Origin of the sequence: Nodosilinea nodulosa PCC 7104, from assembly GCF_000309385.1 — a bacterium.
GTDB lineage: Bacteria > Cyanobacteriota > Cyanobacteriia > Phormidesmidales > Phormidesmidaceae > Nodosilinea > Nodosilinea nodulosa.
Window position 1 is genome coordinate 5,379,018 of the sequence record NZ_JH976537.1, and the last position, 56,053, is coordinate 5,435,070.

Annotated in this window: 51 protein-coding genes and 2 pseudogenes (1 of these 53 running past the window's edge); 27 read left to right on the forward strand and 26 right to left on the reverse strand. The window is 59.2% G+C overall.

Translation table 11 applies throughout. The features are described 5' to 3' along the window. On the reverse strand, window positions 1-2,091 hold a 2,091-nt coding region (locus tag LEPTO7104_RS41290; RefSeq protein ID WP_196358149.1), incomplete at its 3' end, for a cobaltochelatase subunit CobN. Between the two features lie 176 nt (window positions 2,092-2,267). Here LEPTO7104_RS41290 and LEPTO7104_RS35235 point away from each other — a divergent pair. Further along, window positions 2,268-4,505: a hybrid sensor histidine kinase/response regulator gene (locus tag LEPTO7104_RS35235; protein WP_017301309.1), complete on the forward strand. Its 2,238-nt coding sequence runs from the start codon at window positions 2,268-2,270 to the stop codon at window positions 4,503-4,505. Between the two features lie 24 nt (window positions 4,506-4,529). Here LEPTO7104_RS35235 and LEPTO7104_RS0124910 read toward each other — a convergent pair whose 3' ends face one another. The 5 genes from LEPTO7104_RS0124910 to LEPTO7104_RS0124930 form a co-directional block, all read right to left on the reverse strand. Further along, window positions 4,530-5,372, reverse strand: coding sequence for a class I SAM-dependent methyltransferase (locus LEPTO7104_RS0124910; RefSeq protein ID WP_017301310.1), 843 nt, complete (start codon window positions 5,370-5,372; stop codon window positions 4,530-4,532). A 102-nt stretch (window positions 5,373-5,474) separates the two neighbouring features. Continuing rightward, complete coding sequence (locus tag LEPTO7104_RS0124915; protein WP_017301311.1) at window positions 5,475-6,053, reverse strand: GNAT family N-acetyltransferase; 579 nt, start codon at window positions 6,051-6,053, stop codon at window positions 5,475-5,477. Window positions 6,054-6,131: 78 nt separating this feature from the next. Further along, a complete protein-coding gene (locus LEPTO7104_RS0124920; protein WP_017301312.1) occupies window positions 6,132-6,863 on the reverse strand; it encodes a TPM domain-containing protein in 732 nt (243 codons plus the stop codon). 193 nt (window positions 6,864-7,056) lie between these two features. Further along, entirely contained in the window at window positions 7,057-8,601 is a 1,545-nt protein-coding gene (locus tag LEPTO7104_RS35240; protein WP_017301313.1) for a sensor histidine kinase, read from the reverse strand. Further along, window positions 8,598-9,281, reverse strand: a complete 684-nt coding sequence (locus tag LEPTO7104_RS0124930; protein WP_017301314.1) for a response regulator transcription factor — start codon at window positions 9,279-9,281, stop codon at window positions 8,598-8,600. Before LEPTO7104_RS0124930 ends, LEPTO7104_RS35240 begins: the two co-directional genes overlap by 4 nt. Before the next feature lie 130 nt (window positions 9,282-9,411). Here LEPTO7104_RS0124930 and LEPTO7104_RS35245 point away from each other — a divergent pair, with 130 nt between their 5' ends. Beyond that, window positions 9,412-9,966 carry a hypothetical protein gene (locus LEPTO7104_RS35245; protein ID WP_017301315.1) on the forward strand — a complete coding sequence of 185 codons (555 nt, stop codon included), beginning with the start codon at window positions 9,412-9,414 and terminating at the stop codon, window positions 9,964-9,966. Between the two features lie 93 nt (window positions 9,967-10,059). Here LEPTO7104_RS35245 and LEPTO7104_RS0124940 read toward each other — a convergent pair whose 3' ends face one another. Beyond that, entirely contained in the window at window positions 10,060-11,091 is a 1,032-nt protein-coding gene (locus LEPTO7104_RS0124940) for a sulfate/molybdate ABC transporter ATP-binding protein (protein WP_017301316.1), read from the reverse strand. Window positions 11,092-11,454: 363 nt separating this feature from the next. On the opposite strand from LEPTO7104_RS0124940, the gene LEPTO7104_RS0124945 reads away from it, so the two are divergent. The 7 genes from LEPTO7104_RS0124945 (at window position 11,455) to LEPTO7104_RS0124975 (ending at window position 16,873) form a co-directional block, all read left to right on the forward strand. After that, window positions 11,455-12,468 carry a sulfate ABC transporter substrate-binding protein gene (locus LEPTO7104_RS0124945; RefSeq protein ID WP_017301317.1) on the forward strand — a complete coding sequence of 338 codons (1,014 nt, stop codon included), beginning with the start codon at window positions 11,455-11,457 and terminating at the stop codon, window positions 12,466-12,468. A gap of 299 nt (window positions 12,469-12,767) precedes the next feature. Further along, entirely contained in the window at window positions 12,768-13,613 is an 846-nt protein-coding gene (cysT, locus tag LEPTO7104_RS0124950; protein ID WP_017301318.1) for a sulfate ABC transporter permease subunit CysT, read from the forward strand. Continuing rightward, window positions 13,606-14,466 (forward strand): sulfate ABC transporter permease subunit CysW, encoded by an 861-nt coding sequence (cysW, locus tag LEPTO7104_RS0124955; RefSeq protein ID WP_017301319.1) that lies wholly within the window; start codon window positions 13,606-13,608, stop codon window positions 14,464-14,466. Before cysT ends, cysW begins: the two co-directional genes overlap by 8 nt. Before the next feature lie 15 nt (window positions 14,467-14,481). Then, complete coding sequence (locus tag LEPTO7104_RS0124960; protein WP_017301320.1) at window positions 14,482-14,739, forward strand: hypothetical protein; 258 nt, start codon at window positions 14,482-14,484, stop codon at window positions 14,737-14,739. An 82-nt stretch (window positions 14,740-14,821) separates the two neighbouring features. Beyond that, entirely contained in the window at window positions 14,822-15,133 is a 312-nt protein-coding gene (locus LEPTO7104_RS0124965; RefSeq protein WP_017301321.1) for an NIL domain-containing protein, read from the forward strand. A gap of 475 nt (window positions 15,134-15,608) precedes the next feature. Further along, on the forward strand, window positions 15,609-16,397 hold the full coding sequence (locus tag LEPTO7104_RS0124970) for a Crp/Fnr family transcriptional regulator (RefSeq protein WP_225887040.1): 789 nt from the start codon (window positions 15,609-15,611) through the stop codon (window positions 16,395-16,397). 38 nt (window positions 16,398-16,435) lie between these two features. Further along, the gene (locus LEPTO7104_RS0124975; protein WP_017301323.1) at window positions 16,436-16,873 is read left to right on the forward strand and encodes a GNAT family N-acetyltransferase; all 438 of its coding nucleotides are present in this window, start codon (window positions 16,436-16,438) and stop codon (window positions 16,871-16,873) included. Window positions 16,874-16,879: 6 nt separating this feature from the next. On the opposite strand, the gene LEPTO7104_RS0124980 is transcribed toward LEPTO7104_RS0124975, so the two are convergent. The 6 genes from LEPTO7104_RS0124980 to LEPTO7104_RS0125005 all read right to left on the reverse strand — a co-directional run bounded on the left by LEPTO7104_RS0124980 (window position 16,880) and on the right by LEPTO7104_RS0125005 (window position 23,231). Then, window positions 16,880-17,932, reverse strand: a complete 1,053-nt coding sequence (locus tag LEPTO7104_RS0124980) for a YeiH family protein (protein ID WP_017301324.1) — start codon at window positions 17,930-17,932, stop codon at window positions 16,880-16,882. 28 nt (window positions 17,933-17,960) lie between these two features. Next, the gene (locus LEPTO7104_RS0124985; protein ID WP_017301325.1) at window positions 17,961-18,683 is read right to left on the reverse strand and encodes a sulfite exporter TauE/SafE family protein; all 723 of its coding nucleotides are present in this window, start codon (window positions 18,681-18,683) and stop codon (window positions 17,961-17,963) included. A 217-nt stretch (window positions 18,684-18,900) separates the two neighbouring features. Then, window positions 18,901-19,998 carry an Mrp/NBP35 family ATP-binding protein gene (locus LEPTO7104_RS0124990; protein WP_017301326.1) on the reverse strand — a complete coding sequence of 366 codons (1,098 nt, stop codon included), beginning with the start codon at window positions 19,996-19,998 and terminating at the stop codon, window positions 18,901-18,903. Next, window positions 19,991-20,968 (reverse strand): HEAT repeat domain-containing protein, encoded by a 978-nt coding sequence (locus LEPTO7104_RS0124995; RefSeq protein WP_017301327.1) that lies wholly within the window; start codon window positions 20,966-20,968, stop codon window positions 19,991-19,993. The genes LEPTO7104_RS0124990 and LEPTO7104_RS0124995 overlap by 8 nt, the downstream gene beginning before the upstream one ends. Before the next feature lie 184 nt (window positions 20,969-21,152). After that, window positions 21,153-21,380, reverse strand: a complete 228-nt coding sequence (locus tag LEPTO7104_RS0125000) for a 4Fe-4S dicluster domain-containing protein (protein ID WP_017301328.1) — start codon at window positions 21,378-21,380, stop codon at window positions 21,153-21,155. Window positions 21,381-21,527: 147 nt separating this feature from the next. Next, complete coding sequence (locus tag LEPTO7104_RS0125005; protein WP_017301329.1) at window positions 21,528-23,231, reverse strand: fumarate reductase/succinate dehydrogenase flavoprotein subunit; 1,704 nt, start codon at window positions 23,229-23,231, stop codon at window positions 21,528-21,530. Between the two features lie 359 nt (window positions 23,232-23,590). Here LEPTO7104_RS0125005 and LEPTO7104_RS0125010 point away from each other — a divergent pair, with 359 nt between their 5' ends. Then, entirely contained in the window at window positions 23,591-25,627 is a 2,037-nt protein-coding gene (locus LEPTO7104_RS0125010; RefSeq protein WP_017301330.1) for a LysR family transcriptional regulator, read from the forward strand. Window positions 25,628-25,958: 331 nt separating this feature from the next. Here LEPTO7104_RS0125010 and LEPTO7104_RS35250 read toward each other — a convergent pair whose 3' ends face one another. Further along, window positions 25,959-26,513 (reverse strand): hypothetical protein, encoded by a 555-nt coding sequence (locus LEPTO7104_RS35250; RefSeq protein ID WP_017301331.1) that lies wholly within the window; start codon window positions 26,511-26,513, stop codon window positions 25,959-25,961. Window positions 26,514-26,590: 77 nt separating this feature from the next. Beyond that, window positions 26,591-27,654, reverse strand: a protein-coding gene (locus tag LEPTO7104_RS0125020) for an ISKra4 family transposase (RefSeq protein ID WP_155523613.1) whose coding sequence is annotated in 2 segments (ribosomal slippage) — window positions 26,591-27,498 and window positions 27,498-27,654 — 1,065 coding nt in all. Because the reading frame shifts where the segments join, the coding sequence is not laid out codon by codon here. A gap of 550 nt (window positions 27,655-28,204) precedes the next feature. Here LEPTO7104_RS0125020 and LEPTO7104_RS0125030 point away from each other — a divergent pair. Further along, complete coding sequence (locus LEPTO7104_RS0125030; RefSeq protein ID WP_017301332.1) at window positions 28,205-28,510, forward strand: hypothetical protein; 306 nt, start codon at window positions 28,205-28,207, stop codon at window positions 28,508-28,510. A gap of 561 nt (window positions 28,511-29,071) precedes the next feature. Here LEPTO7104_RS0125030 and LEPTO7104_RS35255 read toward each other — a convergent pair. Continuing rightward, the gene (locus tag LEPTO7104_RS35255; protein ID WP_017301333.1) at window positions 29,072-29,791 is read right to left on the reverse strand and encodes a hypothetical protein; all 720 of its coding nucleotides are present in this window, start codon (window positions 29,789-29,791) and stop codon (window positions 29,072-29,074) included. Window positions 29,792-30,250: 459 nt separating this feature from the next. Between LEPTO7104_RS35255 and LEPTO7104_RS42510 the strand changes: the two genes are divergently transcribed. Further along, a complete protein-coding gene (locus LEPTO7104_RS42510; protein ID WP_264308743.1) occupies window positions 30,251-30,382 on the forward strand; it encodes a hypothetical protein in 132 nt (43 codons plus the stop codon). 122 nt (window positions 30,383-30,504) lie between these two features. Here LEPTO7104_RS42510 and LEPTO7104_RS0125050 read toward each other — a convergent pair whose 3' ends face one another. After that, the gene (locus LEPTO7104_RS0125050; RefSeq protein ID WP_017301336.1) at window positions 30,505-32,214 is read right to left on the reverse strand and encodes a SpoIID/LytB domain-containing protein; all 1,710 of its coding nucleotides are present in this window, start codon (window positions 32,212-32,214) and stop codon (window positions 30,505-30,507) included. 308 nt (window positions 32,215-32,522) lie between these two features. Here LEPTO7104_RS0125050 and LEPTO7104_RS43760 point away from each other — a divergent pair. Together LEPTO7104_RS43760 and LEPTO7104_RS42990 are read left to right on the forward strand one after the other, a co-directional pair. After that, window positions 32,523-32,930: pseudogene (locus LEPTO7104_RS43760) on the forward strand (hypothetical protein); the annotation flags it as partial. Between the two features lie 36 nt (window positions 32,931-32,966). Continuing rightward, a complete protein-coding gene (locus tag LEPTO7104_RS42990) occupies window positions 32,967-33,359 on the forward strand; it encodes an AIR synthase-related protein (RefSeq protein WP_225887105.1) in 393 nt (130 codons plus the stop codon). Here LEPTO7104_RS42990 and LEPTO7104_RS35260 read toward each other — a convergent pair. Beyond that, a pseudogene (locus LEPTO7104_RS35260) lies at window positions 33,261-34,369 on the reverse strand (HAD-IC family P-type ATPase); the annotation flags it as partial. The gene LEPTO7104_RS42990 and the pseudogene LEPTO7104_RS35260 sit on opposite strands and share 99 nt — an antisense overlap. A 1,089-nt stretch (window positions 34,370-35,458) precedes the next feature. Then, window positions 35,459-35,755, reverse strand: coding sequence for a hypothetical protein (locus LEPTO7104_RS40405; RefSeq protein WP_155523770.1), 297 nt, complete (start codon window positions 35,753-35,755; stop codon window positions 35,459-35,461). Window positions 35,756-35,918: 163 nt separating this feature from the next. Between LEPTO7104_RS40405 and LEPTO7104_RS0125070 the strand changes: the two genes are divergently transcribed. Further along, window positions 35,919-36,455, forward strand: a complete 537-nt coding sequence (locus LEPTO7104_RS0125070; protein WP_017301340.1) for a hypothetical protein — start codon at window positions 35,919-35,921, stop codon at window positions 36,453-36,455. Window positions 36,456-36,479: 24 nt separating this feature from the next. Here LEPTO7104_RS0125070 and LEPTO7104_RS0125075 read toward each other — a convergent pair whose 3' ends face one another. Beyond that, on the reverse strand, window positions 36,480-37,310 hold the full coding sequence (locus LEPTO7104_RS0125075; protein ID WP_017301341.1) for an alpha/beta fold hydrolase: 831 nt from the start codon (window positions 37,308-37,310) through the stop codon (window positions 36,480-36,482). 537 nt (window positions 37,311-37,847) lie between these two features. Here LEPTO7104_RS0125075 and LEPTO7104_RS0125080 point away from each other — a divergent pair. Both LEPTO7104_RS0125080 and atzD read left to right on the forward strand, forming a co-directional pair. Beyond that, entirely contained in the window at window positions 37,848-38,483 is a 636-nt protein-coding gene (locus LEPTO7104_RS0125080) for an RraA family protein (protein WP_017301342.1), read from the forward strand. Continuing rightward, complete coding sequence (gene atzD / locus LEPTO7104_RS0125085; RefSeq protein ID WP_017301343.1) at window positions 38,480-39,532, forward strand: cyanuric acid amidohydrolase; 1,053 nt, start codon at window positions 38,480-38,482, stop codon at window positions 39,530-39,532. Before LEPTO7104_RS0125080 ends, atzD begins: the two co-directional genes overlap by 4 nt. Window positions 39,533-39,577: 45 nt before the next feature. On the opposite strand, the gene LEPTO7104_RS0125090 is transcribed toward atzD, so the two are convergent. From LEPTO7104_RS0125090 to LEPTO7104_RS0125100, 3 genes are all read right to left on the reverse strand, one after another. After that, window positions 39,578-40,948 carry an IS4 family transposase gene (locus LEPTO7104_RS0125090; RefSeq protein ID WP_083886984.1) on the reverse strand — a complete coding sequence of 457 codons (1,371 nt, stop codon included), beginning with the start codon at window positions 40,946-40,948 and terminating at the stop codon, window positions 39,578-39,580. Between the two features lie 113 nt (window positions 40,949-41,061). Then, window positions 41,062-41,481 (reverse strand): hypothetical protein, encoded by a 420-nt coding sequence (locus LEPTO7104_RS35265; RefSeq protein ID WP_017301344.1) that lies wholly within the window; start codon window positions 41,479-41,481, stop codon window positions 41,062-41,064. Between the two features lie 80 nt (window positions 41,482-41,561). Then, window positions 41,562-42,650: a baeRF7 domain-containing protein gene (locus tag LEPTO7104_RS0125100; RefSeq protein WP_017301345.1), complete on the reverse strand. Its 1,089-nt coding sequence runs from the start codon at window positions 42,648-42,650 to the stop codon at window positions 41,562-41,564. Window positions 42,651-42,921: 271 nt separating this feature from the next. On the opposite strand from LEPTO7104_RS0125100, the gene LEPTO7104_RS0125105 reads away from it, so the two are divergent. The 8 genes from LEPTO7104_RS0125105 to LEPTO7104_RS0125140 all read left to right on the forward strand — a co-directional run bounded on the left by LEPTO7104_RS0125105 (window position 42,922) and on the right by LEPTO7104_RS0125140 (window position 50,219). Beyond that, window positions 42,922-43,431 (forward strand): DUF421 domain-containing protein, encoded by a 510-nt coding sequence (locus LEPTO7104_RS0125105; RefSeq protein WP_225887041.1) that lies wholly within the window; start codon window positions 42,922-42,924, stop codon window positions 43,429-43,431. A gap of 410 nt (window positions 43,432-43,841) precedes the next feature. Further along, window positions 43,842-45,620, forward strand: coding sequence for an alpha-glucosidase (locus LEPTO7104_RS0125110; protein ID WP_017301347.1), 1,779 nt, complete (start codon window positions 43,842-43,844; stop codon window positions 45,618-45,620). A gap of 291 nt (window positions 45,621-45,911) precedes the next feature. Next, window positions 45,912-46,193, forward strand: coding sequence for a Rossmann-fold NAD(P)-binding domain-containing protein (locus tag LEPTO7104_RS0125115; RefSeq protein ID WP_017301348.1), 282 nt, complete (start codon window positions 45,912-45,914; stop codon window positions 46,191-46,193). Between the two features lie 4 nt (window positions 46,194-46,197). Next, window positions 46,198-47,484, forward strand: coding sequence for a cytochrome P450 (locus tag LEPTO7104_RS35270; protein ID WP_017301349.1), 1,287 nt, complete (start codon window positions 46,198-46,200; stop codon window positions 47,482-47,484). Window positions 47,485-47,612: 128 nt separating this feature from the next. After that, window positions 47,613-47,795, forward strand: a complete 183-nt coding sequence (locus LEPTO7104_RS0125125) for a CsbD family protein (protein ID WP_026073069.1) — start codon at window positions 47,613-47,615, stop codon at window positions 47,793-47,795. Window positions 47,796-47,892: 97 nt separating this feature from the next. Next, window positions 47,893-48,372: a nucleoside deaminase gene (locus LEPTO7104_RS0125130; RefSeq protein ID WP_225887042.1), complete on the forward strand. Its 480-nt coding sequence runs from the start codon at window positions 47,893-47,895 to the stop codon at window positions 48,370-48,372. Window positions 48,373-48,495: 123 nt separating this feature from the next. Next, a complete protein-coding gene (locus tag LEPTO7104_RS0125135; protein WP_017301352.1) occupies window positions 48,496-49,299 on the forward strand; it encodes an SDR family NAD(P)-dependent oxidoreductase in 804 nt (267 codons plus the stop codon). Between the two features lie 119 nt (window positions 49,300-49,418). After that, window positions 49,419-50,219, forward strand: a complete 801-nt coding sequence (locus LEPTO7104_RS0125140; RefSeq protein WP_017301353.1) for an alpha/beta fold hydrolase — start codon at window positions 49,419-49,421, stop codon at window positions 50,217-50,219. A gap of 440 nt (window positions 50,220-50,659) precedes the next feature. Here LEPTO7104_RS0125140 and LEPTO7104_RS0125145 read toward each other — a convergent pair whose 3' ends face one another. From LEPTO7104_RS0125145 to LEPTO7104_RS40410, 3 genes are all read right to left on the reverse strand, one after another. Next, window positions 50,660-52,012 carry an IS4 family transposase gene (locus LEPTO7104_RS0125145; RefSeq protein WP_155523650.1) on the reverse strand — a complete coding sequence of 451 codons (1,353 nt, stop codon included), beginning with the start codon at window positions 52,010-52,012 and terminating at the stop codon, window positions 50,660-50,662. A 189-nt stretch (window positions 52,013-52,201) separates the two neighbouring features. Beyond that, the gene (locus tag LEPTO7104_RS0125150) at window positions 52,202-52,675 is read right to left on the reverse strand and encodes a DUF4383 domain-containing protein (protein WP_017301354.1); all 474 of its coding nucleotides are present in this window, start codon (window positions 52,673-52,675) and stop codon (window positions 52,202-52,204) included. Continuing rightward, window positions 52,672-52,842 carry a hypothetical protein gene (locus LEPTO7104_RS40410; RefSeq protein WP_155523771.1) on the reverse strand — a complete coding sequence of 57 codons (171 nt, stop codon included), beginning with the start codon at window positions 52,840-52,842 and terminating at the stop codon, window positions 52,672-52,674. The genes LEPTO7104_RS0125150 and LEPTO7104_RS40410 overlap by 4 nt, the downstream gene beginning before the upstream one ends. A 323-nt stretch (window positions 52,843-53,165) precedes the next feature. Between LEPTO7104_RS40410 and LEPTO7104_RS37360 the strand changes: the two genes are divergently transcribed. Then, window positions 53,166-55,478 carry a PAS domain-containing sensor histidine kinase gene (locus tag LEPTO7104_RS37360; protein ID WP_017301355.1) on the forward strand — a complete coding sequence of 771 codons (2,313 nt, stop codon included), beginning with the start codon at window positions 53,166-53,168 and terminating at the stop codon, window positions 55,476-55,478. 285 nt (window positions 55,479-55,763) lie between these two features. Further along, window positions 55,764-56,053 carry the start of a Crp/Fnr family transcriptional regulator gene (locus tag LEPTO7104_RS0125160; protein ID WP_017301356.1) on the forward strand. It continues 448 nt past the right edge of the window, so 290 of the gene's 738 nt are visible here — the first part of the coding sequence; the start codon lies at window positions 55,764-55,766; the stop codon falls past the right edge of the window.

Sequence of the window (56,053 nt, forward strand, 5' to 3'; positions counted from 1 at the left end):
AGATGGGGAGGTGAGGGGGTGGGGAGATGGGGAGGGTGGGGGAGATGGGGGGGCGTTGAGGGCAAGGTCGTTGAGGAGGTGGGTGTCGCTCAGGAGGGTGAGGATGCGATCGCCGATCGGCTGCAAACGGCTGGGGTCTAGGCTTTGGGCTTCGTAGTATTCATCTACCAGGCCTTCGAGCTTTTCGAGGGGGCCGTAGAGTTCGGCGCGGGTGAGGGGGGGCGTCAGGTGGTCGAGGATTACCGCCTGGGCGCGGCGCTTGGCCTGGGAGCCTTCGCCGGGGTCGTTGACGATGAAGGGGTACAGGTGCGGCATGGGGCCAAGCATGGCTTCGGGGTAGCAGTCCTGGGATAGGCCCACGCCTTTGCCGGGCAGCCATTCCAGGTTGCCGTGCTTGCCCAGGTGCACGATCGCCTGCGCGCCAAAGCCGTGGCGCAGCCAGGTATAGAAGGCGAAGTAGTGGTGGGTGGGTTCTAAATCTGGAGAATGGTAGTTGAGCGAAGGGTCGAGATCGTAGCCCCGGCTGGGCTGAATGCCGATGAAGACGTTGCCGAGTTGGATACCGGGAATGGGGAAGCTGGCGGGCGAGGGATTTTGGATTTTGGATTTTGGATTTTGGACTGTCTCCTCATCTCCCCATCTCCTCACCTCCTCATCTCCCCAGCGATTGATGATGCCCTCACGGACGGCCTTGGGCAAGGTTTCAAAATGTCGGAGGTAGTCGGTTATGGGCAGCGATTGCTGGACCTGGCGAAAATCTTGGCCCTCGGGGTCGTTGGTCACCCCAGCGGTGAGTTGGCGGATGAGGTCGTCGCCATCGGTGGGGATGTCGGCCACGGTGTAGCCTGCGGCTTTGAGGGCATGGAGGACTTCGATCGCGCTCTGGGGGGTATCCAGCCCGACGCCGTTGGCGAGGCGGCCATCGCGGTTGGGGTAGTTGGCCAGCACCAGGGCTATGCGGCGATCGCAGATCGGGGTGCGGCGCAGGCTGGCCCACTGGGCGGCCAGGTCGGCCACAAACTCAATGCGATCGGCCACGGGTTCGTAGCTGACCACGTCGGTTTCCAGGGTTTCACTGCGCTGGCTGGTCGCCTTGAACGACACGGCGCGGGTGATGATGCGGCCATCGACCTCCGGCAGGGCCACGTTCATGGCGATGTCGCGGGGCGAAAGGCCGAGGCTCTGGCTGGCCCAGGCCACTCGGGTGCCGCCGCTGAGAATGACCTGAAGCACGGGCACATCCAGGCGCTCCCAGAGGGCCAGGTTGGGGGTGGCCCCGTCCAGCTTGGCCACCGAAAAGCTGGTGGTATTCAGCAGCAGATCTATGCCGTCACCAGCCTTCGGCTGAAGTAGGTCTACCAATTCGGCCTGGACGTCAGGGTCTTGCAGCGACGAGACAAATACCGGCAGCGGCACTAGCCCGCGCTGAATCAGGGCCGCGCAGAGGGCGTCGATGGGAGCGGTGTTGCCCGCCAGGTAGTGGGCACGGTAGAACAGCAGGCCAACATGGGGGGATGAGGGGATGGGGGGATGGGGGGATGGGGGAGTGAAAGGGTAGATTCCGAGGTTGGGAATGGGATGGGGGGATGGGGGGTGGAAGGTGGTGTGGAGGAGGCGATCGCAAACCCACATCAGGCCATTCGCCATATTCTCTACGCCGCCTTCGCTGAGGTAGCGCCACAGCTGATTGGCCACCGTCAGCGGCACCGTGGAGTGACTGATCAGGTCGGGGGCGGGGCGATCGTCGCCGGGCAGCACCATCAGGGCAGCTCCGGTTTCGGCTGCTACGTCCCTCACCACCTCCAGGCCGTAGGGCCAGTAGGCGCGGCCCCCCAGCAGGCGCACCACGATGATCTGGGCGTGGCGCAGCACGTCGTCGGCGTAGGTATCGATGGCCAGCTGTTGCTGAAGCTGTAGTAAGCTGGCCACCCGCAGGGCCGGGAATGCAGCCGGGAACCTAGCCCGGCTGAGGCTTTGAATATCGGTGTCGGCGGCGGTCAAAAACACCAGCGGGGCGGGCGTTTGCTCGACAAAAATAACGCCCTCGGTCTCTGGGGTCCAGCCGCCGGGGGTGGCCGCTAAGCGATGCATGGGCGTTCTCTAGAACAACAAATGGGGCAACGACAAATCTGAAGGAACTCTAGCGTAAGTCGGGGTAGCGCCAAAACCAGGGCTACGATGAGGGCTGCTAAATCCTTAAGGCTTTCTTCCGCCGAACCCCCCTTTCAGCCCACCGCACGGGGCGCATTCAGCCTCAAAATGTAAGGATGCCTAAATTTATTGACCGTGGCACCGAACAGGCTATGCCCAGGGCTGCCCTGGTTTTGCTGGGGCAGTTTTTGCGTCAGTATAGCCAGCAGCAGCAGCTAACTCTGCTCACCGAGGAAGATCTGCCCGCCGTCGCCGCTGACGACGGCAGTTTTTGGTGTCTGCGGGGGCCAGAGCTGGCGGTGGTTGTGACGGCCCGGCCCGATCGCAGCGATCGCGTCCTGGTCGGGTTACTGGCCGAGGCCAGCGCCGTGGCGGCGTGGCTAGCCCAGCACGGCATTCAGCCCGAGCCCCAGACCGCCACCAGTCTGGAGGCCCTGGGCCAGTTTATGCTCGCCTGGGTGCAGGCCTGCGCCCAAACCAACCTCAGCGGCTCCGAAACGCCGTCCCAGACCGCCATCACCTGGCAGCAGGAGCGCCGTCTGCTGCTCAACCAGGTGATCACCAAAATTCAGGGCAGTCTGGAGCTAGCCGAAATTCTCGAAACGACCGTTGCCGAGGTGCGCCGCTTTTTGCAGGCCGATCGCCTGCTGATCTACCAGTTTGACCAGGCGCCGGCGGACACCACCCGGCCAATGGCGACGGTTCTCGACCAGGCCAACTCTGCGGCCCAGGCCGATTCGGAGGCAGACCAGCCCCCCGACATCGTTGGCTACATTACCTACGAATCGCGATCGCTCGACAGTCTGCCCTCGGTGCTCCACTACACCGAGCATCTCTGCTTTCAAAATCATCCCGACTACCCCGATCGCGCGGTGCACTATCGCCAGGGGCAGCCGATCGTCATTGACGATGTTGCCCACACCTACCGCCACATTCCCTGCATGCTGGCCTTCTTGCAGCAGGTGCAGGTCAAGTCAAAGGTTGTGGCTCCCATTTTGGTGGGGCAACGCCTCTGGGGCCTGCTGATCGTGCATCAGTGCGACGACTTGCGCCAGTGGCAGCCCTGGGAAACCGAATTTTTGCAGCACATTGCCGAACACCTGGCGATCGCCATCAACCAGGCCCAGCTCTACCACCGGCTCCAGCAGCAGACCCAAAACCTCGAGGTTTGCGTGGTTGAGCGCACCCAGGATCTGCGCGATGCCCTGGTGGCTGCCGAGGCCGCCAACCGCGCCAAAAGCGAATTTTTGGCCACCATGAGCCACGAGCTGCGCACTCCCCTGACCTACATCATTGGCATGTCGGCCACGCTGCAACGCTGGTCGCTGGGAGAACTCACCCCCCGCCAGCGCGACTATCTCTCCACTATTCAGACCAGCGGCGAGCATCTGCTGCGCGTCATCAACGATATTTTGGACGTGTCTAAAATCGAGAACGGTCGCACCGTCTTAGACCTGCGGCAGTTCTCCCTCACCTCCCTGTGCCGCCAGAGCGTCGACGCCTTTCGCAGTGAAGCCGCCCAAAACACCATTGATATTGGCCTCGACCTGAAGCTGAGCAACAACCAGGATACCTTCGTGGCCGACCCCCGCCGGGTGAGGCAAATTTTGGCCAATCTGCTCAGCAACGCCGTGAAGTTTACCCCGGCCAGCGGCAAAGTCGTTTTGCGGGTGCGGCGGGAGCAAAACGACGCGGTTTTTCAGATTGAAGACACCGGCATTGGCATTTCTCTGACCGCCCAGCCGCTGCTGTTTGAGAAATTTCAGCAGCTGGAAAGCGTGCGCCAGCGCGAGCACCAGGGCACCGGGCTGGGGCTGGCCCTGACCAAGCAGCTCGTCGAACTCCACGGCGGCTCCATCAAAGTTAGCTCTGAGGTGGGGGTGGGGTCTACCTTCACGGTCAGAATTCCCCTCCAGCGATCGGCAGCGGCGGCCGCGGCCGAAGCCCCTGCCGCCGAGCCCGTGGTCGGGCGCATTGTCCTGGTCGAAGACAATGAGGAAACCGCCAGCCTGATCTGCGACATGCTCACCGCCGCCGCCTACCAGGTGATCTGGATTGTAGACGGGTCGCGGGTGCTCGACCAGGTAGAGCTGCTTCAGCCCGCCGCCGTCATCACCAGCCTCAGCCTGGCCAGCGCCAACGGTAGCGATATTATCGCCGCCCTGCGCCAAGACTCCGGCGCCCTGGAGCCAAAGATTCTGGCCCTCGTTGACCCAGAGGACCATACCCAGGCCGAGCAAGCCCTCAAGGCCGGGGCCGACGACTGCGTCGGTAAACCCATCGACCCCCGCCAGCTGCTGTCTATTGTCAACGCGGCAATGACCGCTCAGCCCTCTTTCGGGGTCAATCATTAGCCGCACTATGTTCTATACCGCGTTCTATGCCGCCATCTGGCGTTTTTGAGCAATGTGGAAAGCAGACAGATAGAAGAGCCGTAGATAGCCATCAAATTCAGCCTCGATCTTGTCCCTCAATCCCTCAAACAAAGCATCCTTATTTTGACGCTCTAGCTTTAGATAAGGGGAATAGGTATTTAGAAGGGCCAAGTATTGATCGGTTGTATAGGTTACCTCGGAGGCAACACTGGCGGATACCACCTGCTTGAATTGACCTGAGTCTTCAACGATTTGGCCCAATCCCTGCAAAATCTTTTCCTGGGTCTCTCTGTCCTCGTAGCGATCGAGGGATGGAGCATGAATTTGGTAGACTTCGGACAAACGCCGATACACCTCATAGGCAGGCTGAAGCTCTTTGTTCCACAATAAAATTAGGTGGCCGCGTTCCCGTAAGGCCTTTGCTGCTTTTGGGTAACCCACCTCTGGCGATATCCAGTGAAAGGAACTGGCCGCTAAAACGGCATCAAACTCGCCAGCCTCTAGCATCCATTCTTCGAAGGATGTGTTCTGAATGTCTACGTTTGAATACGAGCGGCAGTTCTGCCGGGCCAGCCGACAAAAATCTGGATTAGGTTCCAGGCAAATCATCCGGTACCCTAGCTGGGCAAAGGCTACCGTTGCCGTTGCGGGGCCGCATCCCACCTCAAGAATTTTGGCGTTGGACGGGAGTTGGGTAAGGTCTACAACGCGCCGAATCAGCTCTTGAGGATAGCGGGGCCTTACCTCATTGTAAGCAGCGGCGGCTGGAGTATACCAGTTTTTGCGCTGCTCCAGGTCTCTGATTGAGTAGTTGCCGATCGCCTGCTTCAGGTCGCTGTAATCCATTTGTTTAAGCCGCTAGATTTAAGTTTCTAGACTCGATCAGAAAACCGCAATATTCTGCTTCAGCCAACAACTCAAACAGCCCACCATTATCAAACCGAGCAATCACCAGTCGCTCTTGAGCAAACCCCAAATCAATGTGTCAAATATACCGTTTCGAGTCCTTGTGTGTTGCCTTAAGCATCCCTCCAAAGAAAATTTATTCTTCTCCAGAATTCTTGCTGACGCTGCATTGAAATCAAGGGTGTGAGCAGTGAGCCGAGATACTTCAAGGCTATCAAACGCATGCTGAATAAATACATTCAGAGCAGAACTGATTAATCCCTGACCGCGATAGTTGCTGGCTAGCCAGTACCCAACTTCTGCTCTATGGGCTTCGCCTATCCTGAGCGTATCGATGCCAACTGAGCCAATCAAATAGCCTTCAGGATTACGGAGCACAAAAGATATTTCCTTCCCCTGCTCACTTAAAATCTTAAGGCGATGCTGTATCCACCAATCTGCTTCAGATTCTGTGTAGGGATAAGGAAGAAAAGGAATTGCGTCAGAGATGCTCCTATCGTTGAGATGCTCTAAATAAGCGTCCTTGTCACTGGGATAGACGCTGGTCAAGTAAAAACCGTCACGAACGCTAAGCTCCATAGCAAAGGAATTGCGCTGCACGATGAAATCATTGTAGGCCACTCGGCACGGAGCTGAAATCACTCTTCTGCCGACAGTTCAATCAGCCCGAATTCTGTTTTTAGGCCGCTTGGCTTGGCTCTAGGTTTCTGAGTTAGGGGCGGGACCACCAAAAGCCGGGGTCAGGTAGGCCACCAGCGCCCCAATCAAAAACCCGGCCACGTTGCGGGTGAGGGGCAGCCAGTCGCTGGTGCGCGTCACCACCGGGCCGAGGCCAAAGGCAAAGAACAAAATTCCCCACAGGGGCGAAAAGATCAGCACCCACTGCCAGGCCAGAATCTGGCCCGGTTTGCGGGGATGGGCGGCAAATCCGCAGATGATGCCCCCCACCACGGAGGTAATCAGGGTCAGCACCCACTGCTCCTGGGGCAGGCCGGGCACCACGTTGCAGCCCCCCTGGCGCAGGCAGCCCTCAATCGACTCCAGGGCGCTGAGAATGGAGTTGTCTTCGCCGTTTTCGCGCACAAAGAACTGGTTGCCGTAGCGGGTCTGGAGTTCAATCCAGAAGGTGCGGGGCAACAGATCGTAGACGGCATCGCCAACGCTAAAGTTGAGCAGGTTGCCGCCTCGGGGGTCGGCCACCAGCATAATGCTGCGATCGTCGAGGCCCCAAAAATCTTTGACCGCGCGGCCTGGGGTTTGGTCGTACTGGGTCAGCACCCGCAGCTTCCAGCCGGTCTCGGTTTCAAAGTCGTTGAGCTGAGTTTCCAGGTCTTCTTCCTGGCGGGAGGTGAGGGACTTGGCCAGGTCAATAATAGACGTCTGGGTGTCGGGCAGGAGTTCGGGGTTGTCGTAGGCAAGGGCCGGGGCCATGGGCAGCCAGGCACAGAGGCTGACGACACAAATGATTAGAACGTTTAGCGCGTGTCTCATACTGACTTGTCGTAAAAACATGAAACTGACCACAACATTGACCAAAATGACTGAGGCAACCCACCGACAGCCCAAGTAAGGCCAATGGTGGAACATTTTCCTTAATTTAGTCTATACCTTTGTTAACAGTTGTTTACATAGCGCTAATATTTCTCTGACCCTGGGCGCGGGTGGGCTGGTAGATCGGCAGGTGCAGGCTAAAGTGGGCTTCCCCGGGAGGGCTGGGGGCCAGCACCAGGTCGCCGCCGTGGGCGCGGGCAATTTCGCGGGCCAGGCTCAGGCCCAGACCCAGGCCTTCGGTGGGGTGGGTGCGGGCGGTTTCGCCGCGATAAAAGCGATCGAACAGGTGGCTGGCCGCCGTGGCGGTGAGGGGGACGGTGGCGTTGGCCAGGGTGAGGTGTACCTGCTGGGGCTGCCGATGGGCCTGGACTCGCACCCAGCCCTGGGGCAGGTTGTACTTGGCGGCGTTGGTGATCAGGTTTTGCACCACCTGAACAAGCAGATCGCGATCGCCCGCCACCACCAGCCCCGGCTCAATCTCCGCCCTGACCGCCAGATCGGGGGCCAGCAGCGACAGGTCCTCCAACTGATCCTGCACCAGGGCGCTGAAATCGACGGGCTGGCGCAGAATGCTCATCTGACCGGCATCGGCCAGCGACAGCAGCAGCAGCTTGCGCACAATACTGCCCAGGTGGTGCACCTGGGCCAGCAGCTGGCCCAGGGTCTGCTGGGCAGGCGACCCCGGCTCGACCTGCTGGATCGCCTGCTCCAGCTCGCCCTGGAGAATGGTGAGGGGGGTTTTCAGCTCGTGGGCGGCGTCGCCGCTAAAGCGAGAGGCCTGGTGAAAGCTGCGCTCTAGCCGCTCAAGCATGGCGTTAAAGGCCAGGATCAGCGGCGCAAACTCGGGGTCGGGGTTGGCGGGCAGGCGCTGTGCGAGGCCCTGGGCGGTGACGCGATCGATACTCTGGCTGAGCTGGCGCACGGGTTGCAGGGCCTGCCCGGCCAGCGTCCAGGCCCCGCCGCCAATGGCCAGCAGCAGCCCTGGAATGGTCAGCAGATAGATGCGCCGCAGGGTGGCCATCTCCTGTCTGACGGCGGCGAGGTTGACCGCGATCGCCACCTGACCCATGGGCGTGGCCCGCACCGACAATCGCCAGGGGCCGTCGGCGGTTCGTACCGTCATCAGGCGGTGTGGCCCCCGCCAAAGTCGCCCCTGGGATCGCCCCTGAAATTGGCCCTGGGACTGGTCCTGAGATTGGCCCTGGGACAGATCCTGGGACAGATCGGGCGGCGCCAGGGGGGCGATCGAGCCGGGCCAGTGGGGCGACTGGTAGACCACAGTCCCCGTCCGGTTGACCAGTAAAAGCCCCACTTCGGCATCGGTGGCCAGGCCCAGGTCCTGGGCCAGAATCGCCTCGGGATTGGGGGGCAGAGCCGCCTCGGGGTCTGGGGACAGAGCCCCGCGATTGCCGCCGGGGCCGTCGGGGCGAGCCAGCGGCCCGGTGCGCCCCAGGCGGGCATCGAGGCGATCGAGTTTGGCCTGGTAGATCAGCCAGCTTGAGAGCAGGGCAAAGCCCAGCAGCGCGCCCCCGGCCAGGGCCGCAGACCACAGCGCCAGCCGCAGCCGCAGGGAGAGGTGGTAGCGATGGTGCGAACTGTGGCCAGGGGGTTGGCTCATCCGCTGCCCTCCGCCGCGCGAAAGCGGTAGCCGACTCCCCGCACGCTCTCGATCCAATGGGCGGCCTCCAGGGGGTCGAGCTTTTTGCGCAGCCGCTGAATGGCCACATCGACCACGTTGGTGCTGGGGTTAAAGTCGTAGCCCCAGACATGCTCCAAAATTTGGGTGCGGGTGAACACGCGGCCCGGCGATCGCATCAGGTACTCCAGCAGGTTAAACTCCCTGGCGGTCAGCTCCACTCGCTGGTCGCCGCAGGTGACATCGCGGCTGATGCGATCGAGGCGCAGGGGGCCTGCCGCCAGCATGTTCTGGCGATCGCCGCTGGTGCGCCGCACCACCGCGTGAATACGGGCCACCAGTTCCTCTACATAAAAGGGCTTGGCGATATAGTCGTCGGCCCCCAGGTTGAGCCCGGCCAGGCGATCGTCTAGCTCGTTGCGGGCGGTAATTAAAATGATCGGCACAGCCTGCCCTGCCCCCCGCAGCGCCTTGAGAATAGCCAGCCCGTCCATGCCCGGCACCATAATATCGAGCAGCACCACATCGTAGGTGCGATCGGTGGCCAGGGCATAGCCCTCGGTGCCGTGGTTGCAGGTCTCGACCACAAACCCCTGCTCCTGAAGACCCTGGGCCACAAAGCTGGCAATTCTAGCTTCGTCTTCTATTAATAAAACGTTCATAGGCGCTCACAGCCTAGCACCGCCAGCGGGCCGCAAAAATGACAAAGCTGTAATTTAGCGGTCATGGTTTTGCCATAGTGCCCAGGCTTAATAGGGATCGTCAACCCAACAATACCGGAGCAAATCACCGATGGTAATACACCGCTCACTGATTACCGCTGGTCTCGCCACCGCCCTGGTGGGCAGCCTGGGGCTAGCCGCCTTTAGCCAAACCAACCAAACTCCCCCCGCCCAGCCCGGTCAAACTGAAATGGGCCAGCAGCCTGGGGGGCAGGGCCGGGGCCACGGTGAGGGGCTGGCCGCCGCCGCTGCCCAGCTGGGGGTCAGTGAAGCCGCCCTCAAAGATGCCCTGGGTCTACCTGCCGAACCCCCGCAACGCCCCGATCTGGCTGCCGCCGCCACCCAGCTGGGGATTAGCGAAACCGACCTGCGGAATGCCCTGCGCAGCGGTGAACGAGGCGATCGCGGTCAGCGCCTGACCAATGCTTCCACCCAGCTGGGGATTAGCGAAGCCGACCTGAGATCGGCCCTGGGCCTGCCTGCCGAACCCCCGCCCCGCCCCGATCTGGCTGCCGCCGCGACGAAGCTGGGGGTGAGCGAAGCCGACCTCCGGGAGGCCCTGCGCAGCAACATGGGCCGGGGCCACGGCGGCCCCGACTGTCAACCGCCCGCCCCCGAGGGCTAAGGATTCTCAAACCCGGCCCCTAACTTCAGCGCCCTGGGAACGCAGTCGAAGGCGACTCGTTCCCAGGGCGCTTTGTTGGATCGGCCCGGAGCGTTAGGCCACCGCCGATGCGTAGCTCGGCGCTGGGGCAAAGCTGTGGATGAGCTTGGCCCGCAGGTAGACCTGTTGCCCCGCCTCCAGACCCAGCTCGCGGTACTGCTCGCGGTTGATGTGGGCGGTAATCGGGTGGCCGTTTTCGAGGGTTAGCTCAACCCGGATGGTCCAGCCCAGGTGAATGATGTGGGCTACCGTGGCGGCAGCGCTGGCCCCTCGCGGGTCGAGAAAAAGCTCGACGTCGTGGGGCCGCAAAAAGACCTCCCCGTGGGCGGGAGCGTCGTGGTGGAGCGCCTTCCAGGTGTTGTCGGGGGAGAGCACGTTGACGGCGCCAATAAAGCTCATCACAAAGGGCGTGGCCGGGTTTTCGTAGACCTCAGCGGGGGAGCCTACCTGCTCGACCCGCCCGTGGCTCATCACCACAATTTCGTCGGCAATTTCCATCGCCTCCTCCTGGTCGTGGGTGACAAAGACGGTGGTGACCCGCACATCGTTGTGCAGGTGGCGCAGCCAGTCGCGCAGGTCTTTGCGCACCTTGGCGTCCAATGCTCCAAAGGGCTCGTCGAGCAGCAGCACCTGGGGTTCGATCGCCAGCGCCCGAGCCAGGGCCACCCGCTGCCGCTGCCCGCCGGAGAGCTGGGCCGGGTAGCGATCGCCCAGCCCCCCCAGCTGCACCAGCTCCAGCAGCGTATCGACCCGATTTTTGATCCGCGCCTGGGGCCACTTTTGCAGCTCCAGGGCAAAGGCGATGTTTCTGCGCACGGTGAGGTGCTTAAACAGCGCGTAGTGCTGAAACACAAAGCCCACCTGGCGGTCTTGCACGGTTTTGGCGGTGGCGTCGCGGGCCGAGATATAAATTCTGCCGGTGTCGGGCTGCTCTAGACCGGCAATCACCCGCAGCAGGGTCGACTTGCCCGAGCCCGATGGCCCCAGCAGCGCCACCAGCGATCCGGTCTTGACCTCCAGATCGATCGGCTCTAGGGCCTGAAATTCGCCAAATCGCTTTGAAACGTTTTCGACTTTGATTCCCACGGGATTTTCCCAAACTCTACAGTGCTTCGCAGCTCCACAGCCCATGCGACCAGCGCTCAGACCGCGATCGCCCATAAATCTAACCCACTCACAATTAAAACACAACAAAATCTAAAATAAACTTCAATCAAACTTAAATCAAATTGTGATTGAATTAAAAATGAATTTGAATACAAATTTAGAATTGCGTGATACAGTCCGTAGACGTAACCATCGAAATCCCTATCGGGATGCCGGAGTTTTTTTGGAGAAGCCCCTATGACATCACCTCAGCCGTCGCCCCATCGACCCAAGTTCCAGCCCTTTGGCTATGCCCTGGCCCGACGCGGGTCTCGATCGCTCTCGCGGCGGGCAATATTGTTCATGGTCGGGCTGGGGCTGGCGGGTACCCTGGCCGCCTGCGGCAGTACCACACCGACCCCAGAGGCGGGCGCGGGCGATACCGCCCCGGTCGAACTCACCCTGGTTTCCTACGCCGTCACCCAGGCCGCCTACGAGCAAATCATTCCGCAGTTCACCAAGCAGTGGAAGGAGCAAACCGGCCAGGATGTCACCTTTGACCAGAGCTACGGCGGCTCGGGCTCCCAAACTCGGGCCGTGCTCGACGGCCTAGAGGCCGATGTCGTGGCCCTGGCCCTGGCCCTGGACACTAAAAAGCTGGAAGAGGGCGGCCTGATTGAACCCGGCTGGGAAAAAGAAGCCCCCAACGATGCGATCGTCCACAAGTCGGTGGCGGCGCTGGTGATGCGCGAGGGCAATCCCAAAAACATTCAGGGTTGGGAGGACCTGGCCCGCGACGATGTGCAAGTGGTCACCGCCAACCCCAAAACCTCCGGCGGTGCCCGCTGGAACTTTCTGGCCCTGTGGGGCGCAAATACCCAGAACGGCAAAGATGACGCCATCGCCCTAGACTTTGCCACCAAGGTGTTTAGCCACGTGCCCGTGCTGCCCAAGGACGCCCGCGAAGCCACCGACGTGTTTTACCAGCGGGGCCAGGGCGACGTGCTGATCAACTACGAAAACGAGGTGCTGCTGGCGGCCCAAAAGGGCGAAAAACAGCCCTTCATCGTTCCCGACGTGAATATCTCCATCGACAACCCCATTGCGGTAGTCGATGCCAACGTCGACAAGCACGGCACCCGCAAGGTGGCCGAAGCGTTCGTCCAGTTTTTGTTTACCCCCGAGGCCCAGCGGGAGTTTGCCAAGGTGGGTTTCCGCCCCGTAGACCCCGGCGTGGCTGAGGAGTTTGCCAGCCAGTACCCCAAGGTCAACAAGCTCTTTACGGTGGCTGACCTGGGCGGCTGGGATGCCGTGCAGACGAAGTTCTTCGCCGATGGGGCCATCTTTGACCAGATTCAATCCAAAGTCGGCAAGTAGGGCCGAATTCCGTTTGGTCACACCCAATTTGTAGGGGCATGTATGTGCAATGCCCCTACGCCACCCCTCACAAGATGTTTGAAAAGTCCTATTTTTCGTAGCAAAAGTGGAGATCCCCCTGAATCCCCCTACCCTGCGGGAAGCCGCAAGCGTCTATGAAAAGGGAGCCTTTTACCCCCCTTTTTAAGGGGGGCAGGGGGGATCAGCAGGTGGCTGAGGCTACAGCAGATCACGTTTCAAACGCCCTCTTAAGCCCCGGCAATCCACACAAATGCCCACCGATGCGCTGGCCCAGACCTATGACCTCGACCCAACCCAACCCTCTTCGGAACGTTTGGTACCAAATTAGCCAAGCCTCCTGGCCCTGGCGGATTACCTGGCTGTACCTGGCGCTGTTTTTGTTTCTGCCGATCGCGGCCCTCGTGCTCAAAGCCATTACCCTCAACCCCCAGGAGATCTGGCGCATTGCCACCGACCCGGTGGCGCTTTCCACCTATAACGTCACCTTTGTCACCGCTCTGGCGGCGGGCACCATCAACGGCTTTGCCGGATTAATTATTGCCTGGGTGCTGGTGCGCTACGAGTTTCCGGGCAAGCGCCTGCTCGATGCCGCCATCGACCTGCCCTTCGCCCTGCCGACGGCGGTGGCGGGGCTGACCCTTTCGACCATCTACAGCACCAGCGGCTGGGTTGGCGGGTTTTTAGAACCCTTTGGCCTGCGGGTGTCGTTTACCCGGCTGGGGGTGCTGGTGGCGATGATCTTTATTTCGCTGCCCTTTGTGGTGCGTGCGGTGCAGCCGGTGCTGCAAGCCCTGGAGGTGGAAATGGAAGAGGCGGCCTGGTCGATGGGGGCGAACCGATGGCAGACCTTCTGCCGGGTGATTTTGCCGCCGCTGATGCCCGCTGTGCTGACCGGGGTGGCGATGGGGTTTTCGCGGGCGGTGGGGGAATACGGCTCGGTGGTGCTGATTGCGGGCAATATTCCCTTTCAAGATCTGATTGCCCCGGTGCTGATCATTCAGCGGCTCGAGCAGTTTGACTACGCCGGGGCAACGGTAATCGGTACGGTGCTGCTGCTGATTTCTCTGGCGGTGCTGCTGGTCATTAACCTCATTCAGGCGCGCGGGAGGCGCATGTATGGCTAATTCTGCTTTGGATCAATCGGCGGCGGCCCGGCCTTCGTCGGCCCCCCTGGGGGGAAAGTGGCTCTTAATTGCCTTTGTGGTGGGCTATCTGGCGCTGATTTTGCTGGTGCCAGCGCTGAATGTATTTGTCCAGGCGATGCAGGGGGGCCTGCCGGGCCTGGTGGCGACCTTTAGCGATCGCGCTTTTTTGCATGCGGTCGAGCTGACGCTGATCGCCACGGTGATTACGGTGCCGCTGAATACGGTGTTTGGCCTGTGTGCAGCGATCGCGGTGGCGAACAAAACCTTCCCCGGCCGGTCGCTGCTGATCAGCATCATCGATCTGCCCTTCTCGATCTCCCCCGTGGTGGCGGGCCTGATGCTGGTGCTGCTGTTTGGCAAACAGGGCTGGTTTGGGCCACTGCTGGAGGCCTCGGGGGTTCAGATTATTTTCGCTCTGCCCGGCATTGTGATGGCCACCATCTTTGTCACCATGCCCTTTATCGCCCGCGAGGTGCTGCCCGCCCTCGAAGAAAACGGCACCGAGCAAGAGGAAGCCGCCGCCACCCTGGGGGCCACCCCCTGGCAAACCTTCTGGCGCGTCACCCTGCCCTCCATTCGCTGGAGCCTGCTCTACGGGCTAATTCTCTGCAATGCCCGCGCCATGGGCGAGTTTGGGGCGGTAGCGGTGGTCTCGGGCAATATTTCCGGCAAAACCCAGACGCTGCCCCTGTTTATCGAAGAAGCCCACGTGCAGTACAACACCCAGGGAGCCTACACCGCCGCGCTGCTGCTGGCCTGCCTGGCCGTAGTCACCCTGGTGCTCAAGGTTTGCCTAGAGCGCAGCGCCGGTCTGCGCCCCGACCATCACTGATTAACCCTACAAACCATGCTGCTAAAACTCTACTGTTTGACATCGTTACTAACGCTGCTGCTCCTCATCACCCCATTCCTAAAAGAGCAAGCTCAACCCAGGGAAGGCGGCCCGGCGGGCGGGTTTTTGATGCTGGTCGTGCTGCTCAGCCCGATTACGTTGCCCAGTCTGCTGTGGCACCGGGCCAGTTCAGCTCGCCATCGGCTGGATCGGGAGAATCTTCTGCTCCGGCGGGTGGCCCGCAAAGCCCAGACCCTGTTGGCTGGGCCTTAGTCGCCCATCGGTTTCAGTAGTAAGCCTAACCCCGCACGTTCCCTCGAAATCTAAACACCATCTTGAGTAGGTAACCTCGACAATGGCATCCATATCTCCCAACTATGGGCTTGAGGCGCTGCGGCTAAAAGCGCCCGACAGCTTAATTCAAACCCAGGTGCAGATCCGCATTCCCAAAGCACGGCACTCCGACCCGGTGATGTCTAACCTGATCAACCGCTACGGACTCAAGATCAACATTCTGGGTGGCCTGCTGGGGTCCAACGGCCAGGAAGACGGCTGGTTTGACCTGGCCATTGAGGGTCGGGCCGGCACCGTATATGAAGCCCTGCTCGACTTGATAGAGATAGAGGCCGACCTCTGGTTCGACACCGATGCCGACGATGGCTACTAGGGCATCTATCTATAGCCTCCGTCAGGTTAGTTAACCTCAGTTCGGGATAACGCCGTCCCCTCCTTTGGAGGGGTGCTCGGAGGGCGGGGTGGGTCAAAACGGCTATAGCAATTACTCGACTGAATACGGTGAAATTCCACCGCTAGCCCCGGGAAACCCACCCCTGCCCCTCCCAGGAGGGGATAGCAAACCTGTTTTTGCAGAGAATTTCTTTAGCCCGAACTCAGGTTAGTTAGGACACCGAGAGACGTTGAGAACGTTCAAACGTTCGAACGCTGCCTCTGAGAAATGTCCTAACCTACCCGTCGGCTGTTCCAGTTCGCCCCGTAAACCGCCCAGCGATAGCGGCCCTGCGCAATTTCAGGCCCAATCTAGGGCGCTGCCATGGAGAATAACGCGGAGATGCGTTGAGCAAGCGTAGGTTTCGCGCGACAATGGCGGGGTAGCGACCCTGTAGCGCAGTATGGCAAGGCAAATGGGCCAGAGTTTACCGCTAAAAACGGTGGAGACTTTGACCACGACAAGTTTTTTGTTCGCAGGCCTTGGGGATGAAACCCTGCTCCAAGATCTTGACCACCTGGCCCTGGTGACCGAAAAGCTTTACTCGAATCGGCCTGTCTATACGGCTTTTCGCCCCCAGGACTGGCTAGATTACCTGTACGTGGTGGTCGAGGGCGGTCCGGTGATCATGCGCAGCACCCCCCTCGATCGGGTGATTGCCATGACCTATCCCGGCGGCTGTTTTGGCATGCGCAACCTGCCGGTGGGGTTTGGCTCGGTGGCGCGATCTTTCCCCAGCCTGGTGGAGGCCTATAAAACCACCGACGTGATCAAGGTGCCGGTGCAAACGGTGCAGGCCCTGTATGACCAAAGCGAGACCTTTCGCCAGCGCTACATGCTGCTGTTTGAGCTGCGGGAAAAGTTTCAGTACCACCTGCTCAATTGCAGCACCTACCCGCCTCAGGCAGTGGCGGCCCTGCTGCGGGCGCTGATCTATCAGGAGCGCAGCCTGGGCGGTTTAGCGGTTCAGCCCCAGGCCCAAAGCTACTGCTTTGACCTGCCCATTGACCTGATTGCCCGCGCCTGTCAGCTCAACCACCGCACCGTGGAGCAGGTGCTGAAGGGGCTGACCAAGGCGGGCTACATTCAGACCAACAAAGCCTCGGAGTCGGCCAGCGACCAGGTGGAGGTGGTCGACCCGGAGGGGTTAAAAGAGGTGTACGGCGCCACGCGCGATAAGGTATCGTGGTGGCCCCTAAAGTAGATGTCTAGCGCTGGCCTGGGACCGGGCCGAGTCTGCCCATGGTGATCCGAGAGGGTGAGATAGCCGACAGCGCTGCGATCGCGGCTCTGCTGACCGACCTTGGCTACCCCGCTACCGCCGACTTCGTTGCCTCTAGCCTGCCGCGCCAGCTGGCCCACCCCGATGCCGCGCTGCTCGTCGCGGTGGAAAATAGCGCTGCTCTGGGCTTTATTTCGCTAAATTTTATTCCTCAGCTGGCGCTGGCGGGCGATTTCTGCCGAATTAGCTACTTTTGCGTTACCCCCGAGGCGCGGGGCCAGGGGGTGGGGGCCGCCCTCGAAGCCGCCGCCTGTGCCATGGCCCAGGCGCGGGGGTGCGATCGCATCGAAGTGCACTGCCACAGCCGCCGAGAGTTGGCCCACCGATTTTATGCCCGCCAGGGCTACACCGAGTCGCCTAAATATTTGCAGAAGTCTGTTAAACCCGACCCTGCCTGAGAACCGCTACAGGTTGCCCAGGTGAATCATCGCCAGGCTAACCAGCGCCAGAAACAGCCAGGACAGTCCGGCCAGGTAAATGGGCTTTAGGCCCAGGGTTGTCAGGTGGGCTAGGTTGGTTTCTAGCCCCATAGCCACCAGCGATATGCACAGCAAAAGCTGGTTGCCGCTCAGAACAGCTGCCTTAATGGGCGAGGCGATCAGCCCCAGGCTGTTGACCCCGATCAGCAGGCAAAAGCCCAGCACAAACCAGGGAATCGGGAAAGGGCGCACCGGCTGCCCAGATACTCTCGATCGCCGGGTTTGCCAGCCCAGGCCAACCATAATGGGGACTACCAGCAGCACCCGCGACAGCTTGGTGATGGTGGCCAATTCACCACTGAGGGAGCCTTGCTGAAAGGCGGTGGCTACCACCTGGGCCACCTCGTGCACCGAGGCTCCGCACCAGATGCCAAAGGCCTGGGGGCTGAGCTGCAGCAGGGTGCCGATCAGGGGATAGACGAGCATGGCCAGGGTGCCAAAGCCGGTAATGGTGGCGATCGCGTAGGTCATATCCTCCTCAGAGCCTTCGATTACCGGGTTGGTGGCGACGATCGCCGACGCCCCGCAGATCGATGTACCCACCGCAATTAGCTGGGACAGGCGCGGGTTTACCCCCAGCCACCGCCCCAGCCAGCAGGTTAGATAAAAGGTGCTGAGGGTGCCGATGACCACTATGCCCAGTCCCTCGGGGCCGACAGCCATTACTTCGCTCAGGCTTAGCCGCAGGCCCAGCAAAATCACCGCCAGCCGCAGCACCCGCTTCATCGCAAACTGGATGCCGGGGCGATAGGCGCTGGGCACCGTGCCCCACTGCCGCCAGCCGATGCCCAGCAGGACGGCAATTAGCAGCGGATTGAGGGTATCCAGGCCAATCCACTGCCCTAAACCTAGGGCTACCCCAGCCAGGATTGCCGCCAGCAGCAACCCCGGCAAGATCGAGATGCCCCAGGTTTTCCAGTCGCCAGCAACCGAGCCCAGGGGAGCAGGCCCCTGGTTGGGTTTAGAGGATAGTTTCATTGTTTGAATCCCTTTTATAGAGCAGCTTTCAGGCCCCCAGGGCCAGCGCCGCCACCGTTAGCAATAGCCCCACCACAAAGCGGCGAAAGAGCGCTTCATCCACCCGCTTAAAGCACCGCCGCCCCAGCAGCAGACCCACCACAAAGGCGGGCAAGATGCTGATGAATAGCTTCCCTACGGCGATCGACATCAGGCCACTGGCCCAGTACGACCCCAGGGCAACCAGCTGGGTGACGGCAAAAAACACAATAAAATTGGCCCGGTTGGCGGCGGCGGGGTTGCTCCCCGACATTTGATAGAGCACGATGGGCGGCCCGCCAATGCCCGCCAGGCCGGTCAAAAACCCGCTCACGGCACCCACCCCCGAGGTCAAAGCCAGACGGGGCCTGCTGTAGCGGCTTTTGCCGGTCACCAGCAGCAGCACAAAGCCGAGAATCAGGCCGCCAATGATCCGCCGCATCAGGGTGGGCTCTAGCAGAGCCAGAAACTGTGCACCCACAGGCACCATTACCACAGCGCTCAAGGCCAGCGGCAAAACCTCTTTCCAGTGCGTCTTTTGAATGGCTTCAGGCACCAGCCCGGCCCCAGCGGTAATTTCAAGCAGCACGACGGTGGCAACCACCTGCTGGGGGGCAAACAGCAGGCTGAGGGCGGGAGCCAAAATCAACCCCGCCCCGAAGCCAGAGAAACCTCGGGTAAACCCTGCGATCGCTACCACCGCCAGACTCAGCAGCCATGTCCCGGTTTCCATGGATAGTCTCCGTCGGTGTGGACATTAGAAAAGGACCCTGCCATGACTGGGTTTAAGTCAGGAGTGAGGTTTAGCAGGAATCCGGCAAAGGTTGGGGGGAAGGGGATGGGTAGGAGGGTGGATGAGTGGGAAGGTAGGAGGGTAGACAGGTAAGCGAATAGAGCGAATAGATGGATCAGGGTTAATCATTCACCCATCCACCCGTCCACCCATCCACTCATCCAACCGCCACCGGCTCCCCCACCGCCACCCCAAAGGTCCCATTCAGCCCCAGGGCAATCTGGCCAAAGATCTGGCTCAGGGGGGCATCGGGCAGTTTCATCGGCAGGGGCACTCCGGCATCGCCCTGATCGCAGATGCGGGGGTCGATGGGCACCTGGCCCCACAGGGGCACCGAGAGTTCGGTGGCGATCTGGGCGCCGCCGCCGCTGCCAAAGATTGGCGTCGGTTCGCCGCAGTGGCCGCAGAGCAGGTAGCTCATGTTTTCCACCAGGCCCAGCACGGGCACCCCCACCTGGCGAAACATGTGGACGCTGCGGCGCACGTCGGAAATGGCCACCTGCTGGGGCGTCGTCACCATCACCACGCCGCAAATCGGGCTTTCCTGGACGATGGTGATCTGGGCATCGCCAGTGCCGGGGGGCAGATCAATCAGCAGGTAGTCGAGCTCGCCCCAGTCCACCTCATGGATGAATTGGGTAATGATTTTGTGCATCACCGGCCCCCGCCAGGCCAGGGGATGGTCGGGCGCGGCCAGCAGCCCCACCGACATCAGCTTGATGCCGTGGGCCTCCAGGGGCACAAACCGCTGCCCCTTGGGGGTATCGATCACCTGCACCGACGCCTGCCCCAGGCCCAGCATTTGGGGCACGTTGGGGCCATAGATGTCGGCATCGAGTAGGCCCACTTTGGCTCCAGTTCTGGCCAACGCTGCCGCCAGGTTCACGGCGGTAGTCGATTTGCCGACGCCGCCTTTGCCGCTCGACACCGCCAGGGTGGTGCGCACGCCCGGAATGGTACAGAGTTCAGCGTAGGCCTTTTTGCACCAGGGCAGCTGGCTCAGAATTTCCTGTACTTGCTCCTGGAGGTCAAGCTGGTGACACCCTACGTAGAGCCGCAGGTAAACATAATCCCCCACGACTCGCAGGTTGCGCACCATGCCCAAGCTGACCAGGTCATTGCCCAGGGTCGGCTCCTTGAGGGTTTTGAGTAGAGCAATCACCGCCTGCTTGCGATTGAGCTCCTCAGCGCTGGACGGTGCGGCTTCGGCAGCAGGGGCATCTGAGCGCTGAAACGGGGAAGAATGGCTAGACATTGGAGGTTTCTGGCTGAGACTTCTGGATCGCATCAATGGCCCGCTGGGAAAAGATCCGCACGTCCATATCGGGGTCGTTGAGGGTCTGCTGCAGGGCGGGCAGGGCGTTGGTGTCGGCCAGTTTGCCCAGGGCGGTGGCCGCATCGCGGCGCACGTCGGAGTATTCGTCGGCCAGGGCTTTGATTAGCGCAGGCATGGCTTGCGCATCCGGAATCTTCTGCAATGCGCGGGCGGTGAACTTGCGCACCTGCCACTCGGGGTCATCCATGGCTTGGGTTAGGGATGCGATCGCCGCCGGGTCAGCCAAAATATCCAGCGACTGGGCCGCGTTGCGCCGCACCTGCCAGTCGGGGTCGCTGGTCAGCAGGTCGCACAGCAGCGGCACCACCTCAGCATCGCTTAGGTGGCCCAGGGTGAGCGCCGTCGCCCGCCGCACAGACTCGTTGGCATCTTTTGCCAAGGCCAGAGCCGGTTCGCAGCGCACCACCTGGTTCAGGTAGCGCAGGGTAATCACCGCCGCCTCCCGCAAATCGGGGTTCTCCGATTCAAAAAACGGCATGATGTAGGGCAGCGCCTGGGCATCGTGGATTTTGCGCAGCAGCACCAGCACATTGAGCTGGGCGTGGACATTGCCCACCTGCAGCAGATCCAGCAGCTTCATCAGGTCGTTGGTCGAGACCAGTTCCTTGAGAGCCGATAGCGCCTCGCTGCGCACATTCTCGTGGGGCGAGCTGAGGCACTCGATCAGCGGGTTGATGGCAACCGGGTTGGCAAATTCCCACAGGGTGGTGATGGCAATTTCTTGCACCGTGGGGTTTTCGTCGTAGAGCGCCCCGATCAGCGGCTCGATCGCATCTTCGTCGCCCAGGTGTTGCAGGGTTTTGACAGCGACCAGACGGTTGTCGAGATCGGGCGATCGCAGCATGTCAACCCACTGGGCTACTTCGGGATCCATATCGGTAGTGTGCATGGTTGGGAGTTTCTTAATGACGGCAGGGGGAGGAGGTGGGGAGAGGGGGAGCAGGGGGGCAGGGGAGAGGGGAAGCAAAAAAAATAGAATTTGTTTTTTGCCTTCTATACTTTTGCTCAAGCCTTAGCATCAAACAGATAACTAAAGCCCCCTCTCTCTCTAGCCCCCTGGCTCCCCTGCCCATCTACCTCAGCAAAAACGGAATCTGCACTGTAATCGCCCCAGTTGGGCATTCCTTCTCGCAGGGCAGGCAGAACCAGCACTCGTCGTATTTCATGTAGGCTTTGCCGGTCTCAGGGTTCTTCACCAGCACGTCTAGGGGGCAGACTTCGATGCAGGCGTTGCATTTTTCGAGGCATTTCGATTCATCGACGATGACGGGTACGTCAACACGTTGGGTAGTTAGGGCCATAGTTTTCCTTAGGAATAAATAGATCTGTAGGCAAAAAGTGGATAGGTGGGGAGTTCAAAATGATCAATTCAAAATTCAAAAAGAAGCATCAATTTTGCACTTTGCACTTTGCACTTTGAATTTTGCACCTCCCTAACCCATCACTCCCTACCGGACAGCAACGTCGTAAACTTCCTCGACCAGGTCAACATCGACGATGTAGGGCTCGACTGGGCGCTTAAACAGCTCCATGTGGCCAGCGTCTCCCTTCTTCAGGTTGACGTGGCAGAACCATTCCTCGTTGTTCTTTTCGGGATAGTCGAGGCGGTAGTGGTAGAGGCCCCAGCGGGTTTCTTTGCGGAACAGGGAGGCGCGGGCGGCCATTTCGGCGCAGTCGCGGATGAAGTGCACTTCCATGCAGCGCATCAGCTCGTGGGGGTCGCGGGCACCCATCAGGCCAAGAGTTTCTTCGTAGGCGACGAATTTTTGCAGGCCGATATCCATGTTGTTGGGCGATTTGGGCGGCTGCAGGTAGTCGTTGACCAGGCGGCGCAGTTTGTACTCAACCTGGGTGTGGGGCACGCCGTCGGGCTGGTTCAGGGGCGCGTAAATGCGGGCCTGCTCGGCGGCGAGAAAGTCGGCGTCGGGTTCCACATGCTCCAGGTCGCGCAGGTAGTCCATGGCGTTTTCGCCCGCAATCCGGCCATAGACGAAGGCGCCGATCATGTAGTTGTGGGGCACGCTGGCCATGTCGCCCGCCGCATACAGACCGGGTACCGTCGTTTCGGCCCGCTCGTTCACCCACACGCCGGAGGCGCTGTGGCCGCTGCACAGGCCAATTTCAGAGATGTTCATCTCGACGCCGTGGGTGCGGTAGTTTTCGCCCCGGCCCTCGTGGAAGCGGCCCCGGCTGGGGCGCTCGTTATCCCACAGAATGGTTTCGATTTCGCTGATGGTGTCGTCGTCGAGGTGGTACATCTTCAGGTGCACCGGGCCTTTGCCCGAGTGCAGCTCTTTGTAGACCTCCAGCATCATCTGGCCGCTCCAGTAGTCGCAGTTGATGAAGCGGTGACCCTCGGCGTTGGCGGTATAAGCCCCAAATGGGCTGGCTACATAGGCGCAGGCGGGGCCGTTGTAGTCTTTGATTAGCGGGTTGATCTGGAAGCACTCAATGTTGGTCAGCTCAGCCCCGGCGTGGTATGCCATGGAGTAGCCGTCGCCCGCGTTAGTGGGGTTTTCGTAGGTGCCGTAGAGATAGCCGGAGGCGGGCAGACCCAGGCGACCGCAGGCTCCGGTGCAGAGCACGACGGCCTTGGCCTGAATCACCACCATATTGCCGTTGCGCACGTCGAGACCTACCGCCCCGGTGACGCGACCGTTTTGCACCATGACGCGGGTGGCCATTACCCGGTTGGTGACGTTGACCTTATGGCGCTTGACCTGGCGGGCGAGAATTTTCTTCAGGTCTTTGCCCTCGGGCATGGGCAGCACGTATTTGCCGACCCGATGCACCTGCTTGAGGTCGTAGTTGCCCTCGTGGTCCTTTTGAAACTTAACCCCCCAGCTCTCCAGCTCTTGAATGACGCTGAAGCCGAGCCGCCCGGTTTCGTAGACGGCTTTTTGGTTGACAATGCCGTCGTTGGCAATGGTGATTTCGCGCACGTACTGCTCGGGGGTGGAGTTGCCGGGGATGACTGCGGTGTTGACCCCATCCATGCCCATGGCGATCGCCCCACTACGGCGAATATTGGCCTTCTCTAAAATCAGCACATCGCTCTCGGGGCTGGCCTGCTTTGCCTTAATGCCTGCCATAGTGCCTGCGGTGCCACCGCCGACAACTAGAAAATCAGTTTTAAGATACTGAATGTTCACGCAACCACGTCCTTGGTTTAAACGGCAGTGAAATCAAATTATCGCGGTTAGCTAATGCTTAAAAATGACAACTAACCCTTGGCTTTTGAGCCTTTGATACGTAGTCTAAGGGAGACTCCCAAGGTCAATCAATGCGGTTTGTAGCAACGACTACGGTTTACCCATCACAGCCTTCTATACACTCATAAAAAAAGTAGATGAGATTTAATTGGTGGCTTGGATAGATGTGCTAAACGGCTTTTTGGCCTGTCTTGAAATAGCCATTGATTATTGCTAAAAAATAGAAGATGGTATGCTGAATGGGGCGCGATCGCAGGCCATAAGCTATTTCTAAAAACAACTTAGGCGAGTAAAGCAGTATGGAAATTTACCAGCTAAAAGTATTTCTAGAAGTGGCCCGCTGCCTGAGTTTTACCGAAGCCGCTGACACCCTGAATTTGACCCAGCCAGCGGTAAGCGCCAAGATCAAATGCCTTGAGTGCAGCCTCGAAACTCCTCTATTTAAGCGGCTGGGCCGTCGAATAGAGCTCACCCAGGTGGGCAAATATCTGCTAGACGAAGGCCAAAACCTGGTAGATCTGGAAAGCCGCCTGGTAGCCGAGATTGAAGAGATAAAGCAGGGAAAGTTCAGCACCCTAAAAATCGGCTGCATGCCCGACGTGCTGAGCAACTGGCTGCCGTCGGTGCTGTACGAATATCGCCGGGTTTATCCCGATGTGCAGACTAAGTGCTTGCAGTTTGATGCCGTCGAGCCGCTGTATCGAGCCATTAAGACAGGGGAGGTCGATGTCGGCGTCTCAGATATGAGTTTTTCGGCCTTTGATGAAATTTCAGAAGTCGCGATCGGCTCAGTTCACTATTCTCTGGTGGTCTCTAGCAGCCATCAGCTGGCCCAGCGTCCCTGGCTAAGTTTAAAGGAGTTGACTGACCAGGCCTGGGTCTTGCCTCCCGACGGCGTTCCGGGGCGGATCATGCTGCAAAAGCGCATGCAGGAACTGGGGCTACATTTAACTGATTTTGCCCATGTCGAAATCGTCGATGCGGCCAGTTTGATGCGCACCTATTTGCTCCAGGGTCACTATCTGGGGTTTGTCTCTGATTTTGAATTTCAAATGGAGTGTGAGGCCGGGCTGCTGCGCCGCATTCCCCTAGAAGAATTTGCCCTGGGCACGCCTCTGTTTTTGATGATGGCCAAGCGGCTGGGTCGGGCCTTGGGTTTAGCGGGTCAACCCGCAGGGCGGGGCAGCCTGGGGCTGGAGCCAGTTCGCCAGTTTGTGGCCATGGTGCAGAGCCAGCCCGGGGTTGCCCGGGGCATTCTTCCCAAGGGCCTGCCCCAGCCCAAGCCGCAGGATGCACCATTGGCTACAACCGCTCCCCCAACGGTGCCCCGGTTTCAAGCGCCCAACTTTTTGGTGCGGGCTGGCTCAGCTAGCGGAACCGAAACCATCAGCACCCAAAACCGCACCATTCAAACCGTCACCGCTGGGCTAATTATTCAGCGCCTGGGTCTGCTAGAGCATTTCTTACCCCGCGAGGGCCGCTACAGCGGCGTGCAGTATCGCCTCCAGTGGTCTGACTACAGCTCGGGGGCACCGATTGTGGCGGGGCTAGAGGCGCAGAAAATCGACATTGGCGTGCTGGGCGATTACCCCCTGCTGCTCAGCGCGGCGGCGGGGGACAGCACGGCTACGGCGGCGGGCACCCGGCTGATTAGCTTTGTGGCCAGCAACCTCGATGGCACCGGCAACGATATCATCGTGCCCCAGCACTCGACCCTCGACTGCATCGACGACCTGGCCGGGCGGGTAATTGCGGTGCCCTTTGGCTCGGCGGCCCACGGTATGGTGATGCGATCGCTCCACCACCGCCACATTCTCAACGCTGTCACCCTCACCTCTATCGACAGTGCTGGCCCCCAGCGATCGGGCCGCAGCACCTGCCCCGCCGATGGCTACGCCTACTTTGCCCCCTTCCACGAGATCGCCAAGCACCGGGGCCAGTTTCGCCGCCTGCTGCACGAAAACCTCGACGGGCTGCCCACCTTCCACGGGGTAGTCATCCGCGCCGACCTGGCCGAGCAATATCCCGAAATTGCGGTGGCCTACCTGCGGGCGCTGCTGGCCGCCCAGTACTGGTACGCGACCCAGCCCATGGCCACCACCCTGGTCAACCGCTGGGTGAATATGGATGCCGCCATTGTCACCAAAACGTTGCGCTCCAGCGCTAGCGATCGCGCCGATGTGGTCTACCTGCCCGAAACGCAGCTGCGCACTGACTGGCTCCAGGCCCATATTCAGCAGCTGGGTCAAATCTCCGGGCAAGAGCACCTGGGCCAAATCAACCTTGATCGCTGGATGCAGCCTGAGTTTTTGGCCAAGGCCGTGGCGCTAATCTAAACCGCAGGTTTGATGGATAGGATGCTGCAAGTTAGCGATGATTCGACGCTATGGTTGCGCTCCGAAGGGCGAGCGTGCGTTGGGGGATTGGGCACTGGTCTCTAAAGAGGTGATGAACGCCTAAAAGGCTCATCCTGCAAGGTTTGTAGCTGATTTGCCGCAAATAGCCTAGAACGTATGTCCGGCAAGGCTTCTAGAGGCTCATCACCCGTCAACAGTCCAGTACCGGGGATTGTTTAGCCAAATGAGGGCAGAATGTGTCGCTGTTTAACGTCGCGCTCTGCGGCAATTTTGGAGCGCAGCGAAAAAATTGTCCGACAGCAGCGCCTTGTTATGCATTGATGCTCTCGAATAGCTCTAACATTGAGTCAGATAACTCTCGCCGAGTCATCCATGTGTCTTGAGATACTTGCCATGCAATTCCTAGCTCAGTATTGATTCCTGGATAAGCTATATGGCTATCTGTTTCAGAATGTTTTCTCGCAGCTTCAAATTTTGCCAGTGGTATTCTTAACCTTTCAAATCGCCATTTTAATTGTTGTAAGCTTTCTTTTTTATCGGGTAGAAAATCAGACTCTTTTCTGGCTCGTTGGTCTAAGGAACGAATAATTTCATAAGCACCTAAGATCCATAAATAGGACATTGTTATATGGTCACTCATGTCACCGAAAGGGCTACTGGTAGTGTTTTGCTGAACTAACAATTCATCTTCTTTCAGCAGCTTTGAGTCTAGCTTACCCAAGCCTTGTACAGTCACGACTATAAATTGGCCAAAACTTTCTAGTTTATGAGAGGCATTTACCCAGCGTTTGTTCCTCTCAGCGTCAAAGCTATTTGCATAATCGATAAGCTTTTTGATTTGTTCAGGATTCAATTCACTTGCCATTTCTTAATCCCTTATATGCATAACGTTCGCCATCAGCGGCAACTCACATCGGGAGCATCCCACTTTCGACAAAATAGTCAACTTGCGAGTTGACCATTGAGGTAGGCACAGCGCAGACTCAACATTGCATTGACGGAGGCCGTATTCCAGCGGGCACCCGAGATTTGGAGACGTCGCCCAATCTGTTTGACAGCCGACTCAACGGCTCCTGAACCAATGGAGCAGAGTTGCTCACTCTGATAGGCTCCATAATTCACGATGCGAGCCCGATGGGTGCTCAGATAAGCTTCAAAGTTGCGGGCTTGCTTGCGCCGACAGTCCGCAAAGAGGGCCTGGGCAGACGCCACCTCACCTTGCCATAACAGCGTTTCCGCCGCCGCTAAGCGCTTGAGCGACCCACCGACTTTGTAGAGGTTTTCTTTGAGGTGATACCAATCGAGGATTTCCCAACGGGTCTCAACGGTGGTGAGTTGACTAAACAAATTCCACACCCCAGCGTGACCATCGCCCAGACAGACCAGCGGGGAGAGCAATCGCTGAGCGCTGAGATAGTCAATCAAGCTCTCATTGTCCTGGAAGAAGGCGTTGTAGTAGATCCCTTGCACCCGCACCGCTTTGTAGTCTCGCCACGGGCTGGTGGACTCCACCAGGTCACGCAGACGGACTTTGCCGCCATCAATGCTGACCTCACTGACGCCTTGTTTGGCCTCGGCAGACTCGAACGACTGACGCCCCACCAGGCGTTGTTGGGTCGAGTGCCCGACCTTCATCCCGGTCAGGGCCGCGATGTCATCCTCTGCACCTTGAAACGATTCGTTAGCACTTAAGCGTAAGTTGGCTTTCTCTAGGCCACCACTGAGACGGCTGTAAGCCTTTACGCCTAACTGTTCTGCCTGGCTTTGACGAATCTGGAGGAAACCCACCAAACTCTTCAGTCGGCGAACCCGGCCTCGGGCCGGGTAGGCTTGCTGGTTGACAAAAAAACGGCGACTCGAGGGCTGACCTCCTCCAGCATCTGCTGTCGCACGGTTTGCTCAATGCTTTCCAGACTATCGAGCCTGTCTCGGTTGCTATTGCGGTACAAAATCTCGGCAATCTCTGCTGTACAAGCTTCCAATCGCTTTTGGTCTTCGGGGGTCATGGTGAGTCGTCCCTGAGCTACCCCTCTATTCTCCCCCTGACACTGTTTTCGCGAAAGTGGGATGCTCCCAACTCTCAATGCATTGCCCCTACAGACAATCTAGCGGTCGAACAAGTTATTGGACTGATCCAATCTGCCTATATCCCCACTATGGGGTAGATATGCAGATTTTCTGCTGCATAATCATCCCTTGGAGGCAGATAGGCAGCGAATAATCTGCATAATAGCCTTCGCAAGGGTAGATAGGCAGAACTAATCTATCTAAAAATCTGCCGGAGCATCGTGCCATCCTCCACGGTTGACGGGGAGCGCTTGTACCAGTATTCTCGATCGTTAAGCCGTTCAGCAGAGCGGTGGTTACGCAGAACTCGAAAATCTTGGCGCTGTCTGAAGGTGGTAGGACACCAACAGACAGCTAACCCCGCAAGTCTGACCGGCAGATTGCGAGGCTAAGGTCCATCGTACCCTAGCCCCCTCAGTTTGCACTTTAACTGCGGATGCTAGGGTTTTCGCGTTCTGTCTTCCTAACCCACACCTGGAGACAGAACCGATGTTTGAATATCTTGAAACAGAAGACAACGGCAACCCAGAGGCCAATCAAGGGACCGGGTCCCTGCCGCTTTCCTCAGGAATTGGCGGCCAAGGCAAAATGCCCCGGTCTCTGCCCCGCTCCATCAATCCCGCAAAAGTGCGCCACATGCTCTACGGCAGCCTGGCCGGAATAGACCGCACCATCAAAATCCTCCACGCCCTCGGCTACGCTGAGCCCAACGACTGGTCAGAGCCTATGCCCGTACCGTCGAGCGGAGTCGAGATATGGATGGCGATACTCACCAAGACCTTGCTGCTGGAGTGATCCGGCTCAGAACAGGGCTTGCTGCCCGCTAACTCACCGTGGGGAGCCTCAAATTGCTGCGAGGCTTCCCACGGCTACCAGGCCTATCTCAGTGATGGGGGATGCAGACAGTCAGGATTTAACAGGCTGGATAATCAAAGCCGGCGATCGAATATTCCGATTACCCATTCAACCGCCGTAGGGAAGATGTTTCGCAAGCACCTCAGACTATCAGCGAAAGCGAGGAGCAAATCGAGAAACCAGGGCACAAAACTTGATTACCGAACCCCGGTGTAAGCTGGGCCAGTCGATTCGCGTAAGCGGGTTTGGTCTTCACGATAAAAAGAGCTTAGGCTGCCGTAGGTTGGGTTAGCGTCAGCGTAACCCAACAAAACCGCTATTGGAGTTGGGGTTTTCCCCCTGGAGACGCTACGCGAACGCTGCGCTCAACACCAACCTACATCAGAACTTTTGTCAGTCAATCAGGATATAGCCATAGTTGCTTAGGTTAGGGCATCCAGAGACATTCGAAAGTTTTGAAGAGAAATGTCTTAACCGGGCTGGCTGCAGCTCTAACAGCCACTACTGGCGCAAGTGAACCTGAATATCGGTGATATACCCATTGAGATAAATCAGCAAAGCGTAAGCCAGAATTGCAATGCCCGCCATTTCCATAAACTCTTCGATTAGGATGAAGAGATATACATCGCTGGGCAAGAAGAAGCCCAGCATTTCTAAACCGATTGCCCCTCCAACGTAGATAGCGCCCGCAAGACAAAACAAATTGCGAATGTGCCCCGGCAAACTCCATAGAAACTTGGCATAAATGCCTGCCACCGCCAAGACAAAAAGGATGTAAGGAACTACCCAGAGAATACGACCTTCCTGCTCAGCCATCCCCAAAACGCCGCTTAAACCACTGGCAATTTCGTGAATTTGGCTAGCCTCATCAATCGAAAGCAGCAAAAAAATGGTCGAAAGTCCCCACCAGTGGCTGACATAGCCTTCCTTGAGAGATCTTTTCACCAGGGCAATAATCATCATTAAAAACGCGCAAAAAAGCAATAAAAGAGTTGAAAACCAGGTTGAAAAGCTGGTTTCATCGTCCAGGTCGGTAAGCCTCATCAGGGATTCTTTTAGAAAGAAATCACCAACTGACTGCCCTACAAAGTAATTCCATGCCCCTAAGCCAGTTAGGGTCAAAACAGCTATTCCAATAAACTGAAATATTTTTTTAGAATGTATATAAAAGTGCATATTACCCACCCGAAAAAACTGCAAAAATACTGTCAGGCTGGCCATCCTTTTGATTGCGGTATCCCACCTATCCCCACGGGAATCTGCCTGGATCGTCTCGTCAACTGAATCCAGACTGTGGAGGAACCGTATTTGGTTAAATAAGGTTTAACGTTAGGTTAAGCAAGATACTATCAGGATTTCGTGGTGGAGTAAACAGGGCTACGGCTTGCTGAAGAGAGCACTGCTTTACTGCTTTTGACTGGCTCTTGCTTTTGAGAAGAGATATGACGCGCCAGAGCAGGAGTCCCGATCGCAGCAGATACCCGCTAGCTGTAGCCAGTCTGGTTAAGACAGGTCTCCTATGAATGTTTGAATGTTCATAGGGTTTCTAGGCGTCCTAACCAACGTGACCATGGCTATATCGTCGGATTTCGACTTTATCCAATCAAGCGGCATGACAGAGTACCTCCGCCTAGGTGTCGACGAGCGGGCGAGGGACTTTAACGTATTCAGGCTCATCCCGTGATGCCTGAAGTCTGCTTGCTGCTTCGCTTTTTGGAGCAGATGGATAACCAAGCTTTTCAGGTCAAACTGCTGCAACCGCTTCAACCGCTGCCGAAAAAAGTTGCTGACGGGCACGAGGGCTGCCGTTAACTCCCAGCGCCCAGCTCTGTCACCCCCAGAGGCTTACATGCATCTCGGTGGGTAAAGCTAAGAAAGCGGCCTTTTCCGCGGAGAACTGGTTACTGAATCAAGTACGAGCCGGATCTTGCCCATCATCCATCGGCGGGTTCTCGCCAAAAGGTCAGGTTCTCGCCAATCGGCTGCAACGTTGTGCCGGGGTAGTAAAACTGGAGAATGCGCGGGTAGCCCCAGCCCAAATCGCCCAGCCGGTACGACCCGGTTTGGCTCAGGCCCACCCCGTGGCCCCAGCCGCCGCCCACAAAGCGATAGCCCGTGAGCTGTGCTGCTGTTGGTGGGGGAGCTTCACCAGCGGCAGGAGTCGATTCACCCGTGGCGGCGGGGGCCGCAGGGGCCTGATACATAGGCTCCAGGTAGAACAGCAGGCTGCGGGGGGGGGTGAGCACGCGCACAATTTCGTCTTTTTTGAGCTGCACCACGCCCAGGTCGGTGTCGATGTCGATCGCCTGCACCCGGCCCGAGTTGGCCCGATCGCTCACCCGGAGCGATCGCACCTCAGTCAGCCCCGCCATCGGATGCTGGCGCTTGCTCAGATAGCCTTTGAGATCCTGCGCAATCTCGGCCAGGGTGCCTTCGTTGTTCCAGCGAAACAGCCGCCAGGTGTCTTCGTTAAAGCCCTTGTCGATAGCGATGAATCGCCGGATGCTCTCCTCGGAGCTAAGCGGGTACTGGTTGATATCCCACAGGCCGTAGACCGAATCGACTACGGGTTTGAGGTAGGGGCGATCGGGGCCATCCCACACGTCACTAAAGGCGGCGGTGACCCCGCCCGTGGTAGAGGAATAGAGGGCATCGACCAGTTCGTTATTGTAGGTGAGCACCTGGCCCTGGGTGGCGGCGATCGCCTGGTCGGCCACCGGCACCGTGTCGCTGAGGCCCCGGTAAACCTGGCACTGGGTATCGGCGCAGAGCTGGTAGTCATCGATCGCAAAGCGGCGCAGGTTGCGCAGGGCATAGGTGCGGGCCAGCACCGTCTGGGCCTGAATGGCGGGCACCGGGGCGCTGGGGCCAATTTCGTGGGGCACCACGCCGCGCAGGTAGGTTTCGATTGGCACGCTGTTGACCAGGGTGTAGGTGCCGTAGGTGTTGGGCTGGGCCCGCAGGGTGCCGCCGTAGACGCGGGTGACGGGCGGGTCGCCGGGCTGCGTTACCTTTACTCGCCCGCCGCTGGCGCGAATGTCGAGGCTGTCGCGCTGGTAGCGGTAGCCGTTGGCCTCAAAGTAGAGCTTGGGTACTTGGCCCACCACCCGGCTGTCGAGAACGACCTCACTAAAGCCCTGGGCCTGCAAGGTCTTGACCAGCAGGCGGCGCACCAGGGGAGAGTCGTAGGTGGAGCGCTTGGCCCACACCTCCCAACTGTCGGGCTGGGCAATTTCGGCCTCAATGCCCCGCTGCCGCCACTGCTGGGCGCTGTACTCGGCGGTTTCAAAGCTGCGCTGGTTGCTCAGCACCACACGTTCGGCCAGGGTGGCCTCGGGCAGAGGCTCCGGCACCAGGCCCAGCACCACGCGGCTGGTGGTAACGGTCTGGGGTTGGCCCTGGGTGTCAAAACTGAGGGTCAGCGGTTCTCCGGGCAGCGCTTCGAGGGTGATGCGGTCCTGAATGTTTTCGCCAAAGCGCTGCACAATGCCCACCTGAATGACCGGGTTTTGGGCGGCGGGGGCGGGTTCTACTAGCCAGAGGCTGAGCGCGATCGCAACCCCTACCATTACCCCCCACAGCTGCCGCGATCGCCGGTTGCCCAGGGATCGAAGCTGAAATCGGGGCGGGGAAAGCGTAGCCATAGTGCTCTAACAAGTAGGGTGCCGCCCGCCGCTTGTGCAGGCGGGCCAGAGCAATTCTAGCGGCTTCAGACCGTAAGGGTGGGAATTTTGCCTGGGTCTATACCCCTGGCATCACCCCCCCCATGCGCGAGATTACCCGAATTCAAGCGGCGCTGCGCCCCCATCTGCCCTGGCATGGAGCCCGCCTAACCTCTGTGGCCCTCTTTTTGTGCCTTCTAAGGAAGCACAACCTCAACTATGCGAGCGATCGCACTGTTTCAACCGATTTAGTAAGCCGTCAATGACCGCAATATTCAACCAGGGGTGCGATGGGTTTTAATCTGGCCAGTCGACTCAATTTTGCTGCCGATGATGGCAGGGTAGAAGATGTGCGCACTGGCCTTAGTCTTTCCACCCTGGAGCGAGACTGGCTGGATAACTTATTTTTTATCCAGGGAGTTTTCCCTGAAATTGCTACCCAGCAAGATCTGTATCTGGCGCTGGCCTACACCGTGCGCGATCGCCTGTTGCACTGCTGGATTAACACCCTGGAAACCTACTTAAAGCAGAAGGAGACTAAGATTGTTTGCTACCTCTCCGCCGAATTTTTGCCGGGGCCGCAGCTGGGCAACAACCTGCTAAACCTGGGGCTTTACGACGCCGTACGGCAGATGGTAGAAACAGCCGGTTTAGACGTTGAGGCCATGCTTCAGGAGGAGCATGAGCCGGGCCTGGGCACCCGCGAGCAGGATAGCGTCATCGGCCCCAGGGCCATGCAGCCGGGAGATGTGGTGCTGCTCAGCGGCGATGTGGGCCGTCACGGCATCGCGATATTGTCGGCCCGAGAGGGGTTCGCGTTTGAGACCACCATCGAGAGCGATTCGGCCCCGCTGGCGATCGCTGCGCTCGACCTGTGCCATCGGGTTCCCGTCCACTGTCTGCGCGACCTCACCCGAGGTGGTCTGGCCAGCGCCCTCAACGGGCTGGTTCTGGCCACCAATCTGGCTATTCACCTAGACCTGGAGACAATTGCCGTGCAGCCAGAGGTGCAGGTCGCCCGCCACTGGCGGCAGCCAGAGATAGCGCACCGTCATTTCGTTTTTGGTCAGGGTGCCGGTTTTGTCGGTGCAAATCACGTTGACGGCGCTCAGGGTTTCCACCGCTGAGAGCCGCCGCACCAGGGCATTGTGCCGCACCATGCGCTTGACGCCGATCGCCAGCGAGAGCGGCACCGTGGGCAGCAGCCCTTCGGGCACCAGGGCGACGATGATGCCGATCGCAAAAATGAAGCTCTCTTTGACCTCCATGCCCACCAGCAGAGACGTCAGCGCAAAAATCAGGACTCCCATGGTCAGGGCGATCGCCGTAATCACCCGGACAATATGGCTGACCTGCACCTCTAAGGTGCTGGGCTCCCGCTTCACCTCGGTGGTGAGGTGGGCCACCTGGCCAAATTCCGTATGGGTACCCGTGGCATAGACCACGGCCGTTCCTCGACCCGAAGCTACTGTTTCTCCAGCCAGTACCAGATTGCTGATCTCCGCCGGGTTTACTTTCTCGTGCTGGGGGGTTTCACCTGGGCGCACCAACGGCTTGCCGCCCCGCACGGACAGAGCTTCCCGCTGGCGCACCGGGTGGGGGGTACGGGCGACGGGCAAAGATTCTCCCGTCAGTACGGACACATCCAGGTACAAGCTCTCTGCGCTAACTAAACGGGCATCGGCGGAGACGCGATCGCCCTCCTCCAGCTGCACCACATCTCCCCGCACCAGCTCCCGCGCCGGAATCTGCGTCAATGTGCCGTCTCGATAGACCTGCACCTGGCTCGGCAGTACATTCTTCAACGCCGCCAGCGCCTGCTCGGCCCGAAACTCTTGCCAGAAGCTAAAGACTGCGTTGATCCAGATCACCGCCCAAATCGCCCAGCCCAGGGCTGCCGTGTGGGAGATGAAGGCCAAAATGCCCGCTACCCACAGCAGCAGGGCCATAAAGTGGGTGAGCTGATCGGTAAAGCGTAGCCACAGGGGCCGCCGGGGTGGTTCGGGCAGCTCGTTTGCCCCAAATCGCTGGAAACGCTCCCGGGCTTCAAACGCCTCTAGACTCTGAGGGTTTGTGCCAAAGCGGGATAGACCGCCTCAATCGGCAGGGTCCAGATCGGGCTGTGGGTGGAAACCATTGCTAGGCCCCCTTGAAGTGCGGGAAGCGAATCGTTGTCAGTGTTCGTGGCTTCGCCTGGGAGCCTGAAATGCTAGGCAAAGTACCGAACCTCGCACCTACAAATCATCGGGCTTTTTAATCGCGGAGGCGCTCATGCTTAATATTTATTGTTGGGCGATTGCTGAAACTGCCCTACTCAGCAGATTCCAACTCCTTATACCAAATCCGAATCCCATAATCCCGATTCCAAAAAGGTAGAACCGTAGGGTGCATTCGCGGCTACACCCTCACCTGGCAGCGCCCTGATGGCTTTGATTAGCCGCAATGCACCACTAGGGAATCGGGGGTAGCTGATCAGAATTTGGTATTAGAAGTCGTTCACAAATAAGTTACCGATTTTGGGTTGACTTAACCGGGTAATTTTGCAAGTCTGGCATTGCATAATTGAAAGATAAATTTAGGACTTTTCAAACATCCTTTTAAATACGGGGGACTAGATCGCCGGTAAAGCTATTGGCACCCAGTTGGCTGGGCGGGCTTACGGTGCTGGCCGCCGCTGGGGCCGAGCTTAACGTTGAGCAACTGCTGCCCAACTGCTCCCTGGAGGAGCGCGATCGCCCCTTGCCCGGCCTTTCCCCGCTGGCGGCGATGGCGCTAAACTCACCCCCAGCAGTTTGTTTGGGGAAACTGGCTCGGCCAAAATTACCGTTTCCACCTTCGGCGCAGTCTATCGTCAGGGCTTGCCCCAGCCTTGGTCAGTGGCCGTGGCCCCTGTTCTGGGCGCAGCAGCCATCGCTATATTGCTGTAGCCGGTCTGGTTAAGGCATTTCCCTCAAAGCGTTCAACCGTCCGAACGGCTCTGGAGAATTTAACCTAAGGGCCTATGGCTACCATTAAAATTATTTAACCGCCTGGGATAATTTTAAGCTCAGGCTTGGGCAGTTAAGATATTCTGACTACAAAAATAGATCGCTCATTTTCAGAGCGATCTACTGTGGTTTTAGCGATAGGTAAACATTGCGAGTAGGTGACCAATCAAATTTGGGGTGGGTCAGCGATCGCGTAACCCACCGCAGTTTGTATTGGATGGCGTCTTCCTACAACGAGGTTAGTGGTGGCTACCGCTGTTGAGCGGTCTGTTGGGGTTCAGAGGGTTGATCGCCCACTCGGCCACAGAGAGGTGCTGAGGCTTGGTTTGAACCGACTGGCTGACGGGATAAATGCCGGTGTTTTGAGGCTTTTCACCCGGCGTTTGGGCTTCTCTAGCGGGCATTTCTCCCCGCACACCGTGGCTGCCCATGGAGGCCTGGGCAGAGCTGGCCAAACCGACGACAGGTATCAGTAATGTGGCGGCGGTGAGACCGCCCAACAAGTACCGTTTAACAGCAGACTTTTGAGTTTTCATAGGAGAAATATCCCTTTCGTTCAATGGTTTTACTGTAGGAGTGGTGTGTGTCAGTTCTGCCGCAATGCTGTGGCAATTCTGTCTGTGTTCTAATTTACAAAAATGCTGCTAAGTTAGCATTTAGACATAAATAGACCTTAATTAATGGAGAGGGTTACTTATTGTGAAAAACCGCTTGATTGGAGGGGCGATCGCCCTGGGGCTGCCCCTGGTCAGCCTGGCCCTGGCCGGGCCTGCGACCGCCGCCGCGCTGGCCCAGGCGACCCCCCAGCAGGCCGACTTGCAGCGGCAGCGGGCCGCCCTGCTCTACAACCAGGGAAACCTGATCGCCGCCGCCGCCCTGCTAGAGCCTGCCCTGGCCACCTACGAGGGCGGCGGCGACTCCAGCTCGATTCAGCAAACGGCGGCCTTCCTGGGGCTGGTCTACGGCGAGCTGGGCAACCGGGCCGAGGCAGGCCGCGATTTGGCTATGGCCCTCGACTACTACCAGCAGCAGATCGCCGCCCTGGCGGCGGGGTTCAATCGCTTTGCCCAGGCCCAGGCCTACGTCAATGCCGGTCGGGTGGCCCAGCGGCAGGGCGCCGCGCCCCTGGCCCAGGACTATCTGACCAAAGGCCTGGACCTGGCTGAGCAAGTGGGAAATCCGGGCTTAATTCGGCAGGCCCAAGACCTTTTGGCTGCCCCCCGGTCCCCCGGCTGAGGCGGGTCGAAACCCTTCGCCCGATCAGTCTGCGGAGGCCGCGATCGCCGCCTGGCGAAATTCAGCCAGGGCGGCATTGATCGCCTGGGGATATTCGGCCATGACCAAATGCCCGGCCTGGGGCAGGTGCAGATGGCGGCCCGGCGAAAAATGCTGGGCCAGCGACTCTCCCATGGCGCAGGTAAACATGGGGTCCTGACCACCGCTGACCACCAGGGCCGGGTAGTTTAAATGCCAGGGGCGATCGCGGCGGGCAAAAAAGTTGTAGCCCCAAAAGATTTTCAGGGCGTCGTAGGGGTGGGCGTGCACGGGAACCGGGCTTTCGACCACAAAGCGATCGATGGTGGGGTGGGTGTGCTCGCTGGAGGCCTGGGCGGCAAGGCGCTGCGCCCAGGGCAGCCGAAACAGGTGGCGGCCGCCCCAGGCCAGGCTCTGCATCAGGGGAACCTCCCACCAGGGGTCGAGGTCGTGGGTGCCGCCCGCCACCAGCACCAGCCCGGTCACAGGGTGGCGCTGGCACCATTCCAGGGCGATGGGCACGCCGTAGCTGTGGGCAAAGAGAATCGGGCGATGGATTTGAAAATGGCGCAGCAGCCGGGTCAGGTCGCGGCCATGCCGCCCAATTGAGTAGCGGCGATAGGGGCTGGAGGCGCCGTGGCCCGCTAGGTCGTAGGCGATCGCGCCCCACCCCTGCCCCACCGCAAACTCGTACTGCGACCTGAGATTAAATCGATTGCCCAGACCGCCGTGGAGAAACACCACCGCCGGGGCCGCCCCCGCCCAGTGGCAGACCTGAAGCTGCACCCCAAGCCGCACCCGCAGCGGTTCCCCCGTCAATAAATCGGTTTCTGGCACCGTCTAAGCCGTCAAGCGCATCGAAGGACTGATTTGCACTACCTCCATCCTGCCAGATTAACCGGGTATCTGAGTCATCTGAGCTATAGCTGTAGCCAGTCTGGTTCAGACCTGATTGACTGACAATAGTTCTGATGTAGGTTGGTGTTGAGCGAAGCGTTCGCGCAGCGTCTCCAGCGGGGAAAACCCAACACCAGTAACGGTTTTGTTGGGCTACGCTGGCGCTTCACCCAACCTACGGCAGGCTAAGGGTTTCAAGGGTTTTGTCAGTCAACCAGGGTATTTGCTACCTTGCGTTCGACGATGTTTCAGTCTTTGGCAGGGTCATCTCTTAAGTCAGCCGCGCCGGAAATGTTTTTGCCCACTTTCGAGGCGCTGGGCGATACCTTTAGGTCACTGTGGCGCGGGTGGGCGGCGCGAACTTTTGGTCTCATGGGGAAATTTTGTTTTTGAACCGCTGCGGATGCTTGCATCGAGTAGGATTTGTCAGTATTCTGCCCAAGCCCGCCTGCCGTCTCAGAGCGAAGTGAACCCAACGTGCCAGACTCTGCCGAATTTGCCGCCGTTTCCCCCACCGCCTACGCCGATGCCCAACTGGCCCGCAGCCAGTTTATGGATCTGGGCCTGCGCGCTCTGTGGTCGCCCATGCCCCGCATCGCTGGGGCGGCCTACACCGTCAGCTGTCCCCCCGGCGACAACCTGATGCTCCACGCCGCCATTTACCGGGCCGCGCCGGGGGCGGTAATTGTGGTGCAGGCGGGGGATGTGGACTACGCCATGGCGGGTGGCAATGTGTGCGCGATCGCCCAGCAGCGGGGCATTGCCGGGTTTGTGGTCGATGGCGCAATTCGCGACATTGCCGAAGTGCGGGCGGCGCAGTTTCCGGTGTTCGCTCGGGGGCTGGTGCCGGTGCCGGGGCGCAAACAGCAGCTGGGCACGCTGAACCAGCCAATCACCTGCGGTGGCGTGAATGTCTACCCCGGCGATATGGTGGTGGCCGATGAGGAGGGCATCGCGGTGATTCCCGCCGCCGACCAGGAGGCGCTGTGGGAGATGGCCAAGCAGCGCAGCGATCGCGACGAAGCCCAGTCTCTGGCCGATTGGCAGGTCAGCCACCAGGCCAAAGTGGAGCAGGCGCTGCAATCGCTGGGGTTTGAGGAAGGCGGGCTATGAAAGTAGAGGTCTTTCCCCTGGCCCAGAGCGGCCCCGACGACCTCAGCGGTCTAATAAACCTGATCGAAACCGGGCGGCTCGACCCCAAAACAATTGTTGCCATTTTGGGCAAAACCGAGGGCAACGGCTGCGTCAACGACTTTACGCGGGGGTTTGCCGTGGCCACGCTCCAGGCCTACCTGCGGCCTCTGATTGGCGATGCCGCCACTGAGCAGATTGTGTTTGTCATGTCCGGCGGTACCGAGGGGGTGCTCAGCCCCCACATGACAGTGTTTACCCGCCAGAGCGAGGGCTTAACCGGGCCGACCCAGCCGGGGCTGGCCCTGGGGGTGTGCCACACCCGCGACTTTGCCGTGGAGGAAATTGGCACCCTGACCATGGTGCAGGTGGTGGCCGAGGGGGTAAAAGGGGCGATCGCCGCCGCTGGCCTGGCTTGTGAAGATGTCCACTTTGTGCAGATCAAATGCCCGCTGATCACCGCCTCCCGCCAGGGGAGGGGGGCAATTACCCAGGACAGCTACAAATCGATGGCTTACTCGCGCGGGGCCTCGGCCCTTGGGGTGGCCCTGGCCCTGGGAGAAATTCAGCCCGCAGAGCTGAGGGCTGAAGATATTTGCGCCAATTACGACCTCTACTCCACCGTGGCCTCAACCTCCGCCGGGGTGGAGCTGCGAAACTGCGAAATTCTGGTGCTGGGCAACGCCGCCGAGTCCCACAGCGACTGCTGCATTGGCCACAGCGTCATGGCCCACGCCCTGGATGCGGGGGCGATTCACCGGGCGATCGCCAGCGCCCAGGGGGCGGGCGGCGGCGATCGCATTGTCAACATCTTTGCCAAGGCCGAGGCCGACCCCACGGGCCGGGTGCTGGGCCACCGCCACACCATGCTCGACGACTCCGACATTAGCCACACCCGCATGGCCCGCGCCGTGGTCGGCGCGGTGATTGCCGCCACGGTGCAAAATCCCATGGTCTACGTGTCGGGCGGCAGCGAGCACCAGGGGCCACCGGGCGGCGGGCCGATCGCGGTGATTTGCAAACGCGGTTAACGCGAAATAAGAGACTATGGCCGAATGTCACTGACGTAAGCCCTATCAAGCTACCAGCTTAGCTTTCAGGACTGAGCGGGGTTCCTGCATTCTCGGGAACGGTTTGGGACGACGTTTGACGACTCGGGGTTCTGAACGGTTGGGGCGAAAGGGAACAATCAGCTCTTGCACAGCGCTTAACAAGGCCTGGTAGCCTCGCTGTTGCTGGGATGGAGCGAGATGGAGAAACTCGGGTCGGAAGTGATTAAATTGTTGCCGAGTGCCCTGAAGGGAGAGCCGTAACGCGTCGACCTCAGAGTCGGCAGTCGCCTCCCACATGAGGGTTCGCAGCAGATTGTAGGTCAACAGATGAACCCAAATGCTTTTGGTCACCATAGCGGGCGTTTTGGCGGCAATCATCTCCATAGCTAAGGTGGTCTTGAGATGCCTGAGATTGACTTCGGTGGCCTGCCAGCGGAGGTGATAGAGTTCGGCCAATTTAGCTTTGCGATACCGCTTGGCGTCCATCAGGGTGGTCACCACTACGATGTTGGTCGGTCGAAACCCAGGCGTCTGAATGGAGAGAAAGACTTCGCGTACCTCAATCGACTCGGGTAAGGCTTCAAACTCCTCAGGCGAGAGGGCGTCGGGGCATTGCTTGGGGCGTTGCCACCGGACAATGTGGTCGCCAATCCCAAGCTTTTTGCCACGCCTGAAATCGCAGCGGCGCTGATGGTGCTTGCGAAAAACGGCATCGGCTCCCGTCAGCGCGACCCAGGCCAGATCCACATAGGTGCCATAGGCCGAATCGGCCACCACCACATCCTCTGGGCGCAGGGTCTGGTAAAGTTGGCGGGCTAAGCGCCACTCACTCACCCGAAAAGGAGCCATCGCTACCTCCAAGACCGCTCCCGTAGTCACGCAAAACCACACCTGAAGCTTCAACAGCGGAAAGCCACAGCCCGTCTTCTGATTGCTGTGTTGGGGATACGCCGCTTGATTGGCCTTGGTATCACTCATCAAGACCGTCGTGGCATCAAAGGCCTTGACTCGGCGACCACACCACCGTTGTTCCGGGGATACTTTCCGTTGTAACGCCCTCGTCACTCGCTTTAGTAGGGGTGGGAAAATGGACTCGCTCAGGCGCTTACGCGCTTTACTGTACCCCCCGGTATCGGCTGACGGCGGCTCTAAGCCCGCCAGGCTCATCCAGGCCACCACCCGCTTGACCGCATGGCTGAGACTGCCATCGACATCAAGAACTTGGGAGATCCAACTCCACAGCACTACCATTGGGGTGTAGAGCACTTGGCGATAGGCGATGCCTTGTTCGTCCACTACAGCCTGGACTTCGGCTTCCGGTAGAACCTTGGCAAAGGGTAGACCGATACTGTTTTGGTATTTCTCCTTGAGGACATCCGCACGATTCGGCATCATAGAGACATGGTTTTGGGTTTCGACGCTTCGATCTTTACAGATCAAGCGCTTGAAGCCTTTTCTGCTCTCTTATGTCAGTGCCATTCGACTATGGCCCAGGTTTTCCTGCGTCCCTAGGACGCCGCAGAGCGCGCTTGGGCTGGGGAGAACGCCACCTGGCTGACATCCACCGCGTGGGTGCCGTCTACCCGGCTGGCGGTGGCGACGATGGTGTCCAGGGTGTAGCGATCGCGCACCTGTCCGGCAAAGACAATCGTGGTGCCTTTTTGCACCAGCGAGAGCGGCGCAACGCCCGCCAGATGTGGCTGCTGGTCGAGGGCCTGGGCCACCCGCTTGGCCAGGCCGCAGGGGTCGTACTCCCCCTCCAGCCCCATGCAGGCCGGCGCCAGGGGGGTATCGCGCACGCTGGCGTCTTCCCGTCGGGCGCGATCGTAGGTATCGGTCAGCCCCGGCCCCATGCGGCTCATGGCGTCCGGTTCCGTAGCGGGACTGTCTTCACAATGCTGAAAGTCGATGGCGTCGTACCAACCCATAGCGCTAAACCCAATCACAACACGGTAAGCGGAGCTGAAAAGCGGCCTGGCGACCCCTGGCGATCGCTGGCTAAAACCCTCTACACCCCGGCAGGAATGCCGTAGCGGTAGACCGCCGCCGCTGGAGCCTGGGTGGGCATGGCCTCGGCAGCGAGCAGATACACGTCGCCCCCCTGCAAAAACGTCTGCACCGCCGCCAGATCGAGGAGATCCTGGTCGTCGGGCTGGGGCTGGGCATGGTGGTCTACCTGCCCAGAGTCTGGGTCAAACTGGCCCCAGCAGTGGGCGTTGGCCTGGGTAAACAGCACATCGACCTGGCCGCGAAAAGCGGCGGGCAGCAGCTGCGACAGGCGATCGCTGGCTTTGCCCGTGCCCTTGACATTGTTGTAGGTGCTGAGCGCGGCCTGGTGAGCCTGCTCCACCAGGGGAGCTACCTGCTCCCAGGCGGCGGCGCGCAGGTCGTCGGGCTGGGCCTGGTCGGGGTTGCCCGACACGCCTTCGGCCAGCAGATGGGGGTAGCTGTTGACCTGGTGGTACAGGGGCTGGAGATAGTCGACCGAGGCAATCACCAGGGGAGCATGCTCATCTTTGAGGTAGGCGTGAAGTCCCTTTTCAACCTTGGCCAGAAAGCGGAGCAGGTTGAAGTTTTCGTCGTCACTGCCGCCCCCCTGGCCGTGGTAGGTAGGGGCGCTGCCCTGCCCGCCGCCGCTGTGGTACTGCAACTGCTCTTCGGGATCGTCGTACTTGAGCGCTTCCGCCAGGCTGGTGGGCGTGTCGCTGAGGGAAATTTCGCTGATGCGGTAGCGGGTGGCCTGGAAAAATCGCACCTGATTTTGGCTCAGAGCCAGCAGGTAGAAGTAGCGATCGCCAAAAAACAGCGGCAGCAGCGGCTTGAGGTGAAAGCGATCGCCCACCACCACCAGCGACTCAAACTCTAGGGGCAGCCGGTACACCCGCAGGCGATCGGGGGTAAAGAACAGAGCCAGCCCCTGACTTTGATACCGCCAAAAACGGTCATTTTCTAGCAGGGCAAAACCAGGCTTGAGCACCTGCTCTACCCGCTGCTGGTCCAGGCCCAGCTGCAGCAGTTTGTCATTTGCCTCAGAGAGCAAATTCTTGAGGCGAATGGGGTCTTGCTGAACCTCTGGGCCAGCCACATGGGTCGGCATATAAATAGAAACTGAGCAGTCGCTCGCAGACTGACTCAGCTGTTTAAATTCTGATTGAGATAGTAATTGCATGGACTCTTTGGCTTGCTTCTGCCTAAAGCCTACCGAAGCGGTCAAGGTTCGCCTTCTGTCGATTGGGCTGTTTGTTTACACCACAGGATAGAGTCGCCGTTTTAGGTAAGCCCCTAAACTCATAACGTGAGAGCCAATTGAAGCGATGCGCTAGCTGAGAAAACCTACGGGGAAACCGACCGTGCCTGAGAATATATCTGTGTTACTGTCCACTCTGGTTGCTGGCGCTCTGTCCTACTTCTCGGTAGTGGTGCTGCTCAGACTGTCGGGCAAGCGCACTCTTTCGAAATGGAATGCCTTTGACTTTGTTGTCACCGTTGCTTTTGGCTCAATTTTGGCCACGATGGTGCTGTCTAAGCAGACGTCTTTGCTGCAAGGGGTAGTGGGGTTCGGCACCTTAGTGGCGCTACAGTTTGCCCTGACCTGGCTATCGGTGCGATCGCCCGTGGTTCGGCGCTGGATTAAGGCCCAGCCCCGGCTCCTGGTATGGGAGGGCAAGTTTCAGGCCGAGGCCCTCACCAAGGAGCGCGTTACCCAGGGCGAGGTGCGGGCTGCCCTCAGGTCAAAGGGCATAGCCGCCCTGGAGGATGTCAAGGCAGTGGTGCTAGAAACCGACGGCGGCTTTAGCGTCATTCAGTCCATCAACGCCAAGTCAGATTCAGCCCTGGTAGATGTTTTGGGCTACGCCGATGTGTGGTCAAATCCGTAAAATCAGCGCCTCTCCCAGAGCTAAATAATTAGAGCCAAACGATGGGGGGCAAACGGCCATTTGCCTGCACCCAGGTTCATGCTTCAAGTCAGCGGCGCCTCTGCCTGCATCTGTTTACACCATAGGGTAGAGTCGCTGTCTTCCCAGAGACTTTAAGCTGTCCCCAGGTGCCGATTTGCTCAGGCATACTCGACCTTTGGTTTCCTTATCCACAGCGCCAAGAATCACCAGTTAAGATTGCCCGCCTGGGGGCTGTGCCTCTGGGTGTGTTTCTAGGTCTGAACTCAGGCTGGATATAGCGGTCTATTTTGTGCTGCTCAGGGCTTTCTTCTACGGTTCAGGCGCTGCTGAAGGGGCGATCGCCCCAGGAACTCCATACCTCTGATCCCGCTGCAGGAAGACCCAGACCCATGCCTCGACCCTTAACCAGCTCCACACCCAGCCCAGGGACTAAAGCGTGGTGGCGCGTTCCGGTAATCAACCGGCGCAACTGGCAGTGGGAAGACGCCAACCAGGCCACCCAGGACGGCGAATGGTGGCAAAACGCCATCATCTATCAGATCGCTCCCTGGAGCTTTCTCGACACCAACGGCGACGGCAAGGGAGATCTGCGCGGCATCATAGAGCGCCTCGACTACATCGCCAGCCTGGGGGTAGACGCGCTCTGGCTCACCCCCATCTACCAATCGCCGATGAAGGACCTGGGCTATGACATCACCGATATGCGCGCGATCGGTGAGGGCTTTGGCACCATGGCCGATTTTCAGCGCCTCATGGACGTGGCCCACGCCATGAAGCTCAAGGTCATTGTCGATCAGGTGTGGAACCACACCTCCGACCAGCACCCCTGGTTTCAGGAAAGCCGCTCCAGCCGCGACAACCCCAGGGCCGACTGGTACGTTTGGGCCGACCCCAAACCCGACGGCTCGCCCCCCAACAACTGGCTCTCGGCCTTTACCGGCGGCTGCGCCTGGAAATGGGAACCCAAGCGCGAGCAGTTTTACCTGTTCAGCTTTCTCGATATTCAGCCCGACCTGAACTGGCACAACGACCAGGTGCTGGCGGCCATTTTAGACCGGGCTAAATTCTGGCTCGATTTGGGGGTTGACGGGCTGCGGGTGGATGCGGCCAACTTCTTTCTCCACGACGAGCAGCTGCGCGACAACCCGCCCCGTCCCAGCGATGCGCCCCTGCCAGACGGGGTGCCCCCCCGCAACCCCCTCAGCAGCCAGATCCTGAAGTACAGCTTTAGCCGCCCCGAGACCCTGGATCGGATCAAGCCGATTCGCGACCTGGTCGATCGCTACCCCGGCGTGGTCACCCTGGGCGAGGTGACCCTCTGTGAGGATTCGATCGCGCTGGCCAGCCAGTACACCCAGGGCACGGACCGCCTGCATTTGGCCTACCACGGCGGGCTGTTGGTCGATCGGCCCATGACCGCAGACCTGATGGCAGGCCTGCTGCAAAAGGTGGTGGACTGCTTTGGTGACGGCGGCACCTGCTGGATTGTGGGCAACCACGACTACGGTCGGCTGCGCTGCCGCTGGACCGGCAAAGACATCCACGGCAACCCCTACCCCGACGAGTTTTTTGCCATGATGGCGGCGCTGCTGCTGTCGCTGCCGGGGGCGTTTTGCCTGTGGCAGGGCGATGAGCTGGGGCTGCCGGTGGCGGATATTCCCGGAGACATTTCCCCCGATCAGATTAAAGACCCCTTTGGCAAAGCCCTCTACCCCGACGTGGTGGGCCGCGACGGGTCGCGCACCCCCATGCCCTGGACATCGGAGGCCCCCAACGGGGGATTTACCACGGCGGCTAAACCCTGGCTGCCCATCCCTGAAAACCACTTGGCCAAATCGGTCCATGCCCAGCACCAGGACGGTCAGTCGCTGCTGAATACCTGGCGACGGCTGATGCACTGGCGCAAGGCCCAGCCCGCCCTGGAGGCTGGACGGCTAAAGCACCTGGAAACCCAAAATACCGTGCTGGCCTTTAGCCGCTACTACAGCGAGCACCACCTGCTCTGCGTCTTTAACATGGGCGATGAGCCCAGCCACTACGACCTGGCTCAGCACCAGCCCTGCGAGGCCGTAATCGATCTGGGGTTCGATGTCAGCCTGGACGGTAGTCAGGTGGTGCTGCCGCCCTACGGGGTCTTTTTTGCCCACATCCAATCTACCCCCGATTAAAGTACGGGCTGCGCGATCGCATCGCCGCTCATCGTCCCAGGGTTCTGTGCTGGAATGCTCAAGCGGAGCTAAGGCACCAGGTAGGGTAGATCCTGCATCGATGCGCTAGGCTCACCTATCTCTACCCGCCGAATCTTCCCTGGGGTAGATCTGAGCGCTGTTCTCATCTTTTAATATGCAGCCAAGACTGTCGCCAGAGGTAGTCTGCTGGCTATTTGCCGGCTATTGATTGTATTTGCCAGACATTTGCACAGCAGCCGACGGGTAGGTTGGGACATTTCAAGACTTTTCATGACTGTTACCCCAGACCAAACTCTGGCTCAATCCCAGGATTGCAGCCCCGCTCTGGAGTCTGAGATGACGACCCGGCCCATCTACGGCGACCCCGACTACAGGGGCAGCGGCAAACTTCAAGGCAATGTCGCGCCGATCATAGGCAGCAGCATTGGCCGCTCGGTGGCGGTCTACTGCGCCGAAGAGGGGGCTGATGTGGCGATCGCATACTTGGATGCCTACTACATGGCCGGGCAGGTGCTGCATTCCAACGGCGGTGTCGTAAATGAAGGTTATTAATCCTATGAACAGCATTCCACATCTGCCGGGGCTAGACAGCACGGTTGCGCTGCTGCTCGATGGGTACGAGTTCATCGGCAAGCGCTGCGATCGCCTCCAGAGCGACATCTTTCAAACCCGCCTGCTGCTGGAGAAAACGATCTGCATGCGGGGCAAGGCGGCGGCGGAAGTCTTTTACGACACCGGTAAGTTTTCTCGCCAGAAGGCCGCCCCGGCGCGGGCCAAAAAAACCTTGCTCGGCGAGGGCGGGGTGCAGGGGCTCGACGGCGATGCCCACCGCCAGCGCAAGCAGATCTTCATGGCGCTGATGACCCCGGAGCACATCGATCAGCTAGCGGAGCGGGTCCACCAGTACTGCCTCGACTACGCCCAGTGGTGGCAGCGGATGGATCGGGTGGTGCTTTTCGATGCGATCGAAGAGATTCTCTGCCGCGCCGTCTGCGACTGGTCCGGGGTGCCGCTGGGCGAAGCGGAAGTTCAGCAGCGCACCCGTCACCTATCGCAGATGATTGCAGGCTCGGGGCGGGTTGGCCCGACGCACTGGCAGGCCCGCCGCGCGCGCCAGCAGGCCGAGGCCTGGATCGAGGGGCTGCTAGGGCAGGTGCGCAGCGGTGCCCGTGAGGTTCCAGAAGGCACCGCCATGCATTCCTTTGCCTGGCATCGAAGTCCTGCGGGCAATCTGCTCGACAGCCACGATGCCGCCGTCGATGTGCTCAACGTGCTGCGGCCCACCGTGGCGATTGGCCGCTACATTGTTTTTGCGGCCCTGGCCCTGCACCAGCATCCCCAATGCCGCCTGGAGCTACAGCAGGGCGATTCAAACTACGTCCACTGGTTTACCCAGGAGGTGCGTCGGTTTTACCCCTTCTTTCCCTTTGCCGCCGCCTGCACCCGCCACGACTTTGAGTGGAACGGCTACCACTTTCCGGCGGGGGTCAAGGTGTTGCTCGACCTGTACGGCACCAACCACCACCCCGATCTGTGGGACCAGCCCGAGGAATTTCGCCCCGATCGCTTTCGGGACTGGCAGGAAAATGCCTACGACTTTATTCCCCAGGGGGGCGGTGACTATCAAAATAACCACCGCTGCGCTGGGGAATGGCTGACCATTCGCGTTATGGAGCGAGTTCTGGCCTTTTTGGTCGGTGAAATCGACTACCGGGTTCCGCCTCAAAATTTAGATTTCAGTCTGTCAACCCTGCCGCCCGCGCCCAAAAGCCGCTTTTTAATCGACAGCGTCCGGGTCAAAGTGCCGCTCGATTCCAGATCTTCTGTTGAGAGCCAGGGCTAAATTTTTGGGTCTGGAAAACCAGCTTTTAGTGCTGTTCTGGAGAGAAAAATGCATCGCAGGATAGATTGATGCGATCGCCCCCAGGCCTAGACTATAGGTGTGACTTGAATCAGAAAAAGGATAGCTTTATGAGCACTAAAGATAGAGCCGAAGCCACCGCCAAAAACCTAGAGGGCAAAGCCCAGGAAGCGATCGGTGAGGTAACCGGAGACCCTGCCGACAAGGCCGAGGGCAGAGCTAAGCAAAGCGAGGCCGAAGCCAAGCACGCCAAAGAAGATTTAAAAGACAAGGCCAAAGAGATTATCGACTAATCTCTCTAGAACTTAAGGTCACAGGAGGACGATTTAGTTGTCCTCTTTTTTTGGGCGCCAGATCTGGTTTAGTCGGCCTGGGTTGGCGCTCAATTGTTTGCCCGCTGCCCCCATCGTCAAACCCATCGACAGTCCTATGAATCCCGAAGCTTTTATGCAGCTGGCCATTGAAGAAGCCCGCAAAAGCAAGACGCCCTTTGGCGCAGTCATTGTTAAAGATAAGCAGGTGGTAGAGCGTTCTGGCAATACGGTGCACACTGACAACGACCCCACCTGCCACGCGGAGGTCAATGCGATTCGGCGCCTGACCCAGCGCCTGGGGGAAGCTGCCCCCGACGAGAAATACACCCTTTACTCGACCTGCGAACCCTGCGCCATGTGTGCCGCCACCTGCTTTTGGGCCAGCATTAGCGACATTGTCTATGGAGTCGGCGTTGACGATTTTGCCGACAGCAACCCCAATATGATCGCGATTCGCTGCGAAGATGTCTTCAAACAATCGCCTGGGTCGTATTCCATAAAAACGGGTTTGCTGCGGGATGAATGCAGGCAGCTGCACGAGGAGTTTCCGCTCTAGGTTTTGGCATGGGCAAAGGGTTTTTCAGAACCACAGATGTAGCGGCGGTGTGAGCGTTTACTAGCGAGCAGATGGGTTGCCAAATTCATCTACGGAAATTGTTTTTAAGATCAGGAGACTGCTATGGAACTTGGAATTAAAGGTAAGGTTGCCCTAATTACGGGCGGCGACTCTGGTATGGGGCGGGCAACGGCTCAGCTCTTGGCCAGTGAGGGCGTCAAAATTGCGCTGCTAGACAAGACAACCGATAAGCTGCAAAGCACGTTAGACGACATCAAATCGGTGGGCGAAGCCTTCGCCGTCCAGGCCGATCTGCGAAATTTGAGCGAGGTGGAAAACGCCCGCGACGAGATTGTAAATCGGTACGGCACCGTGGATATTTTGGTCAACTGTGCTGGCATTACAGGGGCAACGGGGGACTTTTTTGAAATTAGCGATCGCGCCTGGCACGAAGCCCTGGAGGTCGACCTGATGGGGGCGGTGCGGGTTTGCCGCACCTTTGTGCCCCTGATGCAGCAGTCCGGCTGGGGGCGGGTGGTGCTGGTCACCTCGGAGGATGCGGTGCAGCCCTACACCGATGAAATGCCCTACTGCGCCGCCAAGGCCGGGCTGCTGAATTTTACCAAAAACCTGTCTAAGGCCTGTGCCAAGGACGGCGTGCTGGTCAATTCGGTATCTCCCGCCTTTATCGCCACCCCCATGACCGACGCCATGATGGAAAAGCGCGCCGACAAGCTGGGCGTTAGCTTTGATCAGGCGATCGCGACCTTTTTGAAGGAAAAGCGGCCCCACCTGGAGCTACAGCGGCGCGGCAAGGCCGAAGAGGTCGCTGCCGTGATCGCATTCCTGTGCTCCCAGCTGTCGAGCTTTGTGGTGGGATCCAACTACCGGGTCGATGGTGGGTCGGTGGCCAGCATCAGCCTGTAGGCTGTATCGACCGTTTGCGGGGTGGGGGTTTGGGGCGATCGCCACCCCCCCGCCCTGTGAAACCGGGACAGTTTTCTACGCAATTGCGATCGCTCAACTCTGCCCCATGGCCTTTTCCCATGACCTTTTCTAAACCAGAAAACCGCACGTTTATCGATCAGGGCACCGGAGCGCCGACCCTGGTGTTTTTGCACTACTTTAGCGGGGCAGCGGCCAGCTGGCGGTGGGTAATCGAGGGGCTGCGGCCCGAGTTTCGCTGTGTGGCGATCGACCTGCCAGGGTTTGGCCACCAAACGCCCCTGCCCGAACCCTCCCTGGCGGCCTACAGCACCTTTGTGCAAGAGGCCCTGGCGGCCCTGGACATCGAGCAGTACATCCTGATTGGCCACTCCATGGGGGCCAAAATTGCGCTGCAGACGGCGATCGACGCTGGCCCCCAGGCCACCCTGGCGGTGGTGCTGATGGCCCCGTCTCCGCCCACCCAGGAGCCTATGCCCGAGCAGGAACGGCAGCGGCTGCTGCACGACGACTACACCAATGCTGACACCGCCGCCACCACGGTGGACGGTGCCATTCAGCGATCGCTGGACCCAGAGCAGCGGGCCACGGCCCTGGAAACCCACGGCCAGGCTGAGCCGTCCGCCTGGCGCTGGTGGCTGCTAGAGGGCATGCACCACTCCATTGCCGACCAGCTTCCCCAGCTGGTCAGTCCGGTGGCCGTACCCGTGGTCGTCATCGCCTCTGAAGATGACCCGGTGATTCCCCTGGAAACGGTTCAGGGGGAGGTGCTGGCGCTGCTTCCCCAGGCGCAGCTGGTGCAGCTCAGGGGCCTGGGCCACCTGCTGCCGCTGGAAGATCCCGGCGCGATGACTGAGATCCTTCGGCAAATTGCTTACGCGACTCCGGCGGCAGCGGCATAGGATTGGTCAAGACATGTATCCTATGAGCGTTCAATCATTTGAACGCTCATAGGGTTTCTGGATGTCCTATCTAACTTGACTGCGGCTATACCTAACTTAACTGCGCATCCTGAATTCAACAGAAAACCTTATGCTGCGGTCTTGTTGGGTTAGCGTTAGCGAAACCCAACAAAGCTGTTACCAGTATTGGGTTATGCTTCGCTCAACGCCAACCTACATCAGAACTTTTGTCAGCCAATCAGGGCTATACCTAGCTGCGCGTCCTGATTCAAAAGATTGTCTGGGTGTGCCTGTGCAAAACCCCTCCACAAGGCTCAGGCGATCGCGCCCGGCAGAAACGTCTGCCAGGCGCGATTGCGGTAGTTTTGCTTTAGAGAATGGTAGAGAACCCCCCTTTTTAAGCTATCCGTTACGCAAAAGTCGGCCAATGCCATAGCGGACTAGGTTTTGGTCACAAGGCGAGCCCCTTCTAGCATGTAATGGAGCTTGGTGTAGCCGCGCCACAACGTTTTAAGACCCGGTTGACCATCGCTCTTACGGGCTAAAAAGCCTCCCAGTTGGGCAATCCAGAGCATCGCTTGGTGCATTGTTGGCGGTGTTTTAGCACGGCTTTTTGGGGCGAATTTACGACGCAACAACCGCCACTCCTCGGGCTGTAGGATCGCGTCGCAGGAGGCCTCTGGAGTCAGACGGGCCTGATAGGTCATCGACATCAGTCGCCAAGCGACGATGCTGTAGGTGGCGAGTGCTTTGAGCAATCGGTCTCGGTGTTGCAGTTGCAAGTTTTCGAGTGTGCAGCCGCTTTTAAGGGTGAAATGGAACCGCTCGATCAGCCAGCGATAGCTGTACCACCGCACATACTGGCAGGCTTGAGCATAGCTCTCCAACGGCAACGTGGTTAGGAGTTTCCAGCAAATCGGCTTGCCCCCATCAGCCGGGACACCGATTTCCTCAACCCACAGGGCATTGAGCTCGATGGGCTGTAGCGATGGCTTTTGCCGGGCCAAATACTCCGGTACCGCCAGAGTAACGTGCAAGCCCCGCAGGTGCACCCGCGCGATACGGGCCTCTCGCTGGGGTGTCCGCCGAACCTCAACCTGGAGTTCCCCGAGCACCGGGGCTTGAGATAAGGCGATGAATAGTTTTCCCCACGCTTGTTTGATGCTGCGATTCGTCTTCACCCGAATCAAGAGCTCGCTATTGACCTGGCGGGGTTGGGCAAAGAGCTCAAAGATATCCGCTTCCCGGTCGGCCACCTGCACGAGCTGAACCTGCTCCGATACCTTGGCTTCAGCCGCCGTCAACGTCGTCAGCCAGCGATAGCTTTCTTTCTCCTCTATCGGTTTATGCTGATGTCGCTCTTGAGCCGAGCGGTCTTTCTGTTTTACCGGGGGAACCTCACGCACCCAGGTGTGTTGATGCAGCAGGCCCAGGGGCTCACCTGCTCCGCTGACCGCAAAACAGTTATGAACTTTGATCCCTTGCTGTTGGGTTTGATTGAGATAGCCCAGGCCAGTGGTTTGCGGATGACTCGTAAAATCAAAGTCGGTACTATCTTGAATCGACAACACCGTCTCACAACCTCGGGCTCGGGCGACGGTGCCCTCGCTATGACTGTTGAGAATCGCCTCACTGCTCACCGTAGGGTTTGACCAAAATCGGTAAATGCTCTGCGCTTCGCTACTGGTTTGACTCGCTAACGGCACACTGGCCGTGGGATGTCGGCTCAGTGCCGTTACAATCTTGCGCAGGCGTTTTGCGTGGCGCAGGTCTTGGAAATGACGGGGATTGATGTCTTAGCTCATCCAATCGTTCATGGCTTGGCTGACGGTTACAACGGCTTTTATCTTCCCGCAAATGGTTCCCCAAATGCCCGTCCTGTAACGCTTAGACATATTTGTGCCTAACGGATAGCCTTTTTAAGGGGGGCAGGGGGGATCAGCAGGTGGCTAGAGCTACAGCAGATCGCTCGCCCTTTTGGCCTAGAGCACATCGCCCGACACCGCATCTTTCTTCAGCTCTTGCCTAAAGAGCGTCAGCAGAGAGGGGGTGACGAAAAAGCCGAAGTAAATGCCCAGCAGGCCGGTCACGCCGTGCAGCAAAACGTCAAGCCCGTAGATGGGAAACAGGCCGAAAAAGGTGTTGGCGACAGGCACCAGCCCCAGCAGCGCCAGGGCGGCATAGTAAATGCCCAGCTGCCCAGAAAACAGACGCGCGCTGTCCAGCGAGACGGCGGCGACAATGCCCACCAGCCCGGTGGCAATGTGAAGAATATTGTGGGGAGTGTTGACCGGAAACAGCCCCATTAGATAGCCAAATCCTGACACCACCCCCAGCTGATCGATGTAGGAAGGTAGCCCGTCGGGCTGGGTTAGCAAGGCAGGAATAAAGCCCATAATGCCCATAAACAAATAGACGGTGCCGATGCCTAGCGCGAACTTTTGTGTGAGTTTCATATCAACCTCAAATCAAGTTGGAAATAATTAGCGAAATAAGCAAGTGCAGTTGAGCCTGACTTAGCTTTCAGCGATCGGTTAGCAAACTTTTTTAGCTGGCTTTTTGGCGCTGCTGAACTGGAATAAATAGCCATTTGCTCCTGCGAGAGGCTTTCTTTTAGCTTCATACCTGTTTTCAGCAACCGGCTTTTTTAGCCGAAGCTTGCGGCAGCGTTTTGGTGCAATCTGCCCACGAACTGGCGTCAAAAAGCTAAAGCCTGGCCGCAACTATGTGTGACTCTAACGAGCCTCCGAGCCGTAAACCTCTCTAGAAAGAAATAACCGCTTCTATCTCAGGTGAGAGACGTAATCTCCCCTGCGATCGCCGATAACGATTTTGCCAGCGATAGTTTGCCAGCGATAGAATCTCTTTAGGTGCGGAGATTTGGCTGTCCCTGAAGCATTGGCTCATCGCTGGCCTTTCTCTCGCCGTTGCCAAATCAAACAGACAATGTCAAACAATCGCGCCCGCTGGGCTCAGTTTATTCGGTGGTGCAAATCGCTATTGCCCCCGAGCTATGCCGGGGTAAAGCCCCTGGCTGCGGGGCCAGGCTCCGGTTTACTGCCCTCCCACGGCCAGTGGTCATACCAGACCATTCTCGAAAATCAGGCAGAGCTGATCTGCCTGTACCGGGCAGATACGACGATTCTTTACGCCAATCGGGCCTATCGCCGCTATTTTGGCCTGCCTGAGCGCGATTTAACCAGCCAGAGCTATCAGCCGATAATTTACGAAGCCGATCGCCAGGCCGTCTTCGAGCAGGTAGCCGCCATGACCTGCCACAATCCCCAGGTCACGATCGAAAATCGGGTGGTGGTCGACGGCGAAGTCCGCTGGACCCAGTGGAATAACCACTGCTACTGCGACGATCGCGGCGCCATTGTGGCCTACCAGTCGGTGGGGCGAGATATCACCTCCCTCAAAGCCATCGAACGCGATCTCGGCGCAACGGTGCGGCGCGATCGCGGCCCCACCGACGCCGTGCTTCAGACCGCCGCGTCCCTTCACCAGCGCAATGTCACCCTGGAGCTGCGCCTGGCCGAGAGCACCCACCAGCTCGTGGCCACCAACCAGGCGCTGCGGCGCGAAATTGCCGATCGCCAGGGGGCCGAAGCTCAGCTTCAGGCCAGCGAAGACAGGTTTCGTCAGGCCATCGTCCAGGCGCCGTTTCCGATCATCATCCACGGAGAAGACGGTGAAATTGTGCAGGTTAGCCAGGCGGTGGTAGACATCACAGGGTACGAAGCCAGCCAGCTAAAAACCATCGCAGACTGGACCGAGCTGGCCTACGGGGAGCGCCAGGAGGCGGTGCTACCCGGCATCAGTCGCCTCTACAGCCTCAACCGCCGCATTGACGAGGGGGAATACGAGATTAAAACCAGCAGCGGCGAAAACCGCACCTGGCTGTTTAGCTCTGCCCCCCTCGGCCAGCTCAGCCACGGTCCCCGCCTGGTAATTTCCATGGCTGCCGATGTCACCCAGCAAAAGCAGGCCGAAGCCAACCTGGACCACCGCCTGGGGCAGCAGGCGGTGATCACGCAGCTCAGCCAAATTGCCCTCTCGGGGCTAGATCTGCAAGACCTGTTTGATCAGTCCACCCGGCTGCTGGCCGACAGTCTGACGGTGGACTACGGCAAAGTTTTAGAGCTGCTGCCCGACGGCCAGACGCTGCTGCTGCGGGCCGGGGTGGGGTGGCCGCAGGGCCTGGTGGGAAACGCCACCATCCCCGCCGATCGCAGCTCCCAGGCGGGCTATACCCTGGCCTCCCAGCACCCAATTCTGGTCGAAGACCTGGCCACCGAAACGCGCTTTCAGGGGCCAGCCCTGCTGCTCGACCAGGGCGTGGTGAGCGGCATGAGCACGATCATTCAGGGCAGCGACGACCGGCCCTTTGGGGTGCTCGGGGTCCACTGCACCCGCCGCCGCGCCTTTACCCAGGAGGACGTCAACTTTTTGCAGGCGGTGGCCAACCTGCTGGCCACCGCCATCAGCCGCAAGCAGGTGGAACAGGCGCTACAGGAACTCAATTTGACCCTGGAGGATCGGGTGCGCGATCGCACCCAGGCCCTCGAAGAGGTAAACCGCGAGCTACAGGCCTTTTCCTACTCGGTAGCCCACGATCTGCGGGCTCCGCTGCGGGCGATTCAGGGCTTTGCCCAGGTGCTCCAGGAAGACTACGGCACCCGGCTAGACGACTTGGGCCGAGAGTACATTCGGCGCATGTCGGACTCCGCCGAGCACCTGGACGCGCTGATTCAAGATCTGCTGACCTACAGCCAGCTGGGCCGTACCGAAATTAGCCTGCACCCCGTCAGCCTCAGGGCAGTATTGACCGACCTTGTGCAGGAGCTACAGCCTCTAGCTACGGCCCAGGCCGCTCAGATCACCCTGGCCCCAGACCTGCCCCTGGTCTACGCCCAGCGCAGCATCTTGAGTCAGGTGCTCAACAACCTGATTTGCAACGGGCTGAAGTTTGTTGCCCCAGGGGTGCAGCCCCAGATCCAGATCTGGGCCGAGGCCCGCGAAGCCGACGATGGCCGCTGGGTCAAACTCTGGATTGCCGACAACGGCATTGGCATTGCAGAGCGCCACCGGCAGCGCATTTTCAGACCCTTTGAGCGGCTCCACGGGCTGGATGCCTACCCCGGCACCGGCATTGGTCTCTCCATTGTGGAGCGGGGGATCGAGCGCATGGGCGGCCGCGTCGGCGTTGAGCCGGGGGAACCCCAGGGCAGTCGATTTTGGGTTGAGTTAAAGGGTTAGGCAGCCAAAACAGGCGATAAATCCCCGTATCAGCTGAAAGAAGACAGGGATGTCGCCCTGGAGTACGATGTCGTATCCAATATATCCCTCTTTTGTGGGATGATCATGGCGCTTAAATAAGGTAGCAAGGTTCTCTCCAAAGCCTGAAGCCTGCTGCCCGGTGTGGTGCACTGTGCCCGATTGGCGTTTTTTTATCTGTCGCAGGTTTCTGCCTGCCGCCCTAGAGCTAGCCAGCCAGCCCCAGGGTTCTAATATCCGCTGCGGATGACGTTGTTTAGCGACCCTATGCCCTATTCCCCTAACCCGCCCGATCGCCCATCCCTCAATCAGGCTGAGCTGCTCAACCATTTGCTGGCTTCTCTGCCGGAGGAGGTCTACGATCGCTTAGCTCCCCACCTGAGAAAAGTAGAGTTAGACCTGGCCCAGGTTTTGTATGAGCCGGGGGAACCCATGGGCACCGTTTATTTTCCTAACCAGTGCATGGTTTCTCTGGTGCAGGTGATGGAAAATGGCGCCACCATTGAAGCTGGGGTGGTCGGCAATGAGGGCCTGGTGGGGTATCCTGCCTACCTGGG

What these genes read in the sequence shown, in the direction of transcription:
- LEPTO7104_RS37360 (WP_017301355.1), top strand. Translation starts at nt 53,166, where the DNA reads ATGTCAAACAATCGCGCCCGCTGGGCTCAGTTTATTCGGTGGTGCAAA.
- LEPTO7104_RS0125135 (WP_017301352.1), top strand. Translation starts at nt 48,496, where the DNA reads ATGGAACTTGGAATTAAAGGTAAGGTTGCCCTAATTACGGGCGGCGAC.
- LEPTO7104_RS0124910 (WP_017301310.1), bottom strand. Translation starts at nt 5,372, where the DNA reads ATGGATTACAGCGACCTGAAGCAGGCGATCGGCAACTACTCAATCAGA.
- LEPTO7104_RS0124995 (WP_017301327.1), bottom strand. Translation starts at nt 20,968, where the DNA reads ATGCACACTACCGATATGGATCCCGAAGTAGCCCAGTGGGTTGACATG.
- cysW (WP_017301319.1), top strand. Translation starts at nt 13,606, where the DNA reads ATGGCTAATTCTGCTTTGGATCAATCGGCGGCGGCCCGGCCTTCGTCG.
- LEPTO7104_RS0125010 (WP_017301330.1), top strand. Translation starts at nt 23,591, where the DNA reads ATGGAAATTTACCAGCTAAAAGTATTTCTAGAAGTGGCCCGCTGCCTG.
- LEPTO7104_RS0124980 (WP_017301324.1), bottom strand. Translation starts at nt 17,932, where the DNA reads ATGAAACTATCCTCTAAACCCAACCAGGGGCCTGCTCCCCTGGGCTCG.
- LEPTO7104_RS35245 (WP_017301315.1), top strand. Translation starts at nt 9,412, where the DNA reads ATGGTAATACACCGCTCACTGATTACCGCTGGTCTCGCCACCGCCCTG.
- cysT (WP_017301318.1), top strand. Translation starts at nt 12,768, where the DNA reads ATGACCTCGACCCAACCCAACCCTCTTCGGAACGTTTGGTACCAAATT.
- LEPTO7104_RS0124975 (WP_017301323.1), top strand. Translation starts at nt 16,436, where the DNA reads ATGGTGATCCGAGAGGGTGAGATAGCCGACAGCGCTGCGATCGCGGCT.
- LEPTO7104_RS0124920 (WP_017301312.1), bottom strand. Translation starts at nt 6,863, where the DNA reads ATGGCCCCGGCCCTTGCCTACGACAACCCCGAACTCCTGCCCGACACC.
- LEPTO7104_RS0124970 (WP_225887040.1), top strand. Translation starts at nt 15,609, where the DNA reads ATGGGCCAGAGTTTACCGCTAAAAACGGTGGAGACTTTGACCACGACA.
- LEPTO7104_RS40410 (WP_155523771.1), bottom strand. Translation starts at nt 52,842, where the DNA reads ATGAAGCTAAAAGAAAGCCTCTCGCAGGAGCAAATGGCTATTTATTCC.
- LEPTO7104_RS0125090 (WP_083886984.1), bottom strand. Translation starts at nt 40,948, where the DNA reads ATGATGCCGAATCGTGCGGATGTCCTCAAGGAGAAATACCAAAACAGT.
- LEPTO7104_RS35270 (WP_017301349.1), top strand. Translation starts at nt 46,198, where the DNA reads ATGAACAGCATTCCACATCTGCCGGGGCTAGACAGCACGGTTGCGCTG.
- LEPTO7104_RS0125115 (WP_017301348.1), top strand. Translation starts at nt 45,912, where the DNA reads ATGACTGTTACCCCAGACCAAACTCTGGCTCAATCCCAGGATTGCAGC.
- LEPTO7104_RS42990 (WP_225887105.1), top strand. Translation starts at nt 32,967, where the DNA reads ATGCAGCCGGGAGATGTGGTGCTGCTCAGCGGCGATGTGGGCCGTCAC.
- LEPTO7104_RS0124960 (WP_017301320.1), top strand. Translation starts at nt 14,482, where the DNA reads ATGCTGCTAAAACTCTACTGTTTGACATCGTTACTAACGCTGCTGCTC.
- LEPTO7104_RS0124965 (WP_017301321.1), top strand. Translation starts at nt 14,822, where the DNA reads ATGGCATCCATATCTCCCAACTATGGGCTTGAGGCGCTGCGGCTAAAA.
- LEPTO7104_RS35255 (WP_017301333.1), bottom strand. Translation starts at nt 29,791, where the DNA reads ATGGCCAGCCTGACAGTATTTTTGCAGTTTTTTCGGGTGGGTAATATG.
- LEPTO7104_RS0124990 (WP_017301326.1), bottom strand. Translation starts at nt 19,998, where the DNA reads ATGTCTAGCCATTCTTCCCCGTTTCAGCGCTCAGATGCCCCTGCTGCC.
- LEPTO7104_RS35265 (WP_017301344.1), bottom strand. Translation starts at nt 41,481, where the DNA reads ATGGGTTGGTACGACGCCATCGACTTTCAGCATTGTGAAGACAGTCCC.
- LEPTO7104_RS35250 (WP_017301331.1), bottom strand. Translation starts at nt 26,513, where the DNA reads ATGGCAAGTGAATTGAATCCTGAACAAATCAAAAAGCTTATCGATTAT.
- LEPTO7104_RS0125140 (WP_017301353.1), top strand. Translation starts at nt 49,419, where the DNA reads ATGACCTTTTCTAAACCAGAAAACCGCACGTTTATCGATCAGGGCACC.
- LEPTO7104_RS0125000 (WP_017301328.1), bottom strand. Translation starts at nt 21,380, where the DNA reads ATGGCCCTAACTACCCAACGTGTTGACGTACCCGTCATCGTCGATGAA.
- LEPTO7104_RS0124985 (WP_017301325.1), bottom strand. Translation starts at nt 18,683, where the DNA reads ATGGAAACCGGGACATGGCTGCTGAGTCTGGCGGTGGTAGCGATCGCA.
- LEPTO7104_RS0124930 (WP_017301314.1), bottom strand. Translation starts at nt 9,281, where the DNA reads ATGAACGTTTTATTAATAGAAGACGAAGCTAGAATTGCCAGCTTTGTG.
- LEPTO7104_RS0125050 (WP_017301336.1), bottom strand. Translation starts at nt 32,214, where the DNA reads ATGGCTACGCTTTCCCCGCCCCGATTTCAGCTTCGATCCCTGGGCAAC.
- LEPTO7104_RS0125110 (WP_017301347.1), top strand. Translation starts at nt 43,842, where the DNA reads ATGCCTCGACCCTTAACCAGCTCCACACCCAGCCCAGGGACTAAAGCG.
- LEPTO7104_RS0125150 (WP_017301354.1), bottom strand. Translation starts at nt 52,675, where the DNA reads ATGAAACTCACACAAAAGTTCGCGCTAGGCATCGGCACCGTCTATTTG.
- LEPTO7104_RS40405 (WP_155523770.1), bottom strand. Translation starts at nt 35,755, where the DNA reads ATGAAAACTCAAAAGTCTGCTGTTAAACGGTACTTGTTGGGCGGTCTC.
- LEPTO7104_RS0124945 (WP_017301317.1), top strand. Translation starts at nt 11,455, where the DNA reads ATGGTCGGGCTGGGGCTGGCGGGTACCCTGGCCGCCTGCGGCAGTACC.
- LEPTO7104_RS0125030 (WP_017301332.1), top strand. Translation starts at nt 28,205, where the DNA reads ATGTTTGAATATCTTGAAACAGAAGACAACGGCAACCCAGAGGCCAAT.
- LEPTO7104_RS0125125 (WP_026073069.1), top strand. Translation starts at nt 47,613, where the DNA reads ATGAGCACTAAAGATAGAGCCGAAGCCACCGCCAAAAACCTAGAGGGC.
- LEPTO7104_RS35240 (WP_017301313.1), bottom strand. Translation starts at nt 8,601, where the DNA reads ATGAGCCAACCCCCTGGCCACAGTTCGCACCATCGCTACCACCTCTCC.
- LEPTO7104_RS35235 (WP_017301309.1), top strand. Translation starts at nt 2,268, where the DNA reads ATGCCTAAATTTATTGACCGTGGCACCGAACAGGCTATGCCCAGGGCT.
- atzD (WP_017301343.1), top strand. Translation starts at nt 38,480, where the DNA reads ATGAAAGTAGAGGTCTTTCCCCTGGCCCAGAGCGGCCCCGACGACCTC.
- LEPTO7104_RS0125100 (WP_017301345.1), bottom strand. Translation starts at nt 42,650, where the DNA reads ATGCCGACCCATGTGGCTGGCCCAGAGGTTCAGCAAGACCCCATTCGC.